Below are 57671 nucleotides of genomic sequence, written 5' to 3' on the forward strand. Positions count from 1 at the left end.
AGGTTGGCTATCTGATTCATTTTCTTCGTTATTTTCTTCAGTATTAACTACTAACGGCGGCGGCTGTTTGTGACCTTTCTTTTTCTTCAATTTCAGCAAAGTATTAGCTAAAACAAAACCTATGCACAGAGCGAATAAAATAAAAATCCGTAATACATTTGTACTGTTATCCGCTTGCTGAATTTCAGCAGCCAATAATTCAGTATCAATGGTGAGGCGTAAGTAGCCTTTCGGTTCTTTCGCACCTTGAATAGGGACAACTAATTGATATTGAAAGTTTTGTAATGAAGAATTATTGTCAATGGCTAGGCGTTCTTTGACCGTTGTAGGTTCGCCAACTTGGGTGACCAGTGTGCCACTCGCGGTGTAGATACTGGCATCCAAAATATAACGGTCTTTTGCCACATTATTTAAATTGGCATTAATTCGTTCCAAATTAAAATCTTTGCTGCCGGGAACAATATAATCAGATAAGCTGAAAGCAACTTGTTCGGCTAGAACATAAGTCAATTGTTTAAATTGCTCGATTCGGCTTTGATTTTGGCTATAACCCAAATAAGAAATGCCGTGCATCAGTAAAGTTACCAGCGCAATGCAGATAACGATAATAACGGTTTTATGTAGCCTGAAGGTGCGTTTCATTGCTTTATTGGTGCTCTCGACTTATTTTGAGTATAAAGATAGCGTGATACTCAAGTAATAGGGGTTTTTATTTAGTTTTCGCGGTAAAAACGTAAGGCTATAAAGCCTTAAAGTTTAGTATAGTGGCTTCGTTCGGCTACTCGCAACTCATCATTATAAAAAAGTTATTTCGATTACAGGAGCGCATTTTCATGTCAACGAGTTTGACCTATTGTTACCTACCCGACGAGATTCAAAAATGGCCGGGTTTACCTCTCTCTTTAAGCGGGGAAGAAGTGATGCCCCTTGATTATCGTGCAGGTGACAGTGGGTGGCTGCTCTATGGTCGCGGACTAGACAAAGCGCGGATCAGTAATTTTCAACAACGTTTGGGAATTGCGATTGTGATTGTGTCTTCATGGCGTATTGATGACTACCAAGTTGTCCGCATCGCGGGCAGCATCACGCCAAGAATTAAAAAACTCGCTGATGAATGTTTATTAGACGTGGTGCCATTGGGGCAAATCCCGCGCTTACGTTCACCGGGGATCTTGTTGATGGATATGGACTCCACGGCAATTCAAATCGAATGTATTGATGAAATTGCCCGCTTAGCAGGAGTGGGTGAGCAAGTGGCAGAGGTCACTGAGCGCGCCATGCTAGGGGAGCTCGATTTCACCGAAAGCCTACGTGCTCGCGTCGCATTATTGGAAGGCGCAGATGCGGCTATCTTAGATAAAGTCTTAGAAACACTGCCATTAATGCCAGGCTTAACGAACCTTGTTCGCAAGCTACAAGCGATGAATTGGCATATTGCAATCGCCTCTGGCGGCTTTACGTTCTTCGCCGATAACCTAAAACAAAAACTCAAATTAGTTGCGGCTGTGGCTAACCAGCTTGAAGTAAAAAATGGCAAGCTAACAGGGAAGGTCAAAGGGCCGATAGTCGATGCGAAATATAAAGCGCAAACCCTTGTAAAATTAGCAGAAAAATTAGAAATCCCCATCGAGCAAACTGTGGCGATTGGCGATGGTGCCAATGACCTAAAAATGATCCGCAAAGCAGGGCTGGGAATAGCGTACCATGCGAAACCAAAAGTGTATGCGAGAGCAAAAGTGGCGATTCGTCATGCGGATCTCATGGGGGTGTTGTGTGTGCTCAGCGGGGGCTTGAAGCACGAGGAACGCTAATATTCTTCATATTTCGTGCTGTGGCGGTGTTGGCTTCACTCGGCTGCTTGGGTCACATACTTGTGTATGCTCCCCAAGACATCCTCCTTTGCCGCCTTGCCACAACACGAACTATTTTGAATATTATGAGATTAATTTAACGCTAAATAAATAGATAAAAGAGTTTGCTGTAGCGGTGTTGGCTGCGCTCGCTAACCCTAGTCACATACAGGTGTATGCTCCTAGGGCTTAGCTTCACTTGCCGCCTTGCTACAACACAATCCATTTTGAATGTTAAGCTAATTTAATTTTCAAGATTCAAGATTCAAGATTCAAGATTCAAGATTCAAGATCATTAGAACACTGTGGTTCGGCGGTTGTAATACAGCATAATTTTAACGAGGAGTTTGGTGTGGCGAAAGGGGTAAAAAGGGCGTTTGTCTGTAATGAATGCGGGGCGGATTATCCGCGTTGGCAGGGGCAATGCAGTGCTTGCCATGCATGGAATACGATTACGGAAGTGCGTCTTGCCTCAACAAACTCGGTTTCACGTAATGACCGGTTAACGGGGTATGCGGGGAATGCGGCGGGGGTGAGTAAAGTTCAGAAACTTTCTGATATCAGCCTTGAAGAATTACCGCGTTTTACCACTGGGTTTAAAGAATTTGACCGCGTGTTGGGTGGTGGCGTCGTGCCGGGAAGCGCTATTTTGATCGGCGGAAATCCGGGAGCCGGTAAAAGTACCTTGCTGCTGCAAACCATGTGTTTACTATCTCGCGAAATGAAAACCCTGTATGTCACGGGGGAAGAGTCATTGCAACAGGTGGCGATGCGTGCGCACCGATTAGGTTTGCCAACAGACTCGCTCAACATGCTCTCTGAAACCAGCATCGAACAAATTTGTTTAACCGCAGAGCAAGAACAGCCCAAATTAATGGTCATTGACTCCATCCAAGTGATGCATATGGCGGATATCCAATCGTCACCGGGGAGTGTCGCGCAAGTCCGTGAAACCGCTGCCTATTTAACGCGGTTTGCCAAAACCCGCGGTGTCGCCATTATTATGGTGGGTCACGTAACCAAAGACGGCTCGTTGGCGGGGCCTAAAGTGCTTGAACACTGTATTGACTGCTCGATTATGTTAGATGGTGATGCCGATAACCGTTTTCGCACCCTGCGCAGCCATAAAAACCGTTTTGGGGCGGTGAACGAATTAGGGGTGTTTGCTATGACAGAACAAGGCCTCAAAGAAGTCAGTAACCCATCAGCCATTTTCTTAAGTCGTGGTGATGAAATTACGTCAGGCAGTTCGGTGATGGTGGTGTGGGAAGGCACGCGCCCACTGCTGGTGGAAATTCAAGCACTGGTTGATCACTCAATGATGTCTAACCCGCGCCGTGTTGCAGTTGGCTTAGAGCAAAACCGTTTAGCGATTTTATTGGCGGTGCTGCACCGTCATGGTGGCTTGCAAATGTCGGATCAAGACGTGTTTGTGAACGTGGTGGGTGGCGTCAAGGTCACTGAAACCAGTGCTGACCTTGCTTTGCTGCTGTCCCTTGTGTCCAGTTTTCGCGACCGTCCGTTACCGCGCGACCTTGTCGTTTTTGGTGAAGTTGGGCTGGCGGGGGAAATTCGCCCAGTGCCAAGCGGGCAAGAGCGTATTTCAGAAGCGGCAAAACACGGTTTTAAACGCGCCATTGTTCCCCATGCGAATATGCCGAAAAAATCACCGCCAGATATGAAAGTGTACGGGGTGAAAAAATTAGCGGATGCATTAAGTATTTTGGACGAGCTATAACGCTCTGAGTTAAAAGGAAAAACCATGGCTGAATTTGACTATCTAAAAAACGCGATCAAACGGGCGGGTTATACGCTGCAACAGGTTGCGGATGCGACAGATATGACCAAAGGCTATCTCAGCCAGTTGATTAATGACAAAATTAAGAGCCCTAGCGCCCAAAAAATTGCGGCGCTTCATCGCTTTCTCGGATTGGAGTTTCCTAACCAGCAAAAAACAATCGGTGTGGTGTTTGGTAAATTTTACCCGTTGCACACGGGGCATATTTATCTGATCCAACGGGCATGTAGCCAAGTGGATGAATTACATATTATTTTGTGCCACGATGAGCCTCGTGATAAAGAGCTGTTCGTTAATAGTTCCATGTCCCAGCAACCTACAGTGAGCGACAGACTTCGTTGGTTGCTACAAACCTTTAAATATCAAAAGAATATCCATATTCACTCGTTTGATGAACAGGGTATTGAGCCGTATCCACATGGCTGGGAAGTGTGGAGCGATGGGATGAAAGGCTTTTTGAAAAAGCACAACATTAACCCAAGCTTTATCTATTCAGGGGAAGCAAATGATGCCCCGCGCTATAAGAAATACTTGGGGATTGAAACTATCCTTATCGATCCTGAGCGCACGTTTATGAATATTAGCGGTAACCAAATCCGCCAAGCACCATTTCGTTATTGGGAATATATTCCGACTGAAGTGAAGCCATTCTTTGTACGTAAAGTGGCGATTTTAGGTGGGGAATCCAGTGGAAAATCCACGTTGGTCAATAAATTAGCCAATATTTTTAATACGTCTAGTGCATGGGAATATGGCCGTGATTATGTCTTTAGCCATTTAGGCGGCGACGAAATGGCGCTGCAATATTCAGATTATGACAAAATCGCACTAGGGCATGCGCAGTATATTGATTTTGCAGTTAAATATGCAAATAAAGTCGCGTTTATCGATACGGACTTTGTGACCACACAAGCGTTCTGTTTGCGTTATGAAGGTAAAGAGCACCCATTTGTTCAAGCGCTAATTGATGAGTATCGATTCGACCTAGTTATTGTTCTCGAGAACAACACGCCATGGGTCGCCGATGGTTTGCGAAGTTTAGGCAGCGATAAAGACCGAAAAGCATTTCAAAATTTACTCATTGAAATGCTGAAGAAAAATAATGTTGAGTTTGTCCGCGTGGAGTCCTCAGACTACGACACACGCTTCTTGGAGTGTATCTCATTAGTTCAACAGTTATTGATGTTGGATGATCTATAAAATCCACAATAAAAACGGTGCTGTTTGGGCACCGTTTTATTACCTTTATCCCTTAAACGCGCAGACGTTAGAAGGATTAAGCGGCAATTCATTATATTCAAAATAATTCGGCTTGCAGGTAGGAGGCGAGTGAAACTAAGCCCTAGGAGCATACATAAGTATGTGACTAGGGTTAGTAAACGAAGCCAACGCCGCTGCAAGCCGAAGAATGAAGAATATTATTTGGTCATACGCTTATACTTCATCCGATGCGGCTGCAACGCTTCCGCACCTAACGTACGCTTTTTATAATCTTCATACTCAGAGAAGTTACCTTCGAAGAACGTAATATTACCTTCATCTTGATAATCAATGATATGCGTAGCGATACGGTCAAGGAACCAACGGTCATGGGAAATAACCATAGCGCAACCAGGGAACTCTAACAGCGCATTTTCTAACGCACGTAAGGTTTCTACGTCGAGGTCGTTGGTTGGTTCATCGAGTAACAGTACGTTGCCGCCGACTTGCAGCAGTTTGGCTAAGTGTAAACGACCACGTTCACCACCGGATAACTCGCCAACACGTTTACCTTGGTCAATGCCTTTAAAGTTAAAGCGGCCAACGTAAGCACGGCTCGGGATCTCGAAGTTACCAATACGCATGATATCTTGCCCGTTGGAAATCTCTTCCCATACGGTTTTGCTGTCATCCATTGAGTCACGGAACTGGTCAACAGAGGCAATCTTAACTGTTTCACCCACAGTGATCGACCCTGAATCAGGTTGCTCTTGGCCTGAAATCATACGGAATAGGGTGGATTTACCCGCACCGTTTGGACCGATAATCCCAACAATTGCCCCTTTAGGAATGGAGAAATTCAGGTTATCGATTAATACGCGGTCACCATAGGATTTACTTAGGTTTTCAACCTCGATGACTTTGTCACCTAAACGTGGTCCAGGTGGAATAAAGAGTTCGCTTGTTTCATTACGTTTTTGATATTCAACGTTATTAAGTTCTTCAAAGCGAGCTAGACGCGCCTTACCTTTCGATTGACGGCCTTTCGGGTTTTGACGGATCCACTCAAGCTCTTTCTCAATAGACTTACGGCGAGCGGCTTCAGTTGATGCCTCTTGCGCCAAACGCTCATCTTTTTGCTCAAGCCATGAAGAGTAGTTGCCTTCCCATGGAATACCTTCACCACGGTCAAGCTCAAGGATCCAACCTGCAACGTTATCTAAGAAGTAACGGTCATGCGTGATGGCCACAACGGTACCTTCGTAGTCATGTAAGAAGCGCTCTAACCACGCAACAGACTCGGCATCCAAGTGGTTGGTTGGTTCATCGAGCAGCAGCATGTCTGGTTTTTCCAGCAGTAGGCGGCAAATTGCCACACGGCGGCGTTCACCCCCAGAGAGGTTTTCAATTTTTGCATCCCAAGCAGGCAGGCGCAGCGCATCAGCGGCACGCTCCAATTGGTTATCTAAATTGTGACCATCTTGCGCGGAAATAATCGCTTCTAACTCGCCCTGTTCTTTGGCCAGTTTGTCAAAATCTGCACCTTCTTCAGCGTAGGCGGCATAAACTTCGTCTAAACGCGTTAATGCACGTTTAACTTCGCCAACGGCTTCTTCTACTGCTTCACGCACGGTGTGCTCAAGGTTCAGTTTTGGTTCTTGTGGCAGGTAGCCGATTTTTAAACCAGGTTGTGGACGTGCTTCACCTTCGATATCGGTATCAATACCCGCCATGATGCGCAGTAATGTTGATTTACCTGCACCGTTGAGACCTAAAACACCGATCTTAGCCCCCGGGAAGAAGCTCAGAGAGATATTTTTTAAAATATGACGTTTCGGTGGAACAATTTTTCCAACCCGATACATACTATAAACGAATTGAGCCAAGTTATTTACCTTTTGTTTTATAAAGGGAATTTTAATTTTATGCTGTTTTCTGTACGTCAGGGGAAAATGCCCTAAAAGACAGCGAAAAACCGCGATAAATTGTTTGTCCTGAACTATACCTGAACATCAGAGGATCATCCATCCCTCCCCGTTATCTGATGAGAGATAGGCAGATAACAGCGGTGTTTTATTTTTAAACATTTACTTTTTTAACTCTGATTGTATAGTGAGTCGATACGCTATACAGGGAGTGAATTGTGATAAAAAGTTTTAAGCACAAAGGAATAGAGCGTTTTTTTATGATGGGAATTACCTCAGGTATTCAAGCGAAACATATTACAAAATTACGGATACAGCTTACTGCGTTAAATACGGCCAAAAGACCACAAGATATGTCTGCACCCAGTTGGAAACTACATCAGTTAAAAGGTGCTGATTTGCAAAGTCATTGGTCAATATCCGTCAATGGAAATTGGCGGTTAACGTTTAAATTTGAGGATGAAGATGCCATCCTCGTTGATTATCAAGATTATCATTAAGGTGAAAATCATGAATAAAATGCATAATCCAGTACACCCGGGTATGGTGTTGCGTGAGTATTTAGAGGGTATTTCAGTAACTGATGCAGCGAAAGGGTTGGGTGTCACTCGTGCAACATTGTCGCGTATTCTTAATGGCAGCAGTGGCGTTTCGGCCGATATGGCGCTCCGCTTGGAAATGGCATTAGGAACGAGTGCAAAGATGTGGGTAGACATGCAGGCTCAATATGAGCTGTGGCAAGCCTCTTTAGCAGAGCGGCCGGCAATCAAACCTTTATTTCCGACTCAAGTGGATACTGAGCTGCATAAATGATACGTAAAAGACTGTAAAGCAGGTAAATTCAGGAACTCTCCGCTGTTGCTCGATAAAAACTTTCGGTAGCATTAACATTATTGATATATGTTTAATATACCCGTAATCCTTCAAGTTGCAGCGGTGTTGACTACGCTACGCTCGCCGAGTCACATAGTATATCTATGCTTCTCGTCTATCTTCGCTTGTCGCCTACCTGCAACTCGAATTATTTGGGGTATATATAGGTTAAGGTTTTTCCTGTATTTTGACTTTAATTTAGCGATGGAGCGAGTGGATATGAAACGTTGGTTAGCGGCAATTCCAGTGACAATGATGCTAGTTTCTAGCACCGTATGGGCGGATTCCCTACAGTCACAGCGGGAGCGGTATCAAGCGATTAAAACCGCTTGGGATGCAAATAAAATGGATGAAGTGGAGCGCTTATTACCGACGTTGCATGATTATCCTCTTTATCCTTATTTGGCTTACCGTGAGCTGACGCAAGACCTTGATATTATTTCACCTCGTCAGGTTCAGGAGTTTATTAACGCCTACCCAACGCTACCTGTTGCTAAGAATTTAAAAACGCGTTTTGTCAACGAACTTGCCCGTCGCCAAGAGTGGAAATCATTGCTTGAATTTAGCCCGGAAGCACCAAAACCTGCCGAAGCACAATGTAATTTCTATTTTGCTAACTGGGCTGTTGGGAACAAACAAGTGGCTTGGCAAGGCGCTGAAAAAGCGTGGTTAAATGGCCATTCAATGCCCGCGGCCTGCGATAAACTCTTTAACGAATGGGAAAAAGCAGGCTATTTAAGTGCTGAAATGGTGCTAGAGCGAATTAATCTGGCAATTAAAGAAGGGAACCCGTCGATTGCCAGTTATTTAGCAAAACGTCTACCGCCGAGTTATAAAACCATTGGTGATGCGTTGATTAAATTGCAAAATGAGCCAGCTTCGGTGGTTTCGTTTGCAAAAACTGTCACCCCAACGGATTTTACTCGCCAAGCAACCATTGCGGCATTTAACCGCTATGCACGCCAATCGCCAGATGCTGCTCGCTCGGTATTAAGCAGCGTAAGCTCTGCGCAAAAAATGAATATTGCTGAAAGCCAGCAGCTAAAAGACAGCATTGCATGGCAGTACATGGGGGATGTGCCCCCTGAACAAGCACAGTGGCGTGATGAGACTATTCAGGAAACGAATTCAGCTTCGTTAAAAGAGCGCCGTGTTCGTCTTGCGTTAGGGCAAGGGGATAAAACGGGTGTTGCTTCATGGCTAAGGCAGCTTCCAGCGGACGTGAAAAACAAAGAAGAATGGCAATATTGGCAGGCGATTACGCTAATTGATGCCGGGAAAAAAGCAGAAGGCGAAACGCTGCTTCGCCAGCTAACTGAAAAACGTGGTTTCTACCCGATGGTTGCCGCACAAGTGTTAGAGATTGATTACCCTGTGTTAGTTAAAAGCGCGGTGAAACCAGATGCGAGCATCAGCCAGCTCCCTGAGGTCCAACGTGTGCGCGAGCTAATGTATTGGGAAATGGATAATTTAGCGCGCTCAGAATGGGCAAGCTTGGTGGCATCCCGCCCTGCCAATCAACAAGAACAGCTGGCTCGTTATGCGTTCGATAACCAATGGGCAGACCTCAGTGTGCAAGCTACTATCACGGCAAAACTGTGGGATCACCTTGAAGAGCGCTTTCCGTTAGCGTGGGACAAAGAATTTAATCTGTATACCAAATCAAAAGATATACAAAAAAGTTATGCGATGGCTATCGCTCGCCAAGAGAGTGCTTGGAACCCACAAGCGCGTTCGCCAGTGGGCGCAACAGGTTTGATGCAGTTAATGCCAGCAACAGCAAAACATACCGCACAGAAGCAAGGTATTGATTATGTGAATACTAGCCAGCTCACTAACCCAACGATGAATATCGAACTGGGTACGGCGTATTTGGAAGATGTTTACCAGCAATTTGGTAATAACCGTATTTTAGCCAGTGCGGCTTATAATGCAGGTCCATCAAGGGTGACTCGTTGGTTGGGGAACAGTGGCGGCCGTATTGATGCCGTGGCATTTGTTGAAAGTATTCCGTTCTCAGAAACCCGCGGCTACGTGAAAAATGTGCTGTCGTATGATTTGTTCTATCGTCATTTTATGGGGCAAAAGGGGAGTAAGGTTTTACTGCCCAATGAATGGAATATGAAATACTAATTCGCGTCATATTTTGAGCTGTGACGTTGTTGACTGCTCTCGGCTACTCGGGTCACATACTTGTGTATGCTCCCCGAGCTATCCTCGCTGGTCGCCTAGTCACAACTCAAACTATTTAACGTATTAGTGTTTGTCATATTTTGAGTATTAAGACTTGCCATCTTTCGAATTATAGGGGTGTTGGTTTCACTTGCTAACCCTAGTCACATACTTGTGTATGCTCCTAGGGCTTAGCGCCACTCGCCGCCTACCTACAATCCGAACTATTTTGAGTATTAAGACTTGCCATCTTTCGAATTGTAGGGGTGTTGGTTTCACTTGCTAACCCTAGTCACATACTTGTGTATGCTCCCCGAGCTATCCTCGCGGGGAGCCTAGTCACAACTCAAACTATTTAGTGTATTAATGAAGTAACTAAATGAAATTTGGTTGTTTTTTGTGTTGTTGAATCATGAGTAGCGTTTGGTTGATGATTTCTAATCAGAGTGTGTTATTATTTGTACTAGTTAAATAGTATGGATGGATAAACGATGACAGCAAATCAACACCATGATCCGGCGCTAACAGCCGATGAGAACGCTGACTGGCTGCGCTTTGTGAATTTACTTCAACTGGCCTTTGAACAAGATATTCAATTGCCAGTTTTGCAATTACTGCTTACTCCAGATGAACGAACGGCCTTAGCAACTCGAGTCAGAATCGTACAAGAGCTGATGCGTGGCGAAATGAGCCAACGAGAGCTGAAAAATGAGCTCGGTGTTGGGATCGCAACAATTACACGTGGGTCAAATAGTTTAAAGTCAGCGCCTATTCCTGTGAAGGAGTGGCTGGAGCAGCAACTCCTCTGATATTCGTCATACTTCAAATTGTAGGGGTGTTGGCTTCGCTTGCTAACCCTAGTCACATACTAGTGTATGCTCCTAGGGCTTAGCGCCACTCGCCGCCTACCTACAATCTGAATTATTTAGAATATCTTTATTTTTCATACTTCGCACGATGACGTTGTTGACTGCTCTCGGCTACTTGGGTCACATACTTATGTATGCTCCCCAAGCTATCCTCGTTGGTCGCCTAGTCACCGCACGAATTATTTAGAATATCTTATTCGTCATACTTCGAATGAGTACACATAAAAAAAGTATGGTTTCCCATACTTTGGTGTGTATTAAAGTGGCACTTTTGCCTACATGCAATTTTAATTATTTTGAGTATAATTAGTCTTCGACTTGGTTTAGCTCTTTATAAATTTCATGCTTAATGGGAACCAAAGCCAATATCAAGGCTTGTTGGTAAACACTGGTGCGGGTTAATACGCCGTCAGTGAAAAAACCAATGGCTCCACCTTGTTGTTTGATATTATCGATACCCGTCAAAAAGGCCATTTCATCGCCGAGTTCACGACCTTCACGAATACCTGCCAGAATTTTTTCTGGGATCATAATACTTGCAGAGCGAGATTCACCGCGAATTTGTTTATGTTCAATGACAATCCAAGCGAAAGTCATATCATCATCAATACCCGCTTCAATACCAACCCAAAAGTCAGCTTCTGGGCGAACTTGTCTTGAAGCCATCACGCGTTGTCTAGCGCCTGTACGGGTTTCATTATTACCGATAGGTTGCTGTGGAACACTGCTATCGACATTAATATCTTCAATTTGATAACTGCCTGGCCCAAAAACAGCATCGAAAGCTAGATGGATTGCTTTAATTTTGGCAGGGTTAGTCGTTGCAGCTATAACTTGGTACATTCATTATTTTCCTTTGAACACATACTTCGAAAAGTAATAACGGAACACATCTATGTTACAGGTTTATCTTGTTCGCCACGGCGAAACTGAATGGAATTTGGCTCGCCGCATCCAGGGACAATCTGATAGCCCTCTGACAGCCACGGGACGATTGCAAGCAAAGCAGGTGGCTGAAAGGATAAAATCAGAAGGCATTACCCATATTATCACTAGTGATATGGGGCGCACACTAGAAACTGCACAAATCATTGCAAGTGTATGCGGATGTGAAATTATCACAGAACCGCGTCTACGTGAACTAAATATGGGCGTGCTGGAGCAAAGAGCGATTGAATCATTAACGGAAGAAGAAGAACAATGGCGCAAAAGCTTGATTGATGGCACCCGTGGTGGGCGAATTCCTAATGGGGAATCGATGGAGGAGCTTTACACTCGTATGTTTGCGGCGCTCAATAGTTGCTTAGATTTGCCTGAAGGTAGCCGACCATTACTCGTCAGTCATGGCATTGCGCTGAGCTCATTGATAAGCCGTATTATGGGCGTCCCTGCGTATTCAGAACGTCGCCTACGCTTACGAAATTGTTCGTTATCACGTGTGGATTACCAAAACAGCCCATGGTTAGCGAATGGCTGGATTGTGGAAACAGCAGGGGAAGTCACGCATTTAACGCAACCTGCGTTGGATGAACAACAAGGCTAGTGAGAGAAAAAGGCGTTTCATGGTAGAAACGCCTTTCGATTAAGCGGCTACAGCGACATCCGTTTTGATAGGTACATAGTAATCAAACGTATCAATATGCGTTTTGGGGTCATCACTGTCAGGTGTGATCTTATGCAACTCAATATTTTTTAATCGATAATGTTCGATGTCATACCCTGGTCGACGGGTCAAATTGAGTTTTGGCAAATACACACCATAGATCTGATACAAAAACTCTTGCAGTGCATCACGCGTTGGTACTCCGCTAAATGAAAATTTCACATAATTTCCACTTGGTAGCGTGATATTTGCGTATTGATCGGTATTGAAACTTGCATCTTCAGGTTTCACTGCCGTGGTGTAAAACACCGTCTGTTCATCTTCCTTTTCAGGATTATGGATTGCATGATGCAAACCAAATACTTCAGAGGCAATAGTTGTCGTATTGTCCAAATAATAGTGCCAGAACGTTTGGCGCATTTTTGAGCAGGCGGTTGACCATTCTTCTAACGCATATGAACAGCTTTGTTCTAAGCCAACCAGTGACAACTCAGGCATTTGCATAAATTCATGGTCAATATTGACGTGATTATCTAAAATAATCGGCGGGCAGATACCCGCTGCGCACCACTCTTCGCTACGGCGATAAAAAGCAGGCGTTAAATTAAACTGCTTTTTAAAGGCGCGCGTAAATGTTTGTTGCGAGTCAAAGCGATATTGCAGCGCAATATCTAAAATCGGGCGGCTGGTTAAGCGTAGCGCTACCGCAGCGCGAGAAAGCCTTCTAGCTCGAATATAAGCCCCAATCGCTTGGTCGGTGACCTCTTTGAACATTCGTTGTAAATGCCACTTAGAGTAGCCTGCTTTTGCAGCGACGTTATCAAGCGAAAGCGGTTTATCGAGGTTATCATCTATCCAGCGAAGTAAGTCGCGAATAATATTAGTTTGATCCATGTATATCCCCAGCCAATGCGACTTATAGAACAGATATAATCTATCAATGAATTGCTATTCTATATCAAGTTATCTTTTTCGTTTATAGTAAATGAGTTGTATTTGGGAATTAGTTAGAAAAGTAAATAATTAACCCCGTTAAGGTGTTTTATTGGTGTAAATTGAATAGGAAACCCAGTATGCGTTTTTCCACGTTAAAAAAAATCGTATTTGCGTCGTTGTTAGCGGCGGCGTCTGGTTCAGCGCTCGCTGAAGAAGTTGGTTCAGTGGATACTGTGTTTAAAATTTTTGGGCCGGACCATAAAATTGTTGTTGAAGCCTTTGATGACCCTGATGTTGAAAATGTGACATGCTATTTGAGTCGTTCAAAAACGGGTGGGATCAAGGGTGGGTTAGGGTTAGCGGAAGATACGTCTGATGCGGCAATTTCCTGCCAACAAGTTGGTCCCATTGAATTGAGCGACCGTGTAAAACGTAAACCAACAAAAGGTCAGGTTGTTTTCCAGAAAAGAACGTCGTTAGTCTTCAAGAAACTGCAAGTTGTACGTTTCTACGACCCAAAACGGAATGCACTGATTTATTTAACCTACTCAGACAAAATGATCGACGGTTCTCCGAAGAATGCATTAAGTGCAGTACCGATTATGCCTTGGTAATAGGGTAAGATGCCAATAACCTAGGTTTACTGGCATCTTATTTAAAAATACCATACAAAAAACCGTTCTCTTTCATGGTGATGACCAGAAGGGGTCTGTATGCCATGCCGTGGGGAAACCAGCACTATCTAAATAGTTTGTCACACAATAGTATTTTCCTATCAAAATCGTTAAATCATCATATAAATTAACGTCTTGTATGTCTAAAAACAGTAATATTCTATGTGCCATTGCGAATGGGCTATAAATACGATTGTTGTTTGTTGGTGGAATATTAAGTAATGAAATGATATTTGAAGGGGCGCGAAAGTTCGCATTCCATAACCGACTATGATGAGCATAGCGGTTTCTGATATCTCTAAGTACTCTTAGCCAAGAACAAAGTGCTCTAAAACTCGGTGCACCAAATTCAGAGGCCATTGAGTCCAAGGGGGCACCAGAGCGTTGATTAATAATAGCCGCATTTAGGTTATCGTATATCTTTGATATTGTTCCTATACTGAGAAATTCACTCGCTATCCAAAACGGTGGCAAAAACTTATAGTTATCATGAGTAATATTGTAATACTTTGATTTATAGTGAGTGGCATACTCTTCTTTTGTATTTGAAAACTCATTACTTATCTTGTTTCGAATAGAATCAATAAGGTATGTATTATTATTTTTTATACTAAACCATTGATTATCAAGGTACCAAAAAGGATTATTACTAATAGAGGACATGATGTGATCTAGGCGGCTTCTCAATTTTATTTCAATTCTCGCAATAGCTTTGAAAAAAATAAATCTGATCTGTTCATCAAATCGATATAAATCAACAGCATCTTCAAAAAACTCACCCGATCTATAGTTTTTCCCTGTAGGACAACTTGGGTCTAACAAAGGATGAAGGTAAATTTTAAAGTGGTAGTAGTTTATTTGAGATAATGTTTTTTCTGCAGCACTTTCATCAATAAAACTAAGTTGTTTTGTTTTTAGATCTGAAATGATCTCCGCAGGTGTTTTATACGGCTTTACATATGGGGTATAAGGCATATATTTGCGGTTCCATCGCGATTTTTACTAATAAAAAAGCTCATTACATTCCTAAAATACGTGTAAACGTTATAAAAGGAGCATAATGAGCGTTGTTATTGCCAATTATGCTTATCTCTTTTTTGATGTCAATACTTTTTGTTATTACTAGATTGATTTTTTTCAATTTAATTGAAAACAGTAAAACGTAATTGAAGGGAAATAGAAGGAAAAAATCCGCTGATGAAAAGACAGCGGATTTTAATAGTGAAAAGATAAAAAATTAGACTGCTAATTATTCGTCTAAATCACCACAGAAACGATAGCCTTCACCGTGGATAGTCGCGATGATTTCAGGCGTGTCTGGTGTCGATTCGAAGTGTTTACGAATACGACGGATCGTCACGTCAACAGTTCTGTCGTGTGGTTTTAATTCACGGCCAGTCATTTTCTTCAGTAAGTCAGCGCGGGTTTGAATTTTGCCCGGATTCTCACAAAAATGCAGCATCGCACGGAATTCACTACGTGGTAATTTGTAGTGCTCACCTGCTGGGCTGACTAATGAGCGGCTGTTAATGTCCAATTCCCAACCATTGAATTTATAGCTTTCAACGAGGCGGCGTTCTTCAGTACCACCTGCTAAATTCATAGTACGAGACAACAGATTACGTGCACGAATGGTCAGTTCGCGTGGGTTAAATGGTTTGGTGATATAGTCATCAGCACCGATTTCGAGGCCAAGGATTTTATCGACTTCGTTATCACGGCCTGTTAGGAACATTAACGCGATGCTTTCTTGTTCACGTAACTCACGAGCCAGCAATAAACCGTTTTTACCTGGTAAGTTAATATCCATGATGACTAAATTGATGTCATGCTCAGAGAGGATATTGTTCATCTCTTCGCCATCAGTTGCCTCATGGACCACATAGCCTTCCGCTTCAAAGATACTTTTTAGCGTATTGCGTGTGACAATCTCATCTTCAACAATCAAAATGTGTGGGGTCTGCATAGTTGCTACCTAAGTATTAAAATAAAAATACTGAACTCACAAGCCGTTTCCAGTTAGGTGGTTATTGATATTGTTCTCTGGAAAAACACGTTCATGAGTATAAATTTGTTTTGAAATTCAACAGTGACTTTATGTTGCCGTTTCTAGCAATTGACTCTAAAAATGAATCAAAATATAAGCACTCTCCCAATATTGGGCTGTTAACAGCAATATAACAGCTAATACTGCATTTACCACCTAAAAAACTAACTTTTGTTGATACATATCAAAATCAATTGTAGCACGTTAACAAAAATTGTTAGGGAGATAATTATATAAATTAACTGGCTGTTTAGATATCGGATAGACACTTAAAATTGCAGAGGGTAATGAGAGGGATTCCCGCTTGAGGTTGATATTAAAGCATTAAGTTTTTAGCGAGCTAAATATAACATTATTAATAATGCTCAATTTGTGACCTGGCTCGAATTCCGAAAAGTTCTTTCCCTTATCAAAAAGAGGCTTTGGTGACTCAGTGATAGCGGGAATGTAAAATTAACACCTCTGATTTGGGTTTTTATGGTGTTTAATTAGGAAAGTTACTTATTTTATTTCTGTTAAATGGTTTTTTTTACAATTAAGAAACATATTTATTGGTTTTTTTGTTTATTGAAGGTCGATAAAATCACGCGGTCAAGCAAATATACTTAATGTCTAGCAAGGTGAATTTTTCTAGGTTGATGAAGCCTGAATAACGATAAATTTTTTGCTTTTGGTGAGATGTGCCTTGCTCACAGTAAAGCTCGGTAACACATCATTATTGGCTATTTTATAGGCTAATTTAAATTAAAATGCTTAAAAAAATATTTAACCATTAATTTTGTTTTTTCTGGTTTTTAAAGCTATCTATTCTGTGTTATCGCTCTTTTTATTCAACGTTAGACTCTTTATCCAGATAATTTTTAATCAAAAAAAAGTGATTTTAGTGGTGTGTTTTTACAAATAAATTTGACAATTTATAGCGATTGCTTTAACCGTATAGGGAGAAACCTAATGGATCTAATGAGACAGACAGAATTTATGCGTAATATCAGCCTGACTATTATTATTACCACCACCACCGTAACCACAGGAAACGGGGCGGGCTGACGCATCCAAAAAATAAAAATGAAAAAGCCCGCATCCCTTACCAGATGCGGGCTTTTTTTTGGTGTTAATTCAGGAGAGAAATACCATGCGTGTGCTTAAATTTGGCGGTACTTCGGTTGCGAATGATGAACGAGTACTGAATGTTGCTGACATCGCTGAAAGTAAATTAGCAGATGGGCAAGTGGCTCTGGTGCTGTCAGCGCCAGCAAAAATCACTAACCATCTCGTTGCAATGATTGATAAAACGGTTGCAGGTCAGGATGTCATCACGCATGTGAATGATGCCGAAATGATTTTTGCTAACCTGCTAAAAGGATTGAAGGAAAAACAGCCCGGTTTTGAGTATGACCGACTGAAAAAACTCACTGAGCAAGAATTCGCGCAAATCAAACAAGTACTGCATGGTATTACTCTTCTAGGGCAATGCCCTGATAGCATTAACGCATCTATCATTTGTCGTGGTGAAAAACTGTCAATTGCCATTATGGAATCCGTTTTAAAAGCACGGGGTCATAACGTCACGGTAATCAATCCTGTCGAAAGTTTGTTAGCAAAGGGGCACTACCTCGAGTCTACAGTTGATATCAATGAATCAACAAAGCGTATTGCTGACCTAAATATCCCTAAAGACCACTTTGTATTAATGGCTGGGTTTACCGCAGGAAATGAAAAAGGAGAGTTAGTCGTTTTAGGCCGTAATGGTTCCGATTACTCAGCCGCTGTATTAGCCGCATGCTTGCGCGCAGATTGTTGTGAAATTTGGACTGACGTGGATGGTGTCTATACTTGTGACCCACGCCTTGTACCAGACGCCCGTTTATTGAAAGGGATGTCGTATCAAGAAGCCATGGAGCTTTCTTATTTCGGCGCCAAAGTTCTTCACCCTCGCACCATTGCCCCCATTGCCCAGTTCCAAATTCCTTGCCTGATTAAAAACACCACTAACTTAAGCGCTCCAGGTACTTTGATTGGTGATGGTCAGACCGATGACAGCACGCCAGTAAAAGGCATTACTAACCTGAATAACATGGCGATGATCAACGTCTCTGGGCCGGGTATGAAAGGGATGGTTGGAATGGCGGCACGCATTTTCTCCGTGATGTCCCGCAAAGGTATCTCAGTTGTGTTGATTACCCAGTCATCGTCTGAATACAGTATCAGTTTTTGTGTGCCACAAGGGGAGTTGTTGCGTGCTCGTGCAGCCCTCGAAGAAGAGTTCTATTTAGAGCTTAAAGATGGCGTGTTAGACCCGCTGGATGTGATGGAACAACTGGCGATTATCTCCGTAGTTGGTGATGGTATGCGCACGTTAAAAGGTATTTCTGCGCGTTTCTTCTCCGCATTGACTCGCGGTAACATCAATATTGTTGCAATTGCCCAAGGCTCGTCTGAGCGCTCTATTTCTGCGGTAATTGCTAATGAGTCAGCGACAACCGCCGTTCGTCTCTGCCACCAAATGCTGTTCAATGCAGAGCAAGTGATTGAAGCCTTTATTGTTGGTGTAGGCGGTGTAGGTAATGCATTAATTGAGCAAATTCATCGCCAGCAACAATGGTTAAAGCAAAAGCACATCGACCTGCGTGTGTGCGGTATTGCTAACTCGCGCGCGATGTTGACCAATATGCAAGGCATTGACCTTGATAATTGGAAGGCGGAACTAGCACAAGCGAAAGAGCCATTCAGTTTGAGCCGCCTGATCCGCTTAGAGCGTGAATATCACTTCTTAAACCCAGTGATCATCGATTGCACATCTAACCAAGAAATTGCTGAACAATATGTGAATTTCTTAAAAGATGGCTTTAACGTCGTCACGCCGAATAAGAAAGCAAACACGTTATCCATGGATTATTACCATCAATTACGTGCTGCAAGTGAAACATCAAAGCGTAAGTTTTTATATGATACTAACGTGGGAGCTGGTCTGCCAGTCATCGAAAACCTGCAAAACTTACTCAATGCAGGTGATGAGTTGGTACATTTTAGCGGCATCTTATCTGGCTCATTATCCTTTATTTTCGGTAAGTTAGATGAAGGCATGTCATTGTCTGAAGCCACCACATTGGCGAAAGAAAAAGGCTTTACTGAGCCAGACCCTCGTGATGATTTATCAGGGATGGATGTTGCGCGTAAGCTATTAATTTTAGCCCGTGAAGCAGGATACAATTTAGAGTTGCAAGATATTGAAATTGAAGCGGTTCTCCCTGCTGACTTTGATAGTTCAGGCCCAGTTCCAGAGTTTATGGCGCGTTTACCACAACTTGATGCCCAATTTGCTGCGCGGATAAAAGCCGCAGAAGCAGAACAAAAAGTGTTACGCTATGTTGGTTTGATAGAAGAAGGGCGCTGCCAAGTTAAGATTGTTGCTGTCGATGGCAATGACCCGCTCTTTAAAGTCAAAAATGGCGAAAACGCATTGGCTTTCTATACGCGCTATTACCAACCAATTCCTTTAGTATTAAGAGGTTATGGTGCAGGTAATGATGTTACCGCAGCTGGTGTATTTGCAGATATGTTACGTACTCTGTCATGGAAATTGGGAGTTTAATAAGTGATTAAAGTTTATGCACCCGCTTCAATCGGTAATGTTAGCGTCGGGTTTGATGTCCTTGGCGCGGCAGTTTCACCTGCTGATGGCTCACTATTAGGCGATTGTGTGACTGTCGAGGCGGCAGAGACATTTTCGTTAACCAACAAAGGTAAATTTGTTTCTAAGCTACCAAAGAAAAACGAACACAATATCGTTTACCAATGTTGGCAGCTGTTTTGCGAGCGTTTGGGGAAACAGCTGAATGTAGCAATGACGCTTGAGAAAAACATGCCAATTGGCTCAGGCTTAGGCTCTAGTGCATGTTCTGTTGTTGCAGCCCTGATGGCGCTGAATGAATTTGCAGAAAAACCGTTTGATGACACGCAGCTGCTTGGCATGATGGGGGAATTGGAAGGGCGTATTTCGGGTAGCGTGCATTACGATAACGTCGCACCGTGTTTCCTCGGTGGATTGCAGCTGATTATCGAGCAAAATGGTATTATTTCCCAGCCAGTGCCTGCATTCGACAATTGGTATTGGGTGATGGCATATCCGGGAATTAAAGTCTCGACGGCTGAAGCGCGTGCTATCTTACCAAACAGCTATCCGCGTCATGATATCGTCAATCATGGGCGCTATCTCTCGGGTTTTATCCACGCTTGTCATACTAATCAGCCACTGTTGGCAGCGACGATGATCCAAGACGTGGTTGCAGAACCATACCGTACACAATTACTGCCTGGCTTTGCGGAGGCTCGACAAAACGCTAAAGAAATCGGTGCGTTAGCGTGTGGGATCTCCGGTTCAGGGCCAACATTATTTGCCATTTGTGATGATAAACTTATTGCAGAAAAAATGGCCGCGTATTTGCAACAACATTATATTCAGAATGATGAAGGCTTTGTGCATATCTGCCGTTTGGATCTCGCCGGGGCAAGGACAATAGGGTAAACAATGAAACTGTATAATTTAAAAGATAATAACGAGCAAGTTAGCTTTGCACAAGCTGTCAAACAAGGTTTAGGTAAGCAGCAAGGCCTGTTTTTCCCACAAGATTTGCCAGAATTTAGCGCAGCAGAAATCGACGAATTATTAAAATTAGATTTCGTGACGCGTAGTAGTAAAATTCTGAGCGCGTTTATTGGTGATGAAATTCCAGAAGCTGAGCTTGCCGCGCGCGTGAAAGCGGCATTTGCTTTCCCTGCGCCAGTTTCTAAAGTGGAAGATGACGTCGCAACTCTCGAATTATATCACGGCCCAACATTGGCATTTAAAGACTTCGGTGGGCGCTTTATGGCGCAAGCTCTGGGGCAAGTGGCGGGTGAGCAACCTGTTACAATTCTAACAGCAACGTCTGGTGATACTGGTGCGGCAGTGGCACATGCTTTCTATCGTTTAAATAACGTTCAAGTAGTGATCCTCTACCCAGAAGGCAAAATTAGCCCACTGCAAGAGAAACTGTTCTGTACACTCGGTGAAAATATCCACACGGTGGCTATCAAGGATGATTTTGATGCCTGTCAGGCATTAGTTAAACAATCGTTTGATGATGAGGAGTTGAAAAAAGCGTTATTCTTAAATTCAGCTAACTCGATCAATATTAGCCGTTTATTAGCGCAGATCTGCTATTACTTTGAAGCGGTTGCGCAGATCCCTGCTGAAAAACGTGATCATTTAGTGATCTCTGTTCCAAGTGGTAACTTTGGTGATTTAACGGCTGGTTTATTAGCAAAATCCATGGGCTTACCTGTTAAACGCTTTATTGCGGCAACCAACGTGAATGATACGGTTCCGCGTTATTTAGTCGAAGGTGAGTGGAAACCACATCAAACGATTGCAACGTTGTCTAACGCGATGGATGTGAGCCAGCCAAATAACTGGCCGCGCATTGAAGAACTTTTCCGTCGTAAAGGTTGGTCGATGAAAGAGCTTGGGTTTGGTGCAGTTGACGATGAAGTGACAAAAGACACCGTTCGTGAATTGGATAAAAAAGGGTATTTATCAGAGCCTCATGCGGCGGTTGCGTATCGTGTGTTGCGTGATCAACTCCAATCTGGTGAATATGGCTTGTTCCTCGGCACTGCACACCCCGCTAAATTCAAAGAAAGCGTTGAGGAGATCTTAAATAAGCAGATCCCTTTACCAAAAGAATTAGCTGAGCGCGCAGACTCGCCACTGTTATCTCATTTCTTACCTTCTGATTTTGCAAAATTACGTGAATTTCTAATGAAATTAGCACCAAAGCAATAAGTGGGTTGTGATGTCAAAACGGAAGCTTAGGCTTCCGTTTTTGTTTAACGGATGCCTAATTAATTATTATCATAATGATATTATTAGCTAAATTGAGCTCCATCCATCATCTCCATCGCGCCCACCATCAGAACCACCACGCCCACCTTTACCTCCTTTTCCACCGTTTGGCCCTGCATCACCCCCTTTTCCGCCATCACCACTTCCTGAGCCATCACCTCCATTGCCGCCATTTCCGCCATTTAATCCTCCATTGCCCCCACTACCGCCGTGACCGTTAACTGAACCATTTCCTCCATTTCCGCCATTCCCTCTGCCGTCACCGTTTCCTCCATTACCTCCATCACCTCCATAGATGCCCCCACTACCGCCATTTCCTCCATTTCCATTAGTTCCAGGGGCTGCATTTCCACCGTGGTTGCCGTGGCTCTGAGTAGTATGGCTTCCCCCATTTCCCCCATTTCCACCGTTTTGGCCGTCGCCGCCCACTCCTCCATTATTGCCATTACTGCCGTTGGCGCCATTTTGTCCACTAGTTGAGGTGTTTTCGTGATCAATCAATTGAAACGTATTTTTTTTCTCATGTATTAGCCCGCAATTAAATTGTGAAGGAGGATTAGTCATGATGGTGGTGGCTTCTTGAGATAAGCAACTAATCAATAAATTAAAGGAGTTAGTGGCATGGCTGGTAATAGAGATACTCATTAAGAGTAGAGAGCAGAATGATAAAGTTGATTGGTTATTCATAAGCGCCTCCATTTCCCCCCTTTAGGTAAGGGGGAAATATTGATTGGTATTATTAATTAGTGGCCATTACCACCATTTCCTCCATTGCCGCCATTACCGCCATTGCCGCCACTTCCACCACTTCCTCCACTTCCTCCATGGCCTCCATTACCACCATTACCACCATTCCCACCGTGATTTTGCCAGAGTTCGGATGTGGTTAAAGGCGGTGTTTCTAATAACCAGAGAAAAGATGCTGTTGCAAAAGATGAGATAGGAAATAATAAAGATATAATTAAAATAGATGTTTTATGCATATAAATCCCTTGTTTAAAGTGAATTAAATAAAGTGCATAAAAAAGTCTAATTTATTATTTGTAATATTCAATAGGTAGGAGATTTAATCTTTTCATTAAATATGTTGGTGATGAAATATAAAATAATAATAGCTTTCTTCATGGGTGCAATTGATTTTAGCCATATTATTTTATTTTGGATAATATGGCTTTGATAAAATTTAATTAATAAATTTCGAGTGGTTATCTATTTCATTTTGAATGTATGCAGACGAACTGTTTTTATTTAATTTGAGCATAACAATTGCTTTCTCATGTTCATTCATATCCGCAAATAAAGTGGCGGGGTTCATTTGGTTTTGTTTGAAGTTTGTTGATTTTTCAAGGTGTGACCGAATACTGCTTAACACAGTAGGGGCGGTATTATTTTGAGTGAAGCTTAAGGCGATAGCGGCTTTTTCATGGCTATCTAATTGAGAAAAGGTAGTGCCACTATTAATGTTTTTCTCAATATTAATACCTGCTTGGCTTAAATGTTGTTGGATGGCATATTGGTTAGCCGCAGAACTATTATTTTCAGTAAATGTTAATGCAGTGGCGGCATTTTTATGAATATCCATATCTGAATTTGCATTGGCAAGATGGGTGGTAGCAGCAATAAGACTTAGTGCAATAATAACCTTTTTCATTATCTATCCTTATTTAATTAAATGAATTTCAATAAGGTCATAATAATGAATACATACTGTCTAAAAGCTGACAGTAAAATGACAAGATTGCCATCTTACATATTGAATATTTAATTCTTGGGTAAGAAAATGGTAAATCGTGTTGAATATTCATCAGATTTCACGTTAATGCTTCCTTTATGGGTCAATATAATGGACTTCACAATGGCGAGGCCGATACCGCTTCCTTCATTTTTTCGTTGGCGTGATTTATCAACGCGATAAAATCGGTCAAATAACTTTGGCAAGTGTTCTTCTGGGATTTTGTTTCCCGGGTTACTGACAATAATTTCGATGCCATTTTGGACATTTGCTAGGTTTATACTTACTGTGTCACCTTTAGGTGTATAGCGGATAGCATTAGAAATTAAGTTTGTTAGTGCTCTTCTTAGCATGTCTTTGTCCGCTAAAATGATGTCAGCTTCGCCAACCATTTTAAGTTTAATTTCATTATCTTCAGCTAAGAACTCAAAATAATCGAAAATAAGCACAATTTCTGACTGTACATCCACTTGTTTTTTCTCAGGAATGAGTCGATTATCATCGGCTTGAGCAAGAAATAACATATCTGAAATCATTCGTGAAAGCCGGTTATACTCTTCTAGGTTTGAATAAAGAACTTCGACAAGTTCTTCTTTTGTACGGCTCTTATTTAGCGAAATTTGAGTTTCGGTCATTAGGTTTGTAATCGGCGTTCGCATCTCGTGAGCAATATCGGCTGAAAAATTAGTTTGCCTAACAAAAACATCCTCAATTTTGACTATCATTTGGTTAAATGACTCAGTGAGTTGTTTTAATTCTTTTGGTACGGATGTGGGGTCTAATCGAACACTTAAATTTTCTGAAGTAACATTTTTAATTTCATCACTCACTTCTTTAAGGGGTTTAAGCCCTTTAATGACCAGAAAATAGACAATAAATATTGTTAATAAACATAGCAAAACAGCGCTAATGATTAGGCTATTGATTAGCGAGCTTAAATAATCGTGATGAAAGTTAAGGGAAAGTGCGGTGACTAATCGGTATTGTTTGGCATCACTAGGTATGCCAACTTGAATATATTTTTCTGCGATGCGGTAATTTTCAAGGTATTGTTCGTGGTTATTTTTTTCAGCATTGTAGTTTTTTAATGCTTCAATAATATCTTTATTCGTATTGGGGGAAACTAACGTATTACCCTGATTATCTGAAAGGTAAACAGCAATATCTTGGTGCTCATTTAGAATAGTTTTTATACGCAAAAACTGTTCATTTTGCGGATCGGAATTTTCGCTTAATAAGCTGCTGATGGTTAGATTTATTTGGCTTAACGTGTATTCATCCTGTTGCTTAAAATGCAGCACAACGGAGTTGATCATGATCCAACTAAATAATAATAAAGCCAGTGAGAGCGTTGCACCGATCAAAACGACGAGCCGAGTTAAAATAGAGACTGGCGGATGAAATAATTTAATCATTTTCTGGGATCTCTAATAAATACCCCATTCCTCTAATAGTGTGGATCAATTTAGGCTCATAATTAAGATCTATTTTCGATCTCAAACGTTTAATTGCGACATCAATGACGTTAGTATCACTATCAAAATTCATATCCCACACCTTGGAGGCAATTAAAGAACGCGATAAAACCTCTCCTTGGTGCAAAACAAAAAATTCAAGTAGTGCAAATTCTTTACTGGTTAAATTAATTTTATCGTTAGCACGAGTAACGCGTCGTTTTATTAAATCAACATGAAGATCTGCGATATGGAATTGGGTTTTTTGGATACTATTATTACCACGGCGCAGTAAGGTGCGAACGCGCGCCAGTAATTCAGAAAAATCGAAAGGTTTGATTAAATAATCATCGGCTCCCAATTCTAACCCCTTTACTCGATGCTCAACATTACCCAGTGCAGTTAACATTAATATTGGGGTATTCCTTCCCATTGCTCGCAAGTTTTTAGCAATTTCCCAACCATTAATATCGGGTAACATCACATCAAGAATAATTAAATCATACTCTTCAGTTGTCGCCATATGCAGGCCTGTGATCCCATTTTCTATTGCATCAACCACAAAGCCAGATTCGGTTAACCCTTTAGATAAATATTCTCTGGTCTTATGTTCATCTTCCACAATAAGTAATTTCACAGTCACCTCAACGACAATATTTGCACTACTTCATTCTAAGCATTGAAATCCTCAAATGTAAAATGACAAATTTGTCATTTTCATGTCATGAATCTAACAGGCAGCTTTTTTTACTATAACGCCAATTTTAATCATCAGAGGCATGGCTATACCATGTATTTTCCCAAAATATTATTGATAGCAAATGCCCTAATTTTAAGTGGCTGTGTTTCATTAGCACCTGAATACCAACGCCCAAATTTAAATGTACCAAACCAATTAAACAGCGGTGTATCGACCTCAACTGAGCAACCGACATTTTTACTGCCAAGCTGGCAAGTGTTTATTCAAGACTCGCAACTGAAAGCGGTTATTCAACGTGCGCTTGAGAAAAATAGTGATCTGTATTTAGCTGCCTTGGATGTCGAAGAGGCCCGAGTTCGTTTTGGGCTAGCTAGCGCAGAAAAATACCCACAGATTAACGCTTCAATGGGGAGCGACTATAGCCGAGGGTTACAGCAAGGTGCAGCATTTGATAAAAAATATAATGCAGGCGTAGATATTAGCTATGAATTGGACTTTTTTGGGCGAATAAAAAATTTAACTGAAGGGGATAAAGCAAAATTTATTGCCTCAGAAGAGATGCACAGAGCAACTCAAATTTTAACGATTAAAACGGTTGCAGAAGCGTATTTAGATGTCGCATATAACCAGCAACTATTATTGATTGCACAAGAGACGAAAACGAGTTACCTCAATAGCCAATCGATCGTGGCACAAAAAGTGGCAGCAGGAAAAGCGACATTGGCTGATTTAGAACAAGCGAAAGGGCAAGTTCAGTCAATTGAAATCAATATCGAAAACATTCACAGCGAAATTGCCAGAAATGAAAATTTAGTGAATTTTTTAACGAATGACTATATTCAAAAAGTCAAAATGCCAGAAGGTGGTTTTGAACTAAATTACCCGTTGATCACCGCACCTTCGACCTTGTCTTCTGACATTTTATTAAGTCGCCCAGATATTATGGCAGCAGAGCAAAATATCATTTCCGAGAATGCCAGTATTGGTGTGGCAAGGGCTGCATTTTTCCCCTCTATTTCCTTCAATACAGGTGTCGCTAACAGCAACGATTCATTGTCAGGCTTATTTGATTCCTCAAATGGTGTTTGGAATTTTATTCCCAAAATCACCCTACCTATTTTTACTGGAGGAACAAATAGTCGAAACCTTGAGCTTGCAAATATCCGTAAAAACAAAGCGATTGTGAACTATGAAAAAAGTATTCAAGTGGCTTTTCGTGAAGTGAAAGATGCGTTGGTTATTAAGTCGAGCTTGGAAAAGCAATTAAGTGCACAGGTACTGTACGTCAATACATTGCAGAGTGTCTTAACACAAAAACAAGCCAGTTACCGCTATGGTGGCTCCAGCTATTTAGATGTGCTTGAAGCACAAAGAAGCTTATTTACTGAGCAGCAAAATTTACTGAAGTTAAAAATCGAACAGCAGAAGAATGAGGTGACTTTATTCTCTGCACTTGGTGGTGGGTTTATTAAATCATGAGGACAAGTATGAAAAAGTTAAATGGCATCGTTTTTGCCCTTTCAATGGGCATGTTCACTGCGGCAGGTTACGCAAATGCGGCGGATCATAATCATTCTGTTTATCCTGAAAAAGTTGCAGAGCCTGTTATCAATACGGAAGGGAAATTAATTTCTATTGATAAAGAAAATAAGAAATTAACGATTAACCACAAAGAGATTGAAAGTATTGGGTGGCCGCCAATGACGATGCGCTTCACCTATGAAGATGAAAATATGATTAAAGGCTTACAGGACAATGACGAATTAAAATTTTCCTTTGAGCAAAAAGGCAATCTTTCAATATTAAAATCCGTCGAAAAAATAAACTAATTAGATAGAGAGATGTTATGTCATTAGTTAACCTCACTAAATTGCTGTTGGTTATTATTATATCGAGCGTTATCTCAATCTTGTTTTATCGCTATTTTTTTATTGAAGAAAATAGTCACCAACCAATGGAAAAACAAGAACGCACGGTGTTGTATTGGTATGACCCGATGTATCCAAATACCAAGTTTGATCAACCGGGTAAGTCACCATTTATGGACATGGATCTTGTGCCTAAATATGCCGATGAAAACCAAGGATCAGCAGATAGTAAAGGGATCACTATTAACCCAACTCAAACTCAAAATTTAGGGTTAAAAACGGTTGAGGTAAAATGGGGACAATTAAGCTATGACTTAACATTTCCTGCCGAAATTACGTTTAATGATCACCAATTTGCGATTGTGCAAGCCAGAGAAAGTGGTTTTGTTGAAAAAGTGTATCCATTTACAGTGGGTGAGCGGATCCAAAAAGGTGTTCCAATTGCAGATTTGACGATCCCCGCATGGGTTGAGGCGCAAAGTGAATATTTAGCGTTAAAACAAATGGGGGCAAGCCAAACCGATCTTAATAGCGTGACTGAGCGTTTACGATTAAATGGCATGCCTGAAGGGGCTCTCTCCCAATTTATTAAAACAGGGAAAGTGCAAACACGTTTTACCATCCAAGCACCGATATCGGGTGTTATTACTGCATTAAATCTGCGTTTAGGTATGAATATTTCCAAAGAAATGGCTATTGCTCAAATACAAGGAACCAATCCTTTGTGGGTGAATGCATCTGTTTCCCAATCAGTAGCGGAGTTATTAACCAAACAAGCTCAGTTTTCGGTGTCTATCCCCGCTTACCCAACTCAGCAATTTACAGTGAAAAATTGGTTGATATTACCAAGTGCAGATCAAGCAAGTCGCACCATTAATATTCGCGCTGAAATTGAAGATAACGCCAATGTATTAAAGCCGGGTATGACTGCCTATTTAAACTTGCAGGCGAAGGGGCCAGAAAGTTTATTAGTTCCTTCTCAAGCCATTGTGGATTCAGGGAAAGAACAACACGTTATTGTCGTGGGGGAACATGGGGAGTTTATCCCTAAAAAAGTGCGTGTTATCACTGAATCCCAGCAAACAACGGCTATTTCACAAGGGTTACAAGTTGGCGAAAAGATTGTGACGCAAGGCATTTTTCTTATCGATTCAGAAGCCAATATTGCGGGCGCATTAGCCCGAATGGAAGCGCTTCCCTTGCAATCCGAGCTATCAAATCATTCATCACATAAATCTCAGGAGTAGACTATGTTGGAATGGATTATAAGACGCTCGGTGGCAAATCGCTTTTTAGTGTTAATGGGCGTGGTATTTTTAGTTATCGCAGGAATATGGAGCATCCGCAGCACACCTGTTGATGCCTTACCTGACTTATCTGATGTGCAGGTGATAATCAAAACCACTTATCCAGGGCAAGCCCCGCAACTGGTTGAAAATCAAGTCACTTACCCAATAACAACCACAATGCTATCTGTGCCGGGGGCAAAAACAGTTCGCGGGTTTTCGGCCTTTGGTGACTCTTATGTATATGTCATTTTTGAAGATAATACCGATTTATATTGGGCGCGCTCGCGGGTTTTAGAGTATTTAAATCAAGTCCAATCAAAACTTCCAAAAGGCGCAGTTGCCTCAATTGGTCCAGATGCAACCGGTGTTGGTTGGGTTTTTGAATATGCGTTGGTGGATAAAAGTGGTAAGTATAACTTAGCTGAATTGCGTTCGCTCCAAGATTGGTTTTTGAAATATGAATTAAAAGCACTGCCAAACGTTTCTGAAGTTGCAACCGTTGGTGGCGTGGTGAAATCTTATCAAATCATTGCCGACCCGCTTAAGTTAGCGCAGTTTTCAGTGACGTTACCTGAAATAAAACAAGCCGTTGAAATGGCTAATCAAGAGGCGGGTGGTTCTTCCATCGAAATTGCTGAAGCTGAATTTATGGTTAGAGCCAATGGTTATCTGCAATCTATAGATGACTTTAATAAAATCTACCTGAAAATGGCAGAAAATAACGTCCCAATCTACCTGAAAGACGTGGCTCGCATCCAAGAAGGCCCTGAAATGCGCCGTGGTGTTGCGGAGCTTAACGGGGAAGGTGAAGTTGTCGGCGGGATCATTTTACTACGTTCAGGTGAAAACGCGCGAAATGTTATTCATGATGTAAAACAAAAGCTTGAGGATTTAAGTGCCAGTTTACCCGAAGGCATTGAAATCATCACAACCTATGATAGAAGCATTCTGATTGATAATGCGATTGATAACCTTAGTTATAAGCTGCTAGAGGAATTCATTGTTGTTGCCCTAGTTTGTGCGGTTTTCTTATGGCATTTCCGTTCTGCTTTAGTGGCGATTATCTCTTTACCTTTAGGGCTGTTTATTGCGTTTATTGTTATGCGTTACCAAGGAATAAATGCAAACATTATGTCGCTTGGCGGAATTGCGATTGCCATTGGCGCAATGGTGGATGCGGCTATTGTGATGATTGAAAATGCCCATAAAAAATTAGAAAAATGGCAGCATCAACATGAAGGGCAAGCTCTCGATAATACGCAGCGCTGGAAATTAATTACAGACTCGGCAGTTGAAGTTGGGCCTGCATTATTTATCAGCTTACTTATTATCACGCTTTCTTTTATTCCTATCTTTACGTTGGAAGGCCAAGAAGGGCGTTTATTTGGGCCTCTGGCATTTACCAAAACCTATGCGATGGCGGGCGCTGCCGCATTAGCATTAATCGTGATCCCGATATTAATGGGGTATTGGATCCGCGGTAATATCCCAAATGAAAATAAAAACCCACTAAACCGTTGGCTAATTGCAATATATAGCCCCATTTTATTAAAAGTATTGGCGTGGCCGAAAACGACATTGTTGATTGGTGTTCTGTCATTGTTTACCGTGATATGGCCATTAAAGCATTTAGGGGGTGAATTTCTTCCATCAATTAACGAAGGTGATTTACTGTATATGCCGTCGACCTTACCAGGGGTATCTCCTGCTCAAGCGGCTTTTTTATTGCAAAATACCGATAAGTTAATCAAAACCATTCCTGAAGTTGATACCGTTTTTGGCAAGGTGGGGAAAGCGGAAACCGCCACTGACTCGGCGCCGATGGAAATGATCGAAACCACCATTCGTTTAAAGCCACAGTCTGAGTGGCGTGAAGGGATGACACTGGAAAAAATTATCGATGAGTTAGATGAAACGGTGCGTTTGCCGGGAGTTGCTAATTTATGGGTTCCACCGATTCGTAATCGAATCGATATGCTTTCTACAGGGGTCAAAAGCCCAATAGGCATTAAAGTGTCAGGGAAAGACCTTGAAGAAATCGATGCATTTGCACAACAGATTGAAAAAGTGACGAAAACAGTCCCAGGGGTCGTCTCTGTGTTAGCTGAACGGTTAGTGGGCGGTCGGTACATTGATGTTAAAATCGACAGGGAAAAAGCGGCTCGTTTTGGTATGAGTATCAGTGATGTGCAGGTGTATATCTCAACGGCGACAGGTGGGGAGATGATAGGGGAAACTGTTGAAGGGATAGAGCGTTACCCTATTAGCCTAAGGTACCCACAGGATTACCGAAACAGTGTTTCTGCACTGAAATTATTACCAATTTTAACACCTAATAAGCAACAAATTGTCCTCAGTGATGTGGCCGATGTCGTAGTGCAAATGGGTCCACCGATGCTGAAAACAGAAAATGCACGGCCAACCAGTTGGATTTATATCGACGCACGAGATAGAGATATGGTCTCTGTTATTAATGATATCGATACGGCGATAAAAAATAATATTCAAATGAAGCCGGGAGTCAGTTATTCCTTCACTGGGCAATTTGAATTACTTGAAAGAGCCAACCAAAAATTAATGTTAATGGTACCCGCGACTATCATGATTATTTTTGTCTTGCTCTATTTAGCCTTTAGGCGCTTTAGCGAAGCTTTGCTAATTTTATTAAGTTTACCTTTTGCTTTAGTTGGTGCGATTTGGTTCTTGTATTGGATGAATTTTAATTTATCCGTTGCAACAGGCACTGGCTTTATTGCACTGGCGGGGGTTGCTGCCGAATTTGGCGTGGTGATGTTGATTTATTTAAGGCACGCCATTGAGGATAGAGAAAAACAGCAAGGAATAAGTAATTTATCCAATCAGGATTTAGATAGCGCGTTATATGAAGGTGCTGTATTGCGCGTTCGCCCAAAAGCCATGACCGTAGCTGTTATTTTAGCGGGGTTATTACCCATATTATTAGGAACGGGAGTGGGGTCAGAGGTGATGAGCCGAATTGCAGCCCCAATGATCGGTGGAATGATAACTGCACCGTTATTATCGTTATTTATCATTCCTGCTGCATATAAATTGATCTGCCAGATACGTCATAAAAAATAGACACTTTTGAAGTATTAGCCATTATTATTGATAAGGTAAATAGCAATGAAAAAGATAATTTTAGGTGGAATGTTTTTACTGTCATTTTCTGCATTTTCTCAAAACCAGAGCGTACAACTGTATAAAGATGCTAACTGTGGTTGCTGCCAGCTATGGGGGGAAGGTGTTAAAAAAGCAGGGTATGACGTTGTGGTCAATGAAATCAGTTATGATGAGCTGAACAAACTAAATGATGAGCTCAATGTGCCATACAACTTACGCAGCTGCCATGTCGCTAAATACAAAGGTAAAGTGATTGTTGGGCACGTGCCTGTTAGCAGCTTAGATGCGATTGATACGTTGCCTGCGGATGTAGTTGGAGTTTCAGTTCCGGGTATGCCAATCGGTAGTTTAGGTATGGAACAGCCAGATGGAAGAACACAGCCATATTCAGTGGTTCAATTTAAAGCCAATGGCGAATACCGTTAATTAAGAAAAAAATTATCAAGTTGCAGGGCATCCTGCAACTTGTGTGAATAGCATTAACTTTCTAATATCAGCTCAATGGATTTCAGTTCTTTTTGGCTGAAATCGCGGTTTTTTAAGATCCCCATCGCGTCATCAATTTGGCTAATGCGGCTTGCTCCAATCAGAACGGACGTGATTCTATCATGGCGTAATAACCACGCTAATGCCATTTGACTCAGCTTTTGATCACGTCTTGCTGCAATCTCATTCAACTGTTTAACTTTTGCTAAGACAGTCGAAGTGAGCCGTTCAGGAGGTAACGATGGGTTGCCTGCTGCCCGTGAATCGGCGGGGATACCATTCAAGTAGCGATCTGTTAAGATCCCGCCAGCAAGAGGAGAATATGCGATAGAACCTACACCTTCTTCTTCAAGTAGATCGAGTAACCCCTCTTCAGGTGTACGTTCAAACATAGAATATTTGGGCTGGTGGATAAGGCAAGGCGTTCCTAATTCAGTCAGGATGCGAATGGCTTCTTTCGCTAAATCCGCAGGGTAGTTTGAAATTCCAACGTACAGTGCTTTTCCTTGACGAACGATAAGGTCAAGAGCACTCATGGTTTCTTCTAATGGTGTATCAGGGTCTGGTCGATGGTGGTAAAAAATATCCACATAATCAAGACCCATTCGTTTTAAACTCTGATTGAGGCTGGCAACTAAATACTTTTTGCTTCCCCAATCCCCGTAAGGGCCATCCCACATGGTATATCCCGCTTTTGATGAAATGATCATTTCATCGCGATAAGGCAGAAAATCCCGTTGTAAGATCTGGCCAAATTTCGTCTCGGCAGATCCCGGTGGAGGGCCATAATTATTGGCAAGATCAAAATGCGTAATACCAAGGTCAAAAGCATGACGCAGCATGGCTTGGCAGTTATCAAACGATTTGTTATCGCCAAAATTATGCCACAACCCCAATGAAATCAGTGGTAAACGTAGTCCACTACGGCCACATAAACGGTATTCCATTTCAGTATAGCGCTTTGATGATGCAACATACGGCATACTTCACCTCCAAAATAGTGAGCAAAAACCTCTTTTATACTGTCATAAACCCCAAATGTGGGCTGAGGAATCGATGCTAATTTGATTTAGTATGGCTGTTTTATCGCGAAATTGTGATGGCGTACCAAGAATTTTGTGATGCATTGAAAGTGACGGGTATTCACTGTGAATAAATACCCGTTATTGGATGGTTAAATTTGCTCTGGGCGAGTAAAAATCAGTTCATTACCTTTAGATTGGCTTTCATCAAATTGATAGCCTTCTAAATTAAAGTCGGATAATTGATCCGTTTTTGTCAGTTTGTTTTGAATAATAAACCGGCTCATTAAGCCACGTGCTTTCTTCGCATAAAAGCTGATCACTTTGTATTTGCCGTTTTTCTCATCAAGGAATACAGGCTTAATAATTTGCCCATCTAATTTTTGGGTATTTACCGATTTAAAATATTCATCAGAAGCTAGATTAACTAATACTTGGTCTTTTTGCTGAGCAAGTGCTTGGTTCAATTGTTTTGTAATAATATCGCCCCAGAATTCATATAGGTTTTTACCGCGAGTATTTTTTAGTGAAATTCCCATCTCAAGGCGATAAGGCTGCATTAAATCCAATGGGCGCAAAATACCGTAGAGGCCGGATAAAATACGTAAATGAGACTGAGCAAACTCGAAATCTGCTGGGGAAAAGGTTTCTGCTTGCATCCCTGTATAAACATCACCTTTAAAGGCTAAAATAGCTTGGCGTGCATTTTCAGGGGTAAAGTCAGCGTGCCATTCTGCAAAACGCGCTGCGTTGAGGCCTGCCAACTTATCACTGATCTTCATTAAACTGGCAATATCTGCGGGGGTCAACTTACGGCATTCTTTGATGAGCTTTTGCGATTCTGCTAATAACTCAGGTTGCGTAAATTTCGCTGTCGCAAGCGGGCTTTCGTAGTCTAATGTTTTTGCAGGTGAAATAGTAATAAGCATGACTTGACCCTTTATAAAAGAATAATAACGCTTACTTTAGCAAAAATTCATCCTAAATAGCTAATTGATGCAATAAGCCAAATCAATATTATTTTTTGCTATTGTTAGCTAACGAGATATTTCGCTAAAAGGATTCAGCTTGATATCAAGTTGCGAAACCGATTGCCAATCAAATAGTTGCTTTTGACTAGATTTCCTTGCTTGCAGCAATATGGATGCATGATATTATCTGTAGACGGTGCGGCGATAGCCACAATTCCTTTATAATACGCAAAGTAATTCAAGTTGCAGTCTGTTAGCCAACACTGCTACAACTTGAAATATGACGGGTATAACAACGAGATTAAAGAAATGACCGACAAACTGACCTCCTTACGTAGTCTGACAACTGTTGTTGCTGATACCGGCGACATCGAAGCAATGAAGCTTTACAAACCACAAGATGCGACCACTAACCCGTCGCTTATCTTAAATGCTGCACAAATTCCTGAGTACCGTAAATTAATTGATGAAGCGGTTGAATGGGCACGTAAGCAAAGCAGCAATCGCGAGCAACAAATTATTGATGCTTGTGACAAACTGGCTGTGAATATCGGTCTGGAAATTTTGAAATTAGTTCCGGGTCGTATTTCTACTGAAGTTGATGCACGCCTTTCTTATGATGAAGAAGCCTGTATTGCTAAAGCACGTCATTTAATCAAAATGTATAACGATGCAGGTATCAGCAATGATCGCATCCTGATTAAATTAGCGTCAACTTGGCAGGGTATCCGCGCGGCGGAAAAACTGGAAAAAGAAGGTATCAACTGTAACCTGACTTTATTATTCTCTTTTGCTCAAGCACGTGCTTGTGCGGAAGCTGGTGTTTACCTGATCTCTCCATTTGTGGGCCGTATCCTTGACTGGTACAAAGCAAACACAGACAAAAAAGAGTTTGCACCACAAGAAGATCCAGGTGTGGTTTCTGTGACTGAAATCTACAACTACTACAAAGCGCATGGCTACAAAACTGTCGTTATGGGTGCAAGCTTCCGTAATGTGGGCGAAATCATTGAATTAGCAGGTTGTGACCGTTTAACAATCTCCCCAGGCTTGCTGAAAGAGCTGTCTGAATCTGAAGGCACATTAGTGCGTAAACTGACAGATGCAGGCAAAACACAAGAGCCAGGCGCTAAACTGACTGAAGCTGAATTCTACTGGCAGCACAACCAAGATCCAATGGCAGTTGATAAACTGTCTGACGGCATCCGTAAGTTCGCTGTAGACCAAGAAAAACTGGAAAAAATGATTGCAGATTTACTGTAGTTTTTTCTAGCTTCGCTAAAACCCAGCCAATTGGTTGGGTTTTTTTATGGCTATTATTCATTGAGTTACTTCTCAATTTAAATATAAAAAAACCACAACGCTGCACGGAAATATGCTTCATGGTATGATATCGCACCTGTTTATAGGCAAAATTAAACAGTTTCTGATAAGTCAATTTTTGAGGTTTGTATGAATGAATTGCGCATAGGTCTGGTTTCCGTTTCTGATCGTGCTTCGAGCGGTATCTACGAAGATAAAGGCATCCCAGCACTTGAAGAGTGGTTGGCAAAAACGCTGACAACCCCTTTTCGCATTGAAACACGGTTAATTCCTGATGAGCAGATCATGATTGAACAAACTTTGTGTGAGCTAGTGGATGAATTTGCCTGTCATTTAGTACTCACAACAGGTGGTACAGGGCCTGCTCGTCGTGATGTGACACCTGATGCAACATTAGCCATTGCTGATCGTGAAATGCCAGGGTTTGGTGAGCAAATGCGCCAAATTAGCCTGAAATTTGTTCCCACGGCTATTCTATCGCGCCAAGTTGGCGTGATCCGCAACCAAGCCTTAATATTGAATTTACCGGGGCAACCAAAAGCGATTGCTGAAACATTAGAAGGGCTAAAAGATAAAGAAGGTAATGTGCTGGTATCGGGAATTTTTGCCAGCGTTCCATATTGCATTCAATTGCTTGATGGCCCGTATGTGGAAACTGATCCTGCCATAGTGAAGGCATTTAGGCCTAAATCGGCGATCCGTACCGAGTAATTCTTTGAATGAAATCAGGTGAGCATTCACTCACCTGATTAAATACCACTAGCAATTATTAGCCGCGCTGACCAATTGGTAGCACAGTTCTACCATATTGCTCATTTAACACTTCTGCGACCGCTAAATAGAACGCACTCGCGCCACAGATAATTCCTTCGAAACCTGCAAATTTGAGCAGTGCAGCGTTGCCTGTCAGATTGCCGATGGCAAGTAAGGCAAATAAGACAGTTAAGCTACCGAAAACAAATTGCAGCACAAAGTTCGCTTTAAATGTGCCAAGGAACATGAAGAAGGTAAATACGCCCCAAATAGCAAGGAAAACACCTAAGAATTCAGGTGAAGTTGCTTCGGCTAACCCCATGGTAGGTAAAAATAATAATCCCACTAATGCAATCCAAAACATTCCGTAAGAGGTAAATGCGGTTGCGCCGAATGTATTGCCTTTCTTATATTCAATTAGCCCTGCGATAAATTGGGCAATCCCACCATAAAAAATACCCATGCTTAAAATAACGGATGAAAGCGGAAAAAATCCTGCATTATGAATATTCAGCAGGATGGTTGTCATACCAAAGCCTAGTAAACCAAGTGGGCCTGGATTTGCAAGAGAGCTAGACTGCATATAACCTCTGGTAAAGTATATAAAATTCAAATAGATAAATTGAAAGTAAATGCCGCCAAAATGATGGTGGCGGCGAATCATACGCAGTTTTAGTTGTCTAAACAATGATCACAAGACAGGTTTTTTTGCAATAAATGCAAATTTTTTTTAATTCCCCCCTTGATGAATGGATTTACGACCCCATCTTTAAAGCATCAACCGATATCTCTGTGAATTATTGCGTATTGAAAAATAATTTAGGCTCAGGGTTAAAAACGCCCTTGAAAAAGAAATATTGAGCCGCATATAGATTGATATCGAAATCATAGTGAAAAGAATTCCTTTGGAGGCGTTTTAGATGGGTAAAATTATTGGTATCGACTTGGGTACAACTAACTCATGCGTTGCAATTATGGATGGTACTACCGCTCGTGTTCTGGAGAACAGCGAGGGTGACAGAACTACTCCTTCCATCATTGCGTACACTCAAGATGGTGAAATTTTAGTTGGTCAGCCAGCAAAACGTCAGGCTGTTACTAACCCAGAAAATACTTTATTTGCAATCAAGCGTTTGATTGGTCGTCGTTTCCAAGACGAAGAAGTTCAGCGCGATGTCGCTATCATGCCATACAAAATCATCGCGGCAGATAACGGCGATGCTTGGTTAGATGTGAAAGGCCAAAAAATGGCTCCACCACAAGTTTCTGCTGAAGTTCTGAAAAAAATGAAGAAAACAGCGGAAGATTACTTGGGTGAACCCGTTACAGAAGCGGTTATTACCGTTCCTGCTTACTTCAATGATGCTCAGCGTCAAGCAACGAAAGATGCGGGCCGTATCGCTGGTTTAGAAGTAAAACGTATCATCAATGAACCAACAGCAGCGGCATTAGCTTATGGTTTAGACCGTGAAATTGGTAACCGTACAATTGCGGTTTACGACTTAGGTGGCGGTACATTCGACTTATCAATCATCGAAATCGATGAAGTTGATGGCGAAAAAACCTATGAAGTTTTAGCAACTAATGGTGATACTCACTTAGGTGGTGAAGACTTCGATACACGTTTAATCAACTACTTAGTTGACGAATTCAAGAAAGAACAAGGTGTTGACCTGCGTAACGATCCGTTAGCAATGCAACGTCTGAAAGAATCTGCGGAAAAAGCGAAAATTGAGCTGTCTTCTGCACAACAAACTGATGTGAACCTGCCATACATCACTGCTGATGCAACAGGTCCAAAACACATGAACATCAAAGTGACTCGTGCAAAATTAGAGTCACTGGTAGAAGACTTAGTTAAACGTTCAATGGAGCCAGTGAAAGTTGCTCTGCAAGACGCGGGCTTAAGCGTGAGCGAAATCAACGACGTTATCTTAGTCGGTGGTCAAACACGTATGCCAATGGTTCAAAAAGTGGTTGCAGACTTCTTTGGTAAAGAACCACGTAAAGACGTTAACCCAGACGAAGCGGTTGCAATGGGTGCAGCAGTACAAGGTGGTGTTTTAGCCGGTGATGTTAAAGACGTTCTGTTACTTGACGTAACGCCTCTGTCTTTAGGTATCGAAACTATGGGTGGCGTGATGACTTCGTTAATTTCGAAGAATACCACTATCCCAACAAAACACAGCCAAGTGTTCTCAACTGCGGAAGATAACCAAGCAGCCGTGACTATCCATGTTCTGCAAGGTGAACGTAAACGTGCGGGTGATAACAAATCACTGGGCCAATTTAACTTAGATGGTATCCAAGCAGCACCACGCGGTATGCCACAAATCGAAGTTACTTTCGACATCGATGCTGATGGTATCTTGCATGTGTCTGCGAAAGACAAAAACAGCGGCCGTGAGCAAAACATCACCATTAAGGCTTCTTCAGGTCTGAACGACGAAGAAATCGAAAAAATGGTACGTGACGCGGAAGCGAACGCAGAAGCTGACCGTAAATTTGAAGAATTAGTGCAGGTTCGTAACCAAGCTGACCAACTGGTTCACGGTACACGTAAACAAATCGAAGAAGCAGGTGACAAATTACCAGCGGACGATAAAGCAAACATCGAAAAAGCAACATCTGAGTTAGAAGCAGCAGCGAAAGGCGAAGATAAAGCGGATATCGAAGCGAAAATCCAAGCTTTAGTCACTGCATCTGCAAAACTTCTGGAAATCGCACAGCAACAAGCTCAAGCGGGCGGCGCGGCTGGCGCAGAAGCGAAGAAAGATGACGATGTTGTTGACGCTGAGTTCGAAGAAGTTAACGACAAAGACAAAAAATAATGCCCTTAGCGGGCGCAGTAGCTGTAGCGATGATGGTTAATAGTTACTGATACCGGATACGGGCGTTGAGGGAACTCTGCGCCCGTTCCGCATGTTAAGGGTAAATTAAATGGCAAAAAGAGACTTTTATCAGGTTTTAGAACTTGAAAAGAATGCTTCAGAAAAAGACATCAAAAGAGCGTATAAGCGCTTAGCAATGAAATACCATCCTGACCGTAATCAGGATAATAAAGATGAATCTGAAGAAAAATTTAAAGAAATTAAAGAAGCTTACGAAGTTCTTTCCGATGAGCAAAAACGCGCTGCTTATGATCAATATGGTCACGCCGCGTTTGAACAAGGCGGAATGGGCGGCGGTGGCGGCTTCGGCGGTGGTGCTGACTTTAGCGATATCTTTGGTGACGTCTTCGGTGACATTTTCGGAGGCGGTCGCAGACAGCAACGCCCAAGCCGTGGCTCTGATCTGCAGTACAACATGGAATTGACTCTTGAAGAGGCTGTCCGTGGAGTGACCAAAGAAATTCGTATTCCAACGCTAGAAACCTGTGATGTGTGTCATGGTAACGGTGCGAAACCGGGAACCAGCGCGGATACATGCTCTACCTGTCATGGTATGGGCCAAGTTCATATGCGCCAAGGCTTTTTCTCGGTACAACAACCTTGCCCAACCTGTCATGGTCGCGGAAAAGTGATCAAAGACCCATGCAACAAATGTCATGGTCATGGCCGTGTTGAAAGATATAAAACACTGTCAGTGAAAATTCCAGCAGGTGTTGATACGGGTGATCGTGTTCGTTTGTCTGGTGAAGGTGAAGCAGGTGAGAACGGTGCTCCAGCAGGAGATTTATTCGTTCAGGTTCATGTATTGCCTCATAACATTTTTGAGCGCGATGGTAATAACCTGCACTGCGAAGTACCAATCAACTTTGCCGATGCAGCATTGGGCGGTGAAATTGAAGTACCAACCCTTGATGGCCGTGTGAAACTGAAAATCCCAGCGGAAACACAAACTGGCAAAATTTTCCGTATGAAAGGAAAAGGCGTGAAATCAGTGCGTGGTGGTCTGCAAGGTGATTTGATGTGCCACATTGTTGTAGAAACACCGGTAAAACTGAATGAGAAACAAAAAGCGTTACTCAAAGAGTTTGGTGAGTCCTTAGGTGGCAAGAGCGGGGAAAAAAATAGCCCACGTTCGAAAAGCTTCCTAGATGGCGTGAAAAAATTCTTTGATGATTTAACGAATAAATAAGTGTTAATCATTCTCTAAATTAGAATGGCTGGTCTGTGAAATACAGAACCAGCCATTTTTTATATTATTTAACCACTTCCCCACTGGCGATAACCGTTTCGCGTACTTTGTTTGCAAAGTCTTGTGCTTCTTGAATAATCACTTTTTCATCTGCGGTGAGTAATTGGCGGTCTTGCATCAAAACTTTACCGTCCACAATGGTATGACGAACATTGGCGCCATTCGCCCCATAAACGAGCGCGGCATATGGGCTATACATAGGCACCATGTTTGGTGATTTAGTATCAATTACAATAATATCTGCAAGTTTGCCTGTTTCAAGGGAGCCTAATTTGTCTTCCATATGTAGGACTTTGGCAGAGCCTTTGGTGGCTAGCTCGACGACAGTAAGTGGTGGCATTGCCGCTCGGTCTTTGTTCTCCAGCTTATGAATTTTACCGACCAAATTGAGCTCATTTAACGTCGTTAGAGTATTACTCGACATTGGGCCATCCGTTCCTAACCCTACACGGATACCTTTTTCTAACATGGTGGTGACAGGTGCAACGCCTTTTGCTGATTTGGTGTTGGCACTGATATTATGTGCGACACCGACATCGAATTTTTTCAGCAAATCCATGTCTTGTTCATTCACCATAATGGCATGTGCGGCAATGACTTTGTTATTCAGTGCGCCAATATCCGCCATGTACTGAACGGGGCTCTTTCCACCAGTTCGTTTCGCGATTTCTTCTTGTTCGCGATCAGTTTCGGCTAAGTGGATCATCACAGGAACATCGAGTTCTTGAGATAACTTTGAAATTTGCTGTAAATGTTCAGTTGAGTTTGTATAAGGGGCGTGTGGGGCAAAAGCGGGTGTTATGCGAGGATGACCTTTGTATTGATTAATAAAATTCACTGCGTATTGAATGCCTTCATCTGCGTTTTTCGCATCAGCAACAGGAAACTGGATGACTGACTCGCCTAAAACGGCTCTTAAGCCAATTTTGTCTACTGTTTTAGCCACTTCGTCTTCAAAATAATACATATCGACATACGTTGTGACACCGCCTTTAATCATTTCAACATTAGCAAGATTTGCCCCAACACGGACCATTTCACGGCTTACCATCTTACTTTCTAGGGGAAATATATAACGGTGTAAGCGATCCGGGATATCGTCTGCTAGCGAACGAAAAACAGTCATTGAAGCGTGAGTATGGGTATTAATCAGGCCAGGCATGACAATATCGCCTTCAACATTTAATACCTTTGGAGCTTGGTAATCTTTAGTCAGTTCAGGGCCACCGACAGCAATGATTTTATTTTCTTTAATAACCACAGTGCCGTTTTCGATAACCCGATTTTTAGCATCCATCGTTAAGACAGTACCATCAACAATCATAATATCCGCAGGTGTGGCTGAAAAACTGGCAAAAGAAGCCGTCATTGTTGCGAGGGCTAATAAGGATTTTGTAAAAGACATTGTTACCTCATATCTAAATGAAAAATCAGTTTTTATTTTTTATAAAAGGCTCGAGCATACTTGGCGAGAGCACTAATTAACTGCTGAGCTTGGCAAGTAAAACACCGGATAAAATCACCAAGCAGGCTAAGATTCGTATCAGATTGAATTTCTCTTTTAAAAATACAATCGAAAGAAACATTGCAAACAATACACTGGTTTCTCGGATTGCTGCCACCATGACGATAGGAGCTTGGCTCATGGCCCAAATAGCGATGCCATAGCTCACTAGCTGCATTAGTCCACCAAAGAGTCCTGAGCGCCAATATTGCTGTATACCTAGCACTAATGTACCGCGGTATTTGAGAATGCCAGAAATGGTTAAAACAATACCATTTAATAGAAATAACCATAGTGTATAGACCACCGGATCGTCACTGGCTCGAGCACCATGTCCATCTGAAAGCGTGTAGCAGGCAGTAAAAAAGGCGGTGCATAATGCAAATGTTAGCGCTTTTCCTTTGATATTTAATTTAAATTTTCTTCCAGCAAAAGCAATCAGTAAAACACCACCAATAATGAGCAATATGCCAATGAAACCCATCAATGGGATAAATTCATTGAATAATAAGGCACCAAGTAATGCGGTTATCAGCGGCGCAGAACCGCGTGAAATTGGGTAAATTTGGCTCAAATCACCGTGTGTATAGGCTTGGCTTAAAAAGTAGGTGTAGCCAATGTGGAACAAAACCGATAATGCCAACCAGTGCATTGCTTCGGGAGAGGGTAAGCCTAACCAAAATATCGCAGGAATGGCTAATACACCCGAAAAAAAAGAAATCATCACGAGACCAAAAAAACGGTCATTACCAAATTTAACTAAGGCATTCCAACTTGCATGGCAAAAAGCAGCAAAAAGGACGGCTAATAATACGTAAGTGGTCATAATTTAAGAATAAAGATTATTTTTTGTTTGAAAAATAAAGAAATTTTTTTTTGCGAAGCGCTTTGCAAAATGGTTGTAACTTAGTCTCCCACATTAAAAATTATTGCGAAACCCTTCGAACAGAAAAAATGGATGATTGCGACAAGAACATCAAAAAATGTAAATTAGAAAAAACGAGAAAAAGTTGAATTTATAAAGTCACTTTTTTAAAAAATTTATTATTTGTTTTTATAAAAGTTGTCTATAGTGAAATTAACGTTTCTTTATCATTTTGAGTGATCTCTAACCTGAATAGATCGTTAATTCCGAGTTTTAATGGATAAATAAACGATTTTTTACGAATTAATAATTAGCATAATATTAACATTCAAAAAATATTGAGGTTAAAAGAAATGACAGCAATTATTCGTAAATTTTTAAGGTTAGAAGCAGCAGGGGGCTTACTCCTGATTATTGCTGCCATAGTTGCTTTGATTATGGCCAATACGCCATTACAAGGTGCTTATCAGCAATTTTTAGCGATCCCTGTGTCGATTAAAATTTCAGACTTCGGGCTAGATAAGCCATTAATTTTATGGATTAATGATTTCCTAATGGCTATTTTTTTCTTAGTCGTGGGTCTTGAAGTTAAACGTGAATTATTGGAAGGATCCCTCGCGGGTCGTGATAAAGCCATATTTCCAGCAATTGCAGCATTAGGTGGGATGATTGCACCTGCGTTAATTTACCTGCTTTTTAATGGTGGAAATGAAATCACTCAACAAGGTTGGGCAATACCCGCGGCAACAGATATTGCATTTGCTTTAGGCGTTATGGCTTTATTAGGTAAGCGCGTACCCACAGAGTTAAAGGTCTTTTTATTGGCGTTAGCCATTATTGATGACCTTGGTGTTATTGTGATTATTGCCTTTTTCTATACAAGTTCTGTTTCAATGATTGCGCTAAGTTTGGCTGCGTTATGTATTGCAATATTGGTCACAATGAACTGGCGCAAAGTGGAAAATACAGCAGCTTATTTAGTTATAGGGCTGATATTGTGGGTGTGTATATTAAAATCAGGTGTTCATGCAACATTGGCGGGAGTTATTGTTGGTTTCTTAATTCCATTACGGGGTACAAACCAAACAAAACCTTCTGAAGAGCTTGAGCATGTCTTACATCCGTGGGTTGTCTATTTAATTTTGCCTATTTTTGCATTTGCAAATTCGGGTGTGCAGTTACAAGGTGTGACTTTTGATGGGTTATTAAGTCCATTGCCACTAGGTGTTGCTGCAGGGCTGATATTTGGTAAGCCAATTGGTATTTTCTTATTTAGTTGGATTTCGGTAAAACTTGGTTTTGCGAAATTACCAGAGCCGATTAATTTAAAGCAAGTTTTTGCCGTTTCAGTGTTATGTGGGATCGGTTTTACTATGTCTATTTTTATAACCGGACTCGCATTTGATGGTATGGATGAGGTATATAGTACTTACTCACGCCTAGGTATTTTGATTGGCTCGACAGTTGCAGCGCTACTTGGTTATTTTATGTTAAGGGTAGTCTTACCGAAGCAAAAACAATTAGTATGAACTAGAGTTATAAAGTAATTTAGTTAATTATTAGTAAGAATTTCCGAACTAATATTCTATGATATACCGTGGTGTGTCTTTTGATGGGTACACTACGGTATACATAATAAAAGCTCCTAAGTCGTGGAGTACAGGTAGATATGTATGGTGAATAGCACCAAAGGTTGTTATTGACGGTACAAAAGGAATCGATATGCGGGTTTCACATTTAAATTTTAACCATCTTTACTACTTTTGGCATGTATGTAAAGAAGGCTCTGTCGTTGGGGCAGCAGATGCACTTTACCTGACTCCTCAGACTATCACGGGGCAAATAAAGGCGCTAGAAGAGCGCTTAGGTGGTAAATTGTTTAAGCGGCAGGGGCGCGGTTTGGTACCTTCGGAACTTGGGCAACTCATTTTTCGCTATGCAGACAAAATGTTTATGCTCAGCCAAGAAATGCTAGATATCGTCAATTACAGCCGAGAATCCAATTTGTTATTTGATGTTGGTGTCGCTGATACATTATCTAAGCAGCTAGTTAGCCGAATTCTAGAAACGACAGTTGTCGAACATGAGCAAATTCATTTGCGCTGCTTTGAATCAACCCATGAACTGCTATTAGAGCAATTAAGCCAACATAAATTGGATATGATTTTATCGGACTGCCCTGTTGATTCGTCTCAGCAAGAGGGGTTATTTTCTGTCAAACTGGGTGAATGCAATATGAGCTTTTTTTGCCGTCAGCCAATACCGAAAAAACCATTTCCTGAATGTTTAGAAGAACGCCGTTTACTCATTCCTGGAAGGCGTTATCTATTAGGTCGGCATATCTTAGCTTGGATACGCAATAAAAACTTACAAGTAGAAGTCTTAGGTGAGTTTGATGATGCTGCATTAATGAAAGCATTTGGGATGCATTATAATGCTATTTTTGTTGCACCTTCACAGTATACACCTGACCTTTTAGGTGGTGAGGATATTGTAGAATTGGGGCGATTAGAAAATGTAAAAGAAGAATATTACGTTATTTTTGCAGAAAGAATGATCCAGCATCCAGCAGTGCAGCGAGTTTGTAATAAAGATTTTTCAGAGCTATTTTCTGTGCCATTTGATAGGCTTGAGCAATAAATTGAATAAATAAAAAAACCGGCCAAGGCCGGTTTTTTTAGCTAATCAAGAAGCAAATTACATTGCTTTGATTTGAGCAACTAAGTTAGCTTTATGACGTGCTGCTTTATTTTTGTGGATCAGGCCTTTAGCGGCGTGACGATCAACAATAGGTTGCATGTCATTAAATGCTTTCTGAGCAGCTTCTTTATCGCCAGCAGCGATAGCAAGGTAAACTTTCTTGATAAAAGTACGTACCATAGAGCGACGGCTAGCGTTGTGCTGACGACGTTTCTCTGACTGAACGGCACGTTTCTTAGCTGATTTGATATTAGCCAAGGTCCAACTCCCAAATGTATTCTATTGAGGACAATTCAAAGGTCGAGGAATATGCCCTTTCGCCCTGCATTTGTCAATGGATTTGTGCAAATAAACATCGTGTACTTCGATGTTCATGCGCTGTGAATGGTGCAAGATTCTATCAGCAAATATGAGAAGAATACAGATCTTAGCGTGAAAAAATGCGTAATTGATGTTAGAAAATTAAAAACAATTACAATAGAAAAAAAATTTAGCCCATCAATCAGAGGGTAGTATGATATTTGCTCGTGAATTGATTGCTTATTAATCGTAAAATATGTTTAGCTATAGGCACTGACGAGAAAACGATAAAAATTGAATATTTTTAGAGACCTCGGAACAAATTTGTTGTATTGATAATCCATTGGTTATCCCAACTTTTTTTGATACCTATGCCTAAGCGCTCATATTGAGTAGCATTATGGTTTATTGTTCACGTAAAATGACCGCTAATTAGGTCGTGTAGCGATCAAAAAAATAGGGTTTAATGAAACCTTTTGCGAACTAAGGTTAACCTTATGCGTCGTACAAGGTATAATCCTGCAATTTCCTCGGTATTGAGCCTGTTATGGAGCTAATTCGCGGTATACAGAATATCCGGGCGTGCCATCATGGTTGCGTGCTGACTATTGGTAATTTTGACGGTGTCCATCGTGGGCATCAGGTGTTGCTACAAAATTTGAAACTCAAGGGTAAGGAACTTGGCTTGCCCACGGTTGTGATGATTTTTGAGCCACAACCCCTTGAATTCTTTATTGGTGACAAAGCGCCTGCGCGTTTGACACGCTTAAGAGATAAAGTGAAATACCTCGCAGACAGCGGTATTGATTATCTTCTCTGTGTCGAATTTAACCAGCACTTTGCCTCTTTAACACCGACTGAGTTTGTCTCTGATTTACTTGTTGACAAGTTAGGGGTGAAATATCTCGCCATTGGTGATGATTTCCGATTTGGAAAAAATCGCATGGGGGATTTTGCATTTTTGCAACAAGCCGGTGGAGAGTTCGGTTTCGAGGTGGCAGATACAGAAAGCTTTTGCGATTCAGGTCTTCGTATAAGTAGTACCGCCATTCGAAAGGCAATTCAAGATAACGACCTTGAGTTAGCAGAGAATCTATTAGGGCATGCTTATCGTATTAGCGGACGAGTGGTTCATGGCAACCAACTTGGCAGAACAATAGGTTTTCCGACGGCAAACCTACCGTTAAAACGTTTAGTCACACCTGTCACCGGTGTGTATGCTGTAGAAGTTTACGGTTTAGGTGATAAACCTCTACCGGGTGTGGCGAATATCGGCACACGACCGACTGTATCTGGAAAAGGAACGCAGTTAGAAGTTCATCTGATTGATGCCACTATGGATTTATATGGGCGTCATATCGATGTAGTGTTACGTAAGAAATTGCGTGATGAGCAGCGGTTTGCTTCGTTGGAAGCGCTTAAGGAGCAAATTGCTAATGATGTAATTGCAGCAAGAGAATACCTCACTGCAATAGGAATCAGATAATTTAGCGGAAAATTGGAACTGAGAATCGATGAGTGACTATAAAAATACCCTGAATCTACCAGAAACAGGGTTCCCAATGCGTGGCGATCTCGCTAAACGCGAACCACAGATGTTAGAGCGCTGGTACAAAGAAGGTTTGTATCAGGCAATCCGTAAAGCAAAATCGGGCAAGAAAACGTTTATTCTGCACGATGGTCCTCCGTATGCTAACGGCAGTATTCATATTGGTCACTCAGTTAACAAAATTCTCAAAGATATTATTATTAAATCCAAAGGGTTAGCGGGTTATGATTCCCCGTATATTCCTGGTTGGGATTGCCATGGCTTACCGATTGAACACAAAGTTGAACAAATCGTTGGTAAACCAGGCGAAAAAGTTTCTGCCGCTGAATTTCGTGCACAATGCCGTCAATATGCTAAAGAGCAAATTGAAGGCCAAAAAGCTGACTTTATGCGCCTTGGTGTATTGGGTGAGTGGGATAAACCTTACTTAACCATGGATTTCAAAACGGAAGCCCACATCATCAGAGCGTTAGCAAAAACCATTGCAAACGGCCACTTAGTGAAAGGTGCTAAGCCTGTTCATTGGTGTACCGCATGTGGTTCTTCACTGGCAGAAGCCGAAGTTGAGTATTATGACAAAACTTCACCATCTATCTACGTTCGCTTCCCAGCGGTAGATAGCAAATCTGTGTGTGAAAAATTTGGTGTCACGAGTGATAAAACGCCATCACTGGTTATTTGGACAACAACACCGTGGACATTGCCTGCTAACCGCGCAATTTCGTTGAATCCTGAATTCAAATACAACTTGGTGCAAGCGAATGGCGAATTAGTCATTTTAGCGGCTGACCTTGTTGAAGATGTGATGAAAACTGTCGGCATCGACGCTTGGGAAGTTTTAGGCGAATGTGAAGGTTCTGCACTTGAATTATTACGCTTCGAACATCCATTTATGGGCTTTGATGTTCCTGCAATCTTAGGTGACCACGTTACATTAGATGCGGGTACAGGTGCGGTGCATACTGCGCCAGGCCATGGTCCTGAAGACTATGTAGTCGGCCAGAAATACGGCTTAGAAACAGCGAACCCAGTTGGGCCGGATGGTTGTTTCTTACCAAATACCTATCCAACATTGGATGGCGTGTTCATTTTTAAAGCTAACGATTTGATTGTTGAGCTGTTAAATGAAAAAGGTGCGTTGCTGTATAAGAAAGCGATTACCCATAGCTACCCATGCTGCTGGCGTCATAAAACCCCAGTTATTTTCCGTGCGACACCACAATGGTTTATTGGCATGGACAAAAATGGCTTACGTGAACAATCTTTGAAAGAAATTGATATTGTTCAGTGGATCCCAGGTTGGGGACGCGCACGCATTGAGTCAATGGTTGAAAACCGCCCTGATTGGTGTATCTCTCGCCAGCGTACTTGGGGTACTCCGATGTCTTTGTTTGTTCATAAAGATACCGAAGAGCTGCACCCGCGTACGTTAGAATTAATGGAAGAAGTCGCTAAACGTGTTGAAGTTGATGGTATTCAAGCGTGGTGGGATCTCGACCCTGCTGAATTACTGGGTGATGAAGCCGAAACTTACCGTAAAGTACCAGATACGCTAGATGTTTGGTTTGACTCAGGGTCTACGCACTTTGCTGTGGTTGATGCACGTCCTGAATTCCATGGCAATTCAGCTGACATGTACTTGGAAGGCTCTGACCAACACCGTGGCTGGTTCATGTCCTCATTGATGCTATCAACGGCAATGAAAGGCAAAGCGCCATATCGCCAAGTGTTAACGCACGGTTTCACTGTGGATGGCCAAGGCCGTAAAATGTCTAAATCATTAGGCAACACGGTGAGTCCACAAGACGTAATGAACAAACTGGGTGCGGATATCCTGCGCTTATGGGTTGCTTCAACGGATTACACAGGCGAAATCGCTGTTTCTGATGAAATCTTAAAACGTGCTGCGGATTCATATCGTCGTATTCGTAACACCGCACGTTTCTTGTTGGCAAACCTTAACGGTTTCAATCCAGAAACGGACATGGTGAAGCCAGAAGATATGGTGGTGTTAGACCGCTGGGCAGTAAGCCGTGCGCTTGAAGCACAACAAGAAATCACTAAAGCGTATGATGAATATGACTTCTTGTCCGTTATTCAGCGTTTAATGCATTTCTGTTCTATCGAAATGGGTTCATTCTATCTGGACATCATTAAAGACCGTCAATACACAGCGAAAGGCGACAGCTTAGCCCGCCGTAGCTGCCAAACGGCTCTGTACCATATCGTTGAAGCGTTAGTGCGTTGGATTGCCCCTGTTCTTTCCTTCACTTCAGATGAAATCTGGAATGAGTTACCGGGTAAACGTGCTCAATTTGTTTTGACCGAAGAATGGTATAACGGCTTATTTGGCTTAAATGAGTCAAATGAAATGAATAACAGCTTCTGGTCTGAACTGCTAGCGGTTCGCGGTGAAGTGAATAAAGTGTTAGAGCAAGCGCGTACAGATAAACACATCGGTGGCTCATTAGAAGCTGCGGTAACGTTGTATGCAGATAAAGACTTAGCGAATAAACTACAAAGTTTAGGTGATGAGCTGCGTTTCGTTCTGCTGACTTCTCAAGCGACTGTCGCGGATATTGCAGCGGCGCCTGCTGATGCGCAAGAGAGTGAGCTAAAAGGCCTTAAAATTGCCTTTAGTAAAGCAGAAGGCGAAAAATGCCCTCGTTGTTGGCATTATGCGAGCGATATCGGCTCATCAAGCGAGCAACCAGAAATTTGTGGTCGCTGTGTGACTAACGTAGCCGGTGACGGCGAATCGCGTAAGTTTGCTTAATGAAGACACCTATTTGTTCTACTGGCTTGCGTTGGCTATGGTTGACCATCGTGATTATCGTGGCAGATCTAGGAATAAAGCAGTTAGTGCTAAAAGACCTAAATCTGTACGAACCACATGCTGTAATGCCTTTTTTCAACATTATGTACGCGCAAAATTTTGGTGCGGCATTTAGTTTCTTGGCTGATGAAGGTGGCTGGCAGCGTTGGTTCTTTGCGGGTATTGCGGTGGGGATCTCCATTATTTTAATGGTAATGATGTATCGCCAAAGCGCGCAAAAACGCTTATCCAATATTGCTTACGCATTAATTATTGGCGGGGCAATTGGCAATCTTAGTGATCGACTGGTTCATGGGTTTGTTGTTGATTACCTTGATGTTTATGTCGGTAATTGGCATTGGCCAACATTCAACCTAGCTGACATGGCAATTTGTATTGGCGCTGCTTTAGTTATTTTTGAAGGTTTTTTACCTGAAAAGCCAAAGCAGGAAAAAGCAAAATAAATTGGTAGTACAATAGGTTACAATGTAATAACACACAGCCCAGATTTTCTGGGCTGAATTTTATGACAAAATAGGTTTGGTTTATGTCTACTCAAATACAGGCTCAGAGCGCAGTTTTACTGCATTTCACATTGAAACTGGAAGATGGCTCTACAGCAGATTCTTCACACGCACAAGGAAAGCCTGCGTTGTTTGTGTTAGGGAATGATTCATTATCACCTGAACTTGAGGCTGAACTCATAGGGCTTAATGAAGGTGAAAAGAAAAACTTCTCATTACCCGGTGAGGCTGTTTTTGGTAAACATAACCCTGATTTAGTTCAGTATTTTTCATTGCGAGATTTTATGGATACTGGTATCCCTGAAATTGGGACTATCATGTTATTTACGGCAATGAATGGCAGCGAAATGCCGGGTGTAGTAAAATCAATTGAAGGTGAGTCTATCACTGTTGATTTTAATCACCCACTCGCTGAGCAACAAATTAGCTTTGAAATTGAAGTGCTTGAAGTAGACCCGCAATTGGAGAATCACAATGCAAATATTAATGGCTAACCCTCGTGGTTTTTGTGCTGGTGTTGACCGCGCAATTAGCATTGTAGAAAGGGCATTAGAACTTTACGGCGCCCCTATCTATGTTCGTCATGAAGTGGTTCATAACCGTTATGTTGTTGATGATTTGCGCCAGCGTGGTGCTATTTTTATTGAAGAAATTTCTGAAGTGCCAGATGGCTCGATCTTAATTTTCTCAGCTCATGGTGTGTCCCAAGCTATCCGTCAAGAAGCGCGTTCTCGCGATTTGACCATGCTATTTGATGCAACATGCCCGTTAGTCACTAAAGTGCATATGGAAGTCGCTCGTGCAAGCCGTAAAGGCAAAGAAGCGATTTTGATTGGTCATGCGGGGCATCCTGAAGTGGAAGGGACAATGGGGCAATATAGCAACCCTGAAGGTGGCATGTACCTTGTTGAAAGCCCTGAAGATGTTTGGAAATTAAAAGTCAAAGACGAAAATAATTTATCGTTTATGACACAAACTACTCTTTCCGTTGATGACACTTCAGATGTCATTGATGCATTGACTGCGCGCTTCCCAAGCATTGTTGGGCCACGTAAGGATGATATTTGCTATGCAACAACCAACCGCCAAGAAGCGGCGAGAGAGCTGGCTGAGCGTGCCGATATCGTGCTAGTGGTTGGCTCAAAAAACTCATCAAACTCGAATCGTCTCGCTGAACTCGCATCAAGAATGCAAAAGCCTGCATTTTTGATTGATGGCGCAGAGGATATTAAAACCGAGTGGTTAACGGATAAAAACATTATTGGTCTAACTGCAGGGGCATCGGCACCTGATATTTTAGTTCGTCAAGTCATTGATAGACTTAAAGAACTTGGTGCTAATTCTGTTGTCGAGCTACAAGGCCGAGAAGAAAATATTGTTTTTGAAGTGCCAAAAGAATTGCGCGTAGAAGTTAAAGAAATTAACTAATACATAGCCATATACTGTTCAAAGGGCCATTTTACATCATCAAAGTGGCTCTATCCTGTTTCTATTTCCGATCTTCCTTCCCTATTTTTCTTATCATCAACACTTTTTCTGATAATTAGTCTGTGCTCTACGTTTTTGTTAATAACTGTCGATTAATACTGGCAGAATCTCACTATGATGGTTAATCTGTAACGCAATAATGAGTTAAATTTCCCGCGAAAAAATTGATATTCGTTTGGGATAACAGTTTAAATTTAGTCAGTTGCATCAATAATGAAAAAGGATGAACCATGGTAAATTCAGTGGTACGTGTTGCTATTGTCGGCTCAGGTGGTCGTATGGGGCGGCAGTTAATTCAAGCTGCACAACAACAAGATGGCATTCAATTAGGCGCTGCTATTGAGCGAGAAGGTTCCTCACTGATTGGCGTGGATGCAGGCGAGCTCGCGGGGGTTGGCAAGTTAGGCGTTTATATTACGGACTCCCTTGATAAAGTCGTTGATGATTTTGATGTTGTTATCGATTTCACTCGGCCCGAAGGCACTCTGCATTATTTGGCATTTTGTAAAGCAAACCAAAAAGGGATGGTTATCGGGACAACAGGTTTTGACGAACAAGGTAAACAAGCCATTGCTGATGCAGCAAAAGTCATCCCAATTGTTTTCGCTGCCAACTTTAGTGTTGGTGTTAACTTGGTGCTTAAATTACTCGAAAAAGCAGCAAAAGTGATGGGAACGTATACGGATATTGAAATCGTGGAAGCTCACCATCGTCATAAAGTTGATGCGCCATCGGGTACGGCATTAGCAATGGGTGAATCTATCGCGGGTGCATTAGGGAAAGATCTAAAAGACTGCGCAGTCTATAGTCGTGAGGGTTACACTGGTGAGCGTGAAGCAGGCACTATCGGTTTTGCAACAATTCGTGCTGGAGATATTGTTGGTGAACACACTGCGATGTTCGCTGATATCGGTGAACGCGTGGAGATCACACACAAGGCATCGAGCCGCATGACATTTGCAAATGGCGCTATTAAGGCTTCTTCTTGGGTTTTTGCCAAAAAATCTGGGTTATATGATATGAAAGACGTACTTTGCCTTGATGATATTTAGTTTTTAAATTTAAAAAAATCATTATAAATCAATTTTATAATTATAATTTATTGGTTTATAATGATTTTGATTATTATTTTATATTAAATCATTTTTTATAGTTGCTTTCCTCGATTTAACTGACTTTTCCTCGTGTTAATTTCCCTTTAATCTCAATCTAAGCTGCGTTATTATCAAATATACAGTTATCTTACTTAGCAACCGTTTACTTGTTCATATTGGCTATCAATTATGGTAGTCACGTGGATTAAATTAGGGTTGATCGCTATAAAAGTAAGATAAAAGTGTAAAAAATGCATTTTTTTCTAGACAAGACCCTATCTCATCATTAGAATGCGCGCAATTTGCCAAAAATTTGCTTAAAAACTCATTTTGGCATTGATTTAGATCGCAAAATCTGAATTAATATGCAAAAAACGTGATTTATTATTCTCCGGAGGGTGTTTTGATTAAGTCAGCTATATTGGTTCTGGAAGACGGAACCCAATTCCACGGGCGTGCCATCGGTGCTGAAGGGGCCGCAGTTGGAGAAGTCGTTTTCAACACGTCAATGACCGGATATCAAGAAATAATTACAGACCCTTCCTATTCCCGCCAAATTGTTACTCTCACCTATCCCCATATTGGTAATGTCGGCACTAATGCTGATGACGAAGAATCTCCAAATGTTCATGCACAAGGCCTAATCATTCGTGACTTACCATTGGTTTACAGTAACTTTCGCGGGCAAGAAGGGCTATCTGAGTATCTGAAACGTCACAACGTTGTGGCAATCGCAGATATCGATACACGTAAATTGACCCGTTTGTTGAGAGAAAAAGGGGCGCAGAATGGGTGCATTATTGCGGGGGATAACCCTGACGTGGCATTAGCGCTAGAAAAGGCCCGCCATTTCTCCGGCCTTAATGGGTTAGATTTGGCAAAAGAAGTGTGTACCAAAGAAGCATATAGCTGGACTCAAGGCTCATGGACGTTAGAAGATGGGCAACAAGGTGCAAAATCGCCGGAAGAGCTGCCACTTCATGTTGTCGCATATGATTTCGGCGCAAAACGCAATATTCTGCGTATGTTAGTTGATCGTGGTTGCCAGCTAACGGTTGTCCCTGCGACAACACCAGCAGAAACGGTGCTTGCGATGAATCCAGACGGCATTTTCCTGTCCAATGGCCCTGGTGACCCAGCCCCGTGTGATTATGCAATCAATGCGATTAAAACCTTCTTAACGACAGATATTCCTGTTTTTGGCATCTGCTTAGGGCACCAGTTATTGGCTTTAGCAAGTGGTGCAAACACGCTGAAAATGAAATTTGGCCATCACGGTGCAAACCATCCAGTTAAAGATTTAGATAACGATGTCGTTATGATCACGGCACAAAACCACGGTTTCGCGGTTGATGAGTCAACATTACCCGATACATTGCGTGTGACACACAAATCTCTGTTTGATGGAACTTTACAGGGTATTCATCGCACGGATAAACCTGCATTTAGTTTCCAAGGACACCCAGAGGCAAGTTCTGGTCCACATGATGCAGCAAGTTTGTTCGATCATTTCATTGATTTGATTAACGAATATCGTCAAACCACACCAAGTCAAAACGCACAATAATCGGGAGCAAATCATGGCAAAGCGTACAGACATAAAAAGCATTCTGATTTTAGGTGCGGGCCCGATTGTTATCGGTCAGGCATGTGAGTTTGATTACTCAGGTGCTCAAGCTTGTAAAGCCTTACGTGAAGAAGGCTATCGCGTCATTTTAGTTAACTCTAATCCTGCAACGATTATGACTGACCCAGAAATGGCCGACGCAACCTATATCGAACCAATTCATTGGGAAGTGGTGCGTAAAATTATCGAAAAAGAACGCCCTGATGCGGTTTTACCGACAATGGGTGGCCAAACAGCACTAAACTGTGCGCTTGAACTGGAGCGTAAAGGGGTTCTTGCTGAGTTTGGCGTTACCATGATTGGCGCAACAGCAGATGCCATTGATAAAGCAGAAGACCGTCAACGCTTTGATAAAGCAATGAAAAAAATTGGTTTAGGTACTGCGCGCTCAGGTATTGCCCATAACATGGAAGAAGCCTACGCCGTTGCAGATGACGTGGGTTTCCCATGTATCATTCGTCCATCATTTACCATGGGCGGTACGGGTGGTGGTATTGCGTATAATCGCGAAGAGTTTGAAGAAATTTGTACGCGTGGTTTAGATTTATCACCAACCAACGAATTATTAATCGATGAGTCATTGATTGGTTGGAAAGAGTACGAAATGGAAGTTGTCCGCGATAAAAATGACAACTGCATTATTGTCTGCTCAATTGAAAACTTTGACGCCATGGGGATCCACACGGGGGACTCCATTACTGTCGCTCCAGCGCAAACTCTGACCGATAAAGAATACCAAATTATGCGCGATGCCTCGATGGCGGTGTTGCGTGAAATCGGTGTCGAGACAGGCGGTTCAAACGTTCAGTTTTCAGTTAACCCGAAAGATGGGCGCTTAATTGTTATTGAAATGAACCCACGGGTTTCTCGTTCGTCAGCACTGGCTTCTAAAGCGACAGGCTTCCCAATCGCGAAGATTGCGGCGAAACTAGCCGTCGGTTACACCCTCGATGAACTGATGAATGACATCACTGGTGGACGTACACCTGCTTCATTTGAGCCTTCCATCGACTATGTTGTGACTAAAATCCCGCGCTTTAACTTTGAGAAATTTGCAGGCACCAACGATCGTTTAACCACGCAAATGAAATCGGTGGGTGAAGTGATGGCGATTGGTCGTACTTTCCAAGAATCGATGCAAAAAGCGTTACGTGGCTTAGAAGTGGGCGCCACAGGCTTTGATCCAAAAGTTGAACAAGATGATCCTGAAGCACTCACTCGCATTCGCCGTGAATTAAAAGATGCGGGTGCAGAGCGAATTTGGTTTGTTGCCGATGCATTCCGCGCCGGTTTGTCCGTTGATGGCGTTTTTAACCTAACCAATATTGACCGCTGGTTCTTAGTGCAAATTGAGGAGTTGGTTCGCCTAGAGGAAGAAGTTGCAGAGCTAGGTATCAATGGCTTAAGCAAAGATTTCTTACGCGTATTAAAACGCAAAGGATTTGCGGATGCACGTTTAGCGAGCTTAGTCGGTGTATCAGAGGCCGAATTACGTAAATTACGTCAAGGCTATGATTTACACCCAGTTTATAAGCGTGTTGATACCTGTGCGGCTGAGTTTGCAACAGACACGGCTTATATGTACTCCACGTATGAAGATGAGTGTGAATCAAATCCAAACCACGATAAACCAAAAGTGATGGTACTAGGTGGTGGGCCGAACCGTATTGGTCAAGGGATTGAGTTTGACTACTGCTGTGTGCATGCCTCACTTGCATTACGTGAAGATGGTTATGAAACCATCATGGTTAACTGTAACCCAGAAACCGTTTCAACGGATTACGACACATCTGACCGTCTCTACTTCGAACCTGTTACCCTCGAAGATGTACTCGAAATTGTGCGTATTGAGCAGCCAAAAGGGGTGATTGTGCAGTATGGCGGCCAAACTCCACTTAAATTGGCGCGTGCGCTTGAGGCCGCGGGTGTTCCCGTAATTGGAACGAGTCCAGATGCAATTGACCGTGCAGAAGACCGTGAACGTTTCCAACAAGCGGTTAATCGTTTGAACCTAAAACAGCCGCAAAATGCGACGGTAACAGCGATTGAACAAGCTGTTGAAAAAGCAGCAAGTATTGGTTACCCGCTGGTTGTTCGTCCATCTTACGTTCTTGGTGGTCGTGCGATGGAAATCGTGAATGATGAAATCGACCTGCGCCGTTATTTCCAAACCGCAGTCAGTGTTTCTAATGATGCGCCAGTGCTGCTTGACCGCTTCTTAGATGACGCCGTTGAGGTGGATGTCGACGCAATTTGTGATGGCGAAATGGTGCTGATTGGCGGGATCATGGAGCATATCGAGCAAGCGGGCGTTCACTCGGGTGACTCTGCATGCTCATTGCCCGCTTATACACTTAGCCAAGAAATTCAGGATGTCATGCGTGAGCAAGTTCGCAGCTTAGCATTCGAACTACGTGTGCGCGGCTTAATGAACGTCCAATTCGCGGTTAAAAACAACGAAGTGTATTTGATTGAAGTGAACCCACGTGCGGCAC

General features: G+C 42.1%; 49 protein-coding genes and 1 other annotated feature (2 of these 50 cut by a window edge). Of the genes, 32 read left to right on the top strand and 17 right to left on the bottom strand.

The genetic code is table 11. From position 1 onward, the window contains the following. Nucleotides 1–642, bottom strand: the 5' portion of a protein-coding gene (locus AC4IFT_RS03230; protein WP_219245656.1) for an AhpA/YtjB family protein. Its footprint begins 105 nt before the window's first position; 642 of the gene's 747 nt are visible here — the first part of the coding sequence; its start codon is at nt 640–642; the stop codon falls past the left edge of the window. A gap of 191 nt (nt 643–833) precedes the next feature. On the opposite strand from AC4IFT_RS03230, the gene serB reads away from it, so the two are divergent. The 3 genes from serB (at nt 834) to nadR (ending at nt 4848) form a co-directional block, all read left to right on the top strand. Beyond that, nucleotides 834–1811 carry a phosphoserine phosphatase gene (serB, locus tag AC4IFT_RS03235; RefSeq protein ID WP_219245657.1) on the top strand — a complete coding sequence of 326 codons (978 nt, stop codon included), beginning with the start codon at nt 834–836 and terminating at the stop codon, nt 1809–1811. 391 nt (nt 1812–2202) lie between these two features. Further along, nucleotides 2203–3588 (top strand): DNA repair protein RadA, encoded by a 1386-nt coding sequence (gene radA / locus AC4IFT_RS03240; protein ID WP_490750618.1) that lies wholly within the window; start codon nt 2203–2205, stop codon nt 3586–3588. 24 nt (nt 3589–3612) lie between these two features. After that, a complete protein-coding gene (nadR, locus tag AC4IFT_RS03245; RefSeq protein WP_219245659.1) occupies nt 3613–4848 on the top strand; it encodes a multifunctional transcriptional regulator/nicotinamide-nucleotide adenylyltransferase/ribosylnicotinamide kinase NadR in 1236 nt (411 codons plus the stop codon). A 218-nt stretch (nt 4849–5066) separates the two neighbouring features. Here the strand turns inward: nadR and ettA are convergent, their stop codons facing one another. Continuing rightward, nucleotides 5067–6734, bottom strand: coding sequence for an energy-dependent translational throttle protein EttA (ettA, locus tag AC4IFT_RS03250; protein WP_273839759.1), 1668 nt, complete (start codon nt 6732–6734; stop codon nt 5067–5069). Between the two features lie 257 nt (nt 6735–6991). Between ettA and AC4IFT_RS03255 the strand changes: the two genes are divergently transcribed. The 4 genes from AC4IFT_RS03255 (at nt 6992) to trpR (ending at nt 10627) form a co-directional block, all read left to right on the top strand. Next, nucleotides 6992–7273: a type II toxin-antitoxin system RelE/ParE family toxin gene (locus AC4IFT_RS03255; RefSeq protein ID WP_490731606.1), complete on the top strand. Its 282-nt coding sequence runs from the start codon at nt 6992–6994 to the stop codon at nt 7271–7273. Nucleotides 7274–7283: 10 nt separating this feature from the next. Continuing rightward, nucleotides 7284–7586, top strand: a complete 303-nt coding sequence (locus tag AC4IFT_RS03260; protein ID WP_490731608.1) for a HigA family addiction module antitoxin — start codon at nt 7284–7286, stop codon at nt 7584–7586. A gap of 279 nt (nt 7587–7865) precedes the next feature. Beyond that, the gene (sltY, locus tag AC4IFT_RS03265; protein ID WP_490750619.1) at nt 7866–9779 is read left to right on the top strand and encodes a murein transglycosylase; all 1914 of its coding nucleotides are present in this window, start codon (nt 7866–7868) and stop codon (nt 9777–9779) included. Between the two features lie 530 nt (nt 9780–10309). After that, nucleotides 10310–10627 (top strand): trp operon repressor, encoded by a 318-nt coding sequence (trpR, locus tag AC4IFT_RS03270; protein WP_490731612.1) that lies wholly within the window; start codon nt 10310–10312, stop codon nt 10625–10627. A gap of 366 nt (nt 10628–10993) precedes the next feature. On the opposite strand, the gene yjjX is transcribed toward trpR, so the two are convergent. After that, nucleotides 10994–11530, bottom strand: coding sequence for an inosine/xanthosine triphosphatase (gene yjjX / locus AC4IFT_RS03275; RefSeq protein WP_219245664.1), 537 nt, complete (start codon nt 11528–11530; stop codon nt 10994–10996). A gap of 52 nt (nt 11531–11582) precedes the next feature. Here yjjX and gpmB point away from each other — a divergent pair, with 52 nt between their 5' ends. Beyond that, nucleotides 11583–12230, top strand: a complete 648-nt coding sequence (gene gpmB, locus AC4IFT_RS03280; protein ID WP_219245665.1) for a 2,3-diphosphoglycerate-dependent phosphoglycerate mutase GpmB — start codon at nt 11583–11585, stop codon at nt 12228–12230. A 39-nt stretch (nt 12231–12269) separates the two neighbouring features. On the opposite strand, the gene robA is transcribed toward gpmB, so the two are convergent. After that, nucleotides 12270–13184 (bottom strand): MDR efflux pump AcrAB transcriptional activator RobA, encoded by a 915-nt coding sequence (gene robA / locus AC4IFT_RS03285; protein WP_490750620.1) that lies wholly within the window; start codon nt 13182–13184, stop codon nt 12270–12272. Nucleotides 13185–13363: 179 nt separating this feature from the next. Here robA and creA point away from each other — a divergent pair, with 179 nt between their 5' ends. After that, nucleotides 13364–13840 (top strand): protein CreA, encoded by a 477-nt coding sequence (gene creA / locus AC4IFT_RS03290; RefSeq protein ID WP_219245667.1) that lies wholly within the window; start codon nt 13364–13366, stop codon nt 13838–13840. A gap of 72 nt (nt 13841–13912) precedes the next feature. Here the strand turns inward: creA and AC4IFT_RS03295 are convergent, their stop codons facing one another. Beyond that, complete coding sequence (locus tag AC4IFT_RS03295) at nt 13913–14875, bottom strand: Abi family protein (protein WP_490750622.1); 963 nt, start codon at nt 14873–14875, stop codon at nt 13913–13915. Between the two features lie 274 nt (nt 14876–15149). Further along, on the bottom strand, nt 15150–15866 hold the full coding sequence (gene arcA / locus AC4IFT_RS03300; RefSeq protein WP_206084510.1) for a two-component system response regulator ArcA: 717 nt from the start codon (nt 15864–15866) through the stop codon (nt 15150–15152). 1032 nt (nt 15867–16898) lie between these two features. Here arcA and thrL point away from each other — a divergent pair. The 4 genes from thrL (at nt 16899) to thrC (ending at nt 21771) form a co-directional block, all read left to right on the top strand. After that, nucleotides 16899–16994 (top strand): thr operon leader peptide, encoded by a 96-nt coding sequence (thrL, locus tag AC4IFT_RS03305; RefSeq protein ID WP_219245668.1) that lies wholly within the window; start codon nt 16899–16901, stop codon nt 16992–16994. Continuing rightward, nucleotides 16933–17055, top strand: a sequence feature (Thr leader region). It overlaps the preceding gene by 62 nt. A 24-nt stretch (nt 17056–17079) precedes the next feature. Beyond that, nucleotides 17080–19539 carry a bifunctional aspartate kinase/homoserine dehydrogenase I gene (gene thrA / locus AC4IFT_RS03310; RefSeq protein WP_490731618.1) on the top strand — a complete coding sequence of 820 codons (2460 nt, stop codon included), beginning with the start codon at nt 17080–17082 and terminating at the stop codon, nt 19537–19539. Between the two features lie 3 nt (nt 19540–19542). Next, nucleotides 19543–20472, top strand: a complete 930-nt coding sequence (gene thrB / locus AC4IFT_RS03315; RefSeq protein WP_490750623.1) for a homoserine kinase — start codon at nt 19543–19545, stop codon at nt 20470–20472. A 3-nt stretch (nt 20473–20475) separates the two neighbouring features. Beyond that, nucleotides 20476–21771 (top strand): threonine synthase, encoded by a 1296-nt coding sequence (gene thrC, locus AC4IFT_RS03320; RefSeq protein WP_490731622.1) that lies wholly within the window; start codon nt 20476–20478, stop codon nt 21769–21771. An 87-nt stretch (nt 21772–21858) separates the two neighbouring features. Here the strand turns inward: thrC and AC4IFT_RS03325 are convergent, their stop codons facing one another. From AC4IFT_RS03325 to AC4IFT_RS03345, 5 genes are all read right to left on the bottom strand, one after another. Next, a complete protein-coding gene (locus tag AC4IFT_RS03325; protein ID WP_490731624.1) occupies nt 21859–22518 on the bottom strand; it encodes a hypothetical protein in 660 nt (219 codons plus the stop codon). A 56-nt stretch (nt 22519–22574) separates the two neighbouring features. Next, a complete protein-coding gene (locus AC4IFT_RS03330; protein ID WP_490750624.1) occupies nt 22575–22814 on the bottom strand; it encodes a hypothetical protein in 240 nt (79 codons plus the stop codon). Nucleotides 22815–23014: 200 nt separating this feature from the next. After that, a complete protein-coding gene (locus AC4IFT_RS03335; protein ID WP_490750625.1) occupies nt 23015–23482 on the bottom strand; it encodes a hypothetical protein in 468 nt (155 codons plus the stop codon). Between the two features lie 110 nt (nt 23483–23592). After that, entirely contained in the window at nt 23593–24978 is a 1386-nt protein-coding gene (locus AC4IFT_RS03340) for a Cu(+)/Ag(+) sensor histidine kinase (protein ID WP_490750626.1), read from the bottom strand. Then, a complete protein-coding gene (locus AC4IFT_RS03345; protein WP_490731632.1) occupies nt 24971–25654 on the bottom strand; it encodes a heavy metal response regulator transcription factor in 684 nt (227 codons plus the stop codon). Before AC4IFT_RS03345 ends, AC4IFT_RS03340 begins: the two co-directional genes overlap by 8 nt. A 153-nt stretch (nt 25655–25807) precedes the next feature. On the opposite strand from AC4IFT_RS03345, the gene AC4IFT_RS03350 reads away from it, so the two are divergent. Genes AC4IFT_RS03350 through AC4IFT_RS03370 form a run of 5 tightly spaced genes read left to right on the top strand, consistent with a single transcriptional unit; the run spans nt 25808 to nt 32441 of the window. Further along, nucleotides 25808–27196 carry an efflux transporter outer membrane subunit gene (locus AC4IFT_RS03350; RefSeq protein ID WP_490750627.1) on the top strand — a complete coding sequence of 463 codons (1389 nt, stop codon included), beginning with the start codon at nt 25808–25810 and terminating at the stop codon, nt 27194–27196. Nucleotides 27197–27204: 8 nt separating this feature from the next. Beyond that, nucleotides 27205–27546 carry a copper-binding protein gene (locus AC4IFT_RS03355; protein WP_490731636.1) on the top strand — a complete coding sequence of 114 codons (342 nt, stop codon included), beginning with the start codon at nt 27205–27207 and terminating at the stop codon, nt 27544–27546. 17 nt (nt 27547–27563) lie between these two features. Continuing rightward, on the top strand, nt 27564–28832 hold the full coding sequence (locus AC4IFT_RS03360; protein WP_490750628.1) for an efflux RND transporter periplasmic adaptor subunit: 1269 nt from the start codon (nt 27564–27566) through the stop codon (nt 28830–28832). Nucleotides 28833–28835: 3 nt separating this feature from the next. Next, nucleotides 28836–31973, top strand: a complete 3138-nt coding sequence (locus AC4IFT_RS03365; protein ID WP_490750629.1) for an efflux RND transporter permease subunit — start codon at nt 28836–28838, stop codon at nt 31971–31973. Nucleotides 31974–32018: 45 nt separating this feature from the next. Continuing rightward, nucleotides 32019–32441, top strand: a complete 423-nt coding sequence (locus AC4IFT_RS03370) for a DUF411 domain-containing protein (RefSeq protein WP_490731642.1) — start codon at nt 32019–32021, stop codon at nt 32439–32441. Between the two features lie 53 nt (nt 32442–32494). Here AC4IFT_RS03370 and AC4IFT_RS03375 read toward each other — a convergent pair whose 3' ends face one another. Both AC4IFT_RS03375 and yaaA read right to left on the bottom strand, forming a co-directional pair. Beyond that, entirely contained in the window at nt 32495–33484 is a 990-nt protein-coding gene (locus tag AC4IFT_RS03375; protein WP_490750630.1) for an aldo/keto reductase, read from the bottom strand. A 191-nt stretch (nt 33485–33675) separates the two neighbouring features. Continuing rightward, nucleotides 33676–34452 carry a peroxide stress protein YaaA gene (gene yaaA, locus AC4IFT_RS03380; protein ID WP_490731646.1) on the bottom strand — a complete coding sequence of 259 codons (777 nt, stop codon included), beginning with the start codon at nt 34450–34452 and terminating at the stop codon, nt 33676–33678. Nucleotides 34453–34803: 351 nt separating this feature from the next. Between yaaA and tal the strand changes: the two genes are divergently transcribed. Then, nucleotides 34804–35757 (top strand): transaldolase, encoded by a 954-nt coding sequence (gene tal, locus AC4IFT_RS03385; RefSeq protein ID WP_272539038.1) that lies wholly within the window; start codon nt 34804–34806, stop codon nt 35755–35757. 189 nt (nt 35758–35946) lie between these two features. After that, a complete protein-coding gene (gene mog / locus AC4IFT_RS03390) occupies nt 35947–36528 on the top strand; it encodes a molybdopterin adenylyltransferase (RefSeq protein ID WP_219245684.1) in 582 nt (193 codons plus the stop codon). 58 nt (nt 36529–36586) lie between these two features. Here mog and satP read toward each other — a convergent pair whose 3' ends face one another. Then, on the bottom strand, nt 36587–37153 hold the full coding sequence (gene satP, locus AC4IFT_RS03395; RefSeq protein WP_219245685.1) for an acetate uptake transporter: 567 nt from the start codon (nt 37151–37153) through the stop codon (nt 36587–36589). A gap of 337 nt (nt 37154–37490) precedes the next feature. On the opposite strand from satP, the gene dnaK reads away from it, so the two are divergent. Together dnaK and dnaJ are read left to right on the top strand one after the other, a co-directional pair. Next, the gene (gene dnaK, locus AC4IFT_RS03400; protein WP_490731651.1) at nt 37491–39401 is read left to right on the top strand and encodes a molecular chaperone DnaK; all 1911 of its coding nucleotides are present in this window, start codon (nt 37491–37493) and stop codon (nt 39399–39401) included. Nucleotides 39402–39510: 109 nt separating this feature from the next. After that, entirely contained in the window at nt 39511–40650 is a 1140-nt protein-coding gene (gene dnaJ, locus AC4IFT_RS03405) for a molecular chaperone DnaJ (protein WP_219245687.1), read from the top strand. Nucleotides 40651–40714: 64 nt separating this feature from the next. On the opposite strand, the gene AC4IFT_RS03410 is transcribed toward dnaJ, so the two are convergent. Continuing rightward, nucleotides 40715–42115, bottom strand: a complete 1401-nt coding sequence (locus AC4IFT_RS03410) for an amidohydrolase (RefSeq protein ID WP_490750631.1) — start codon at nt 42113–42115, stop codon at nt 40715–40717. A 76-nt stretch (nt 42116–42191) separates the two neighbouring features. Then, the gene (locus AC4IFT_RS03415) at nt 42192–43040 is read right to left on the bottom strand and encodes an EamA family transporter (protein WP_490731656.1); all 849 of its coding nucleotides are present in this window, start codon (nt 43038–43040) and stop codon (nt 42192–42194) included. Between the two features lie 392 nt (nt 43041–43432). On the opposite strand from AC4IFT_RS03415, the gene nhaA reads away from it, so the two are divergent. Beyond that, entirely contained in the window at nt 43433–44608 is a 1176-nt protein-coding gene (gene nhaA / locus AC4IFT_RS03420) for a Na+/H+ antiporter NhaA (protein WP_490750632.1), read from the top strand. A gap of 193 nt (nt 44609–44801) precedes the next feature. Then, a complete protein-coding gene (gene nhaR, locus AC4IFT_RS03425; RefSeq protein ID WP_490731660.1) occupies nt 44802–45719 on the top strand; it encodes a transcriptional activator NhaR in 918 nt (305 codons plus the stop codon). Nucleotides 45720–45776: 57 nt separating this feature from the next. Here the strand turns inward: nhaR and rpsT are convergent, their stop codons facing one another. Further along, nucleotides 45777–46037, bottom strand: coding sequence for a 30S ribosomal protein S20 (gene rpsT / locus AC4IFT_RS03430; RefSeq protein ID WP_219245692.1), 261 nt, complete (start codon nt 46035–46037; stop codon nt 45777–45779). Nucleotides 46038–46626: 589 nt separating this feature from the next. On the opposite strand from rpsT, the gene ribF reads away from it, so the two are divergent. The 8 genes from ribF to carB form a co-directional block, all read left to right on the top strand. After that, a complete protein-coding gene (gene ribF, locus AC4IFT_RS03435) occupies nt 46627–47565 on the top strand; it encodes a bifunctional riboflavin kinase/FAD synthetase (RefSeq protein ID WP_219245693.1) in 939 nt (312 codons plus the stop codon). A gap of 28 nt (nt 47566–47593) precedes the next feature. Continuing rightward, the gene (gene ileS, locus AC4IFT_RS03440) at nt 47594–50404 is read left to right on the top strand and encodes an isoleucine--tRNA ligase (RefSeq protein ID WP_490750633.1); all 2811 of its coding nucleotides are present in this window, start codon (nt 47594–47596) and stop codon (nt 50402–50404) included. Then, nucleotides 50404–50907, top strand: coding sequence for a signal peptidase II (lspA, locus tag AC4IFT_RS03445; protein WP_219245695.1), 504 nt, complete (start codon nt 50404–50406; stop codon nt 50905–50907). Before ileS ends, lspA begins: the two co-directional genes overlap by 1 nt. An 83-nt stretch (nt 50908–50990) precedes the next feature. After that, nucleotides 50991–51461 carry an FKBP-type peptidyl-prolyl cis-trans isomerase gene (gene fkpB / locus AC4IFT_RS03450; protein ID WP_490750634.1) on the top strand — a complete coding sequence of 157 codons (471 nt, stop codon included), beginning with the start codon at nt 50991–50993 and terminating at the stop codon, nt 51459–51461. Then, complete coding sequence (ispH, locus tag AC4IFT_RS03455) at nt 51442–52395, top strand: 4-hydroxy-3-methylbut-2-enyl diphosphate reductase (RefSeq protein ID WP_490731667.1); 954 nt, start codon at nt 51442–51444, stop codon at nt 52393–52395. The genes fkpB and ispH overlap by 20 nt, the downstream gene beginning before the upstream one ends. A gap of 290 nt (nt 52396–52685) precedes the next feature. Beyond that, entirely contained in the window at nt 52686–53507 is an 822-nt protein-coding gene (gene dapB, locus AC4IFT_RS03460; protein WP_490750635.1) for a 4-hydroxy-tetrahydrodipicolinate reductase, read from the top strand. 445 nt (nt 53508–53952) lie between these two features. Beyond that, complete coding sequence (carA, locus tag AC4IFT_RS03465) at nt 53953–55116, top strand: glutamine-hydrolyzing carbamoyl-phosphate synthase small subunit (RefSeq protein ID WP_490750636.1); 1164 nt, start codon at nt 53953–53955, stop codon at nt 55114–55116. A 13-nt stretch (nt 55117–55129) separates the two neighbouring features. Beyond that, on the top strand, nt 55130–57671 hold the 5' portion of the coding sequence (carB, locus tag AC4IFT_RS03470) for a carbamoyl-phosphate synthase large subunit (RefSeq protein ID WP_490750637.1). Its footprint extends 680 nt past the window's final position; the window shows 2542 of its 3222 coding nt (coding positions 1–2542); its start codon is at nt 55130–55132; its stop codon lies off the right edge, out of view.

The sequence above is a fragment of the Providencia sp. UF-183 genome (assembly GCF_058246155.1).

Bases quoted from the DNA above. Each gene is read 5' to 3' on its own strand.
- serB (WP_219245657.1), top strand. From the start codon at position 834: ATGTCAACGAGTTTGACCTATTGTTACCTACCCGACGAGATTCAAAAA.
- nadR (WP_219245659.1), top strand. From the start codon at position 3,613: ATGGCTGAATTTGACTATCTAAAAAACGCGATCAAACGGGCGGGTTAT.
- AC4IFT_RS03260 (WP_490731608.1), top strand. From the start codon at position 7,284: ATGAATAAAATGCATAATCCAGTACACCCGGGTATGGTGTTGCGTGAG.
- sltY (WP_490750619.1), top strand. From the start codon at position 7,866: ATGAAACGTTGGTTAGCGGCAATTCCAGTGACAATGATGCTAGTTTCT.
- trpR (WP_490731612.1), top strand. From the start codon at position 10,310: ATGACAGCAAATCAACACCATGATCCGGCGCTAACAGCCGATGAGAAC.
- yjjX (WP_219245664.1), bottom strand. From the start codon at position 11,530: ATGTACCAAGTTATAGCTGCAACGACTAACCCTGCCAAAATTAAAGCA.
- gpmB (WP_219245665.1), top strand. From the start codon at position 11,583: ATGTTACAGGTTTATCTTGTTCGCCACGGCGAAACTGAATGGAATTTG.
- robA (WP_490750620.1), bottom strand. From the start codon at position 13,184: ATGGATCAAACTAATATTATTCGCGACTTACTTCGCTGGATAGATGAT.
- creA (WP_219245667.1), top strand. From the start codon at position 13,364: ATGCGTTTTTCCACGTTAAAAAAAATCGTATTTGCGTCGTTGTTAGCG.
- AC4IFT_RS03295 (WP_490750622.1), bottom strand. From the start codon at position 14,875: ATGCCTTATACCCCATATGTAAAGCCGTATAAAACACCTGCGGAGATC.
- arcA (WP_206084510.1), bottom strand. From the start codon at position 15,866: ATGCAGACCCCACACATTTTGATTGTTGAAGATGAGATTGTCACACGC.
- thrL (WP_219245668.1), top strand. From the start codon at position 16,899: ATGGATCTAATGAGACAGACAGAATTTATGCGTAATATCAGCCTGACT.
- thrA (WP_490731618.1), top strand. From the start codon at position 17,080: ATGCGTGTGCTTAAATTTGGCGGTACTTCGGTTGCGAATGATGAACGA.
- thrC (WP_490731622.1), top strand. From the start codon at position 20,476: ATGAAACTGTATAATTTAAAAGATAATAACGAGCAAGTTAGCTTTGCA.
- AC4IFT_RS03325 (WP_490731624.1), bottom strand. From the start codon at position 22,518: ATGAATAACCAATCAACTTTATCATTCTGCTCTCTACTCTTAATGAGT.
- AC4IFT_RS03330 (WP_490750624.1), bottom strand. From the start codon at position 22,814: ATGCATAAAACATCTATTTTAATTATATCTTTATTATTTCCTATCTCA.
- AC4IFT_RS03335 (WP_490750625.1), bottom strand. From the start codon at position 23,482: ATGAAAAAGGTTATTATTGCACTAAGTCTTATTGCTGCTACCACCCAT.
- AC4IFT_RS03340 (WP_490750626.1), bottom strand. From the start codon at position 24,978: ATGATTAAATTATTTCATCCGCCAGTCTCTATTTTAACTCGGCTCGTC.
- AC4IFT_RS03350 (WP_490750627.1), top strand. From the start codon at position 25,808: ATGTATTTTCCCAAAATATTATTGATAGCAAATGCCCTAATTTTAAGT.
- AC4IFT_RS03355 (WP_490731636.1), top strand. From the start codon at position 27,205: ATGAAAAAGTTAAATGGCATCGTTTTTGCCCTTTCAATGGGCATGTTC.
- AC4IFT_RS03360 (WP_490750628.1), top strand. From the start codon at position 27,564: ATGTCATTAGTTAACCTCACTAAATTGCTGTTGGTTATTATTATATCG.
- AC4IFT_RS03365 (WP_490750629.1), top strand. From the start codon at position 28,836: ATGTTGGAATGGATTATAAGACGCTCGGTGGCAAATCGCTTTTTAGTG.
- AC4IFT_RS03370 (WP_490731642.1), top strand. From the start codon at position 32,019: ATGAAAAAGATAATTTTAGGTGGAATGTTTTTACTGTCATTTTCTGCA.
- AC4IFT_RS03375 (WP_490750630.1), bottom strand. From the start codon at position 33,484: ATGCCGTATGTTGCATCATCAAAGCGCTATACTGAAATGGAATACCGT.
- yaaA (WP_490731646.1), bottom strand. From the start codon at position 34,452: ATGCTTATTACTATTTCACCTGCAAAAACATTAGACTACGAAAGCCCG.
- tal (WP_272539038.1), top strand. From the start codon at position 34,804: ATGACCGACAAACTGACCTCCTTACGTAGTCTGACAACTGTTGTTGCT.
- mog (WP_219245684.1), top strand. From the start codon at position 35,947: ATGAATGAATTGCGCATAGGTCTGGTTTCCGTTTCTGATCGTGCTTCG.
- satP (WP_219245685.1), bottom strand. From the start codon at position 37,153: ATGCAGTCTAGCTCTCTTGCAAATCCAGGCCCACTTGGTTTACTAGGC.
- dnaK (WP_490731651.1), top strand. From the start codon at position 37,491: ATGGGTAAAATTATTGGTATCGACTTGGGTACAACTAACTCATGCGTT.
- dnaJ (WP_219245687.1), top strand. From the start codon at position 39,511: ATGGCAAAAAGAGACTTTTATCAGGTTTTAGAACTTGAAAAGAATGCT.
- AC4IFT_RS03410 (WP_490750631.1), bottom strand. From the start codon at position 42,115: ATGTCTTTTACAAAATCCTTATTAGCCCTCGCAACAATGACGGCTTCT.
- AC4IFT_RS03415 (WP_490731656.1), bottom strand. From the start codon at position 43,040: ATGACCACTTACGTATTATTAGCCGTCCTTTTTGCTGCTTTTTGCCAT.
- nhaA (WP_490750632.1), top strand. From the start codon at position 43,433: ATGACAGCAATTATTCGTAAATTTTTAAGGTTAGAAGCAGCAGGGGGC.
- nhaR (WP_490731660.1), top strand. From the start codon at position 44,802: ATGCGGGTTTCACATTTAAATTTTAACCATCTTTACTACTTTTGGCAT.
- ribF (WP_219245693.1), top strand. From the start codon at position 46,627: ATGGAGCTAATTCGCGGTATACAGAATATCCGGGCGTGCCATCATGGT.
- ileS (WP_490750633.1), top strand. From the start codon at position 47,594: ATGAGTGACTATAAAAATACCCTGAATCTACCAGAAACAGGGTTCCCA.
- lspA (WP_219245695.1), top strand. From the start codon at position 50,404: ATGAAGACACCTATTTGTTCTACTGGCTTGCGTTGGCTATGGTTGACC.
- fkpB (WP_490750634.1), top strand. From the start codon at position 50,991: ATGTCTACTCAAATACAGGCTCAGAGCGCAGTTTTACTGCATTTCACA.
- ispH (WP_490731667.1), top strand. From the start codon at position 51,442: ATGCAAATATTAATGGCTAACCCTCGTGGTTTTTGTGCTGGTGTTGAC.
- dapB (WP_490750635.1), top strand. From the start codon at position 52,686: ATGGTAAATTCAGTGGTACGTGTTGCTATTGTCGGCTCAGGTGGTCGT.